The sequence below is a fragment of the Tranquillimonas rosea genome (assembly GCF_900111315.1).
Classification (GTDB): domain Bacteria; phylum Pseudomonadota; class Alphaproteobacteria; order Rhodobacterales; family Rhodobacteraceae; genus Tranquillimonas; species Tranquillimonas rosea.
This window is the reverse complement of record NZ_FOGU01000004.1, coordinates 110574-166046: the sequence shown is the minus strand read 5'-3', so window position 1 is coordinate 166046 and position 55473 is coordinate 110574. Positions and strand designations below refer to the sequence as shown.

Below are 55473 nucleotides of genomic sequence, written 5' to 3'. Positions count from 1 at the left end.
CAGAACGGCCCGTCCTCCAGCACGCCGTCCGCCGACATCTGCGCATAGAGCAGTCCCTCGCGCAGGCCCCGGTCGGCCACCGACAGCCGGTCCGTCGGCCAGACCCGCAACAGCGCCTGCAGGATCGCCGAGCCCGACATGATCAGGGCGTGGCGATCGCGGCCGATGCGCGGATCGCTGCGCCGCCCCTCGGGGCCCAGCATCAGGTAGTCGCGGATCACCTTGTCGATCTGGTCCGAGGTCATCCGCAGCCCGTCGACCCGGTTGCGGTCGTAGCGCTTCAGTCCGAGATGGCTGGCGGCGACGGTGGTGACGGTGCCCGAGGTGCCGATGATCTGGAAGCCCTCGCGCTTCTGCTCGCGGTCGTAGGGCGAGAAATCCGACAGGTTCTCCTCGAAGAACCAGCTCATCAGCGCGAAGCGCGCGGCGTCGTTCTCGACATCGTCGAACTGCTCGCGCAACGTGGCGACGCCCAGCGGGACCGAGATCCAGTCGACCACGCGGGCCGACGCGAAGGGCGAACCGTCGACCGGCGTGAAGCCCGAATGCAGCCGCATGATCGCCTTGGGCCGCTCCACCCGAGGCACCCGCGTCAGGTCGATCCACACCAACTCGGTCGAGCCGCCGCCGATATCCACCACCAAGAGCTGCTCGGTCTTGGTCGAGACCAGCGGCGCGCACGAAATGACGGCCAGCCGCGCCTCTTCCTCGGGCTGGATGATCTCCAGCGTCAGGCCGGTCTCGCGCTCGACATAGCGGATGAACTCGGGGGCGTTGGTGGCGCGGCGGCAGGCCTCGGTCGCGACGAGGCGCATGTGACGGACCTGGTGCTTGCGCAGCTTCTTCTGACAGATTCGCAGCGCCTGGACCGTGCGCGCCATCGAGGCGCGCGACAGCCGCCCCGACGCCTCGAGACCCAGCCCCAGCTGCACCGATTTCGAGAAGCTGTCCACGACGTGAAACTGGTTGCCCTTGGGCTGGGCAATCAGCATGCGGCAACTGTTGGTGCCCAGATCCAGCGCGGCGTAAAGCTCTGCCGGGTCTGGCTTTTTCGGCGCGGGAGGCTCGACCGGGACCGGGAACGCGCCCGCGCGCGAGGGACGCTTGGGCGCCATGTCGATCGCCCTCCATTCAGTTGCTTGCAGGATAGGCGGACCCGGTGAGTTCCGCAAGCTCTGCGCGGCGGCGGGGGCGCGGTCGGCGGACGATTACGAAGCGTCAAGGACACGGTGTCAGACTTGTGTCGCGGCAGGTCGTTCGTCGCGGATGTTGTGTCGGATTTTCGCGCCTTGCCGCTTTTCATGCCGCGTATCAAGGAATTGCAACCGGCAGAGAGAGGGGCCGAGATGACCGAAGTCACCATCGTTTACTGGCGAGATATCCCGGCACAGGTCATCGTCGGCCGTGGCCGGAGGGGCGACAAGCGGGCGCTGCCCGCGCGCTTCGAACAGGCGATCGACCGCGCCGCAATGAAGGCCGGCGCAGCGGGCAGCGACGCCTATCTCGACGAATGGCGCAAGGCGCCGTTGCAGGTGGACGCGCCGGCACCTGACGCCGCGGCGGCCGCCGCGGCGCTGATCGACCGCACCTACGACGCGGCGCGCCTGCGCCGTCTCATCGAAAACGCGGGCCATGCCCCGCGCCCTGTCAGCGCCGTCTGAGACTAGGAACGCAAATGTCGATTCTCTCCTTCCGCCGGCCCAGCCGCAACGTCACGCCGGTGGCCAACCTGTCCGAGACGATCTCGGGATACTCGATCGAGGTGATGCCCCGCACCGCCGCCAAGATCGACGATTTCCGTTCCGTGCTGCCGCAGGGCACGCGGGTCTATGTCGCGCATATCGACGGCACCGGGATCGACGAGATGGTGGCGACCGCCCGCCGCCTGGGCGAGCAGGGCTTCGACGTCATGCCGCACGTCCCGGCACGGTCGGTCCGCAACCGGGCCGAGCTCGACCGCTGGGTGGGCCGCTATTCCGACGAGGCGGGCGTGCGCCAGGCGCTGGTGCTGGCCGGCGGCATCCCCACGCCGCGCGGCGATTTCCACTCGTCGATGCAGCTGCTCGAAACCGGCGTGTTCGACCGTCACGGCTTCACTCGCCTGCACGTGGCCGGCCACCCCGAGGGCAACCGCGACATCGATCCCGACGGCGGCGACCGCGCCGTGGGCGAGGCGCTGTCGTGGAAACAGGCCTTCGCCCAGCGGACCGACGCGCAGATGGCGCTGGCCACTCAATTCGCCTTCGATGCCGACGCGATCGCGGCGTGGGCCCGCCGGCTGCAGGACAACGGGATGGACCTGCCGATCCATGCCGGCATCGCCGGTCCCGCCAAGCTGCAAACGCTGATCAAGTTCGCCGTCGCCTGCGGTGTCGGCCCCTCGATGGCCGTGCTGCAGAGGCGGGCGATGGACGTCTCCAAGCTGCTCGTCCCGTATGAGCCGACGGACGTGCTGTCGCGCCTGACCGCGCTGCGGGCCCAGGGCCGGACCGGCGGGATCGAGCAGATCCACTTCTTCCCGTTGGGTGGTATCGGCGCCTGCGCCGACTGGGCCGCCAAGTACGGCGGCACGGCGACGCAGCGCGCCGCCGTATCGGGCTAGCGGGATGGCGGCGGCGCTTCTTTTCGATCTCGACGGCACGCTTCTGGACACCGATCCGATCCACGCCGCCGTGTTCCGGGAGGTGTTCGCCGCCCGTGACCGCGAGATTTCGGAGGGGTTCTATGCCGACCATATCCACGGCCGCCTGAACGCCGACATCTTCGCCGAGTATTTCCCGGACGAGGATCCCCAGGCCGTCGCCGACGAGAAGGAGGCCGCGTTCCGCGCGCGCCTCGGCGACAGCGCGGCGCCCATGCCGGGACTGCCGGGCCTGATATCGCGCGCCCAGCGCGAGGGGTGGCGGCTGGCCGTGGTCACCAATGCCCCGCGTCTGAACGCGGAGGCGATGCTGGGGGCGATCGGCATGGCCGACACGTTCGAGGCCGTGGTGATCGGCGACGACCTGCGTCACGGCAAGCCGCACCCCGAGCCGTATCTCGCGGCGATGGACCGGCTGGGCGTCGCCGCGCGCGACTGCATCGCCTTCGAGGACAGTCGCTCGGGCGTCGAATCCGCCAGTGCCGCCGGGGCCCACACCATCGGCATCCGCTCGACCCTTTCCGACGACCAGCTGCGCCACGTGGGCGCTGCTGCCACGATTGCCGACTTTGAAGATCCCGCGCTTTCCACCCACCTGGAGCGCCTGACAGGAGTGATCCCATGACCCGCACCGTTCTGGAATCCAAGACGAAGACCGTGGTGATGGGCTTTGACGAGCCGTTCTGCGTCATCGGCGAGCGAATCAACCCCACCGGCCGCAAGAAGCTGGCGGCCGAGCTCGAGGCGGGCGACTTCTCGACCGTCGAGAAGGACGCGCTGGAACAGGTGGCGTGCGGGGCGATGGTGCTCGATGTGAACGCGGGCGTGGTCTACAACTCGAACCCCAACCCGAACGAGACCGAGCCGCCGCTAATGGGCAAGATGATCGAACTGGTGCAGAGCCAGGTCGACATTCCCCTGTGCATCGACTCCAGCGTGCCCGGCGCGCTCGAGCGAGGGCTGGAGTTGGCCCACGGACGGCCTCTTCTGAACTCGGTGACGGGCGAGGAAGAGCGGCTCGAGGCGATCCTGCCGCTGGTGAAGAAGTACAACGTGCCGGTGGTGGCGATCTCGAACGACGACACCGGCATCAGCGAGGATCCCGACGTCCGCTTCGGCGTGGCGAAGAAAATCGTCGAACGGGCGGCGGATTTCGGCATCCCGCCCGAGGATATCGTCGTCGATCCGCTCGTGATGCCGGTGGGCGCGATGGGCAGCGCGGCGCAGCAGGTCTTCCGCCTCGTCCGCCGGCTGCGGGACGAGTTGGGCGTGAACACCACCTGCGGCGCGTCGAACATCTCGTTCGGCCTGCCGCACCGCCACGGCATCAACGCCGCCTTCCTGCCGATGGCGATCGGCGCCGGCATGACCAGCGCGATCATGAACCCCCTGCGTCCCGCCGAGATGGAGGCGATCCGCGCCGCCAACTTCCTGATGAACCATGACGACAACGGCGCCAGCTGGATCAGCTTCTCGCGCGTGCTGGACGCCGTCGAGGGCGGCGAGAGCTTTGCCGAGGCGTCCAAGGCGCAGGCCGCCGCGGGCTCGGGCAGGGGTCGTCGGCGCGCGCGGGCCCGCTGACGCCGGGGGCGCACCGGCTTGTGATCGGCGCGCGCGATGAGCGGTTTTCAAGCCCGTGGGGCCATGCTAGGCCAGCGCCGATCGCGGCCGGGGGGACCTGCCGCGCCTGTCGTTACATGAGGAAACCGCCCGATGGCTATCGAACGCACCCTGTCGATCATCAAGCCCGACGCCACCCGCCGCAACCTGACCGGCAAGATCAACGCCAAGTTCGAGGATGCCGGCCTGCGCATCATCGCGCAGAAGCGCATCCAGCTGACCAAGGCGCAGGCGGGCGTGTTCTATGCCGTCCACAAGGAACGCCCGTTCTACGACGAACTGTGCGAGTTCATGGCCTCCGAGCCGGTGGTGGTTCAGGTTCTCGAAGGCGAGAACGCGATCACCAAGAACCGCGAAGTGATGGGCGCCACCAACCCTGCCGACGCCGCTGAGGGCACGATCCGTGCCGAGTTCGCGGAGTCCGTCGGCGAGAACTCGGTGCACGGCTCGGATGCGCCGGACACCGCCAAGGACGAGATCGGCTTCTTCTTCTCGCAGCTCGAGATCGTCGGCTGATCCGACACGACAGTCAGACCGATCGGGGGCGGCCAGTGGCCGCCCTTTTTCGTTTCCCGACCTAGCCCTCGTCGAACGCGCCCTCGGCCCGCGCCAGCGCGTCGAACGCCCGCAGCGTTTCGACCATCCGGGCCAGCCGGTCCACCGGGATCATGTTGGGGCCGTCTGATGGCGCAGTGTCGGGATCCTGGTGCGTCTCGACAAAGACGGCCGAAACCCCGACGGCGCAGGCCGCGCGGGCGAGGGTCGGCGCGAACGCCCTCTGACCGCCGCTCTTGTTGCCCTGTCCGCCGGGCTGCTGGACCGAGTGGGTCGCGTCGAACACCACCGGATATCCGGTGCGCCGCATCTCGGGCAGCCCGCGGAAATCCGTCACCAGCGTGTTGTAGCCGAAAGAGGTCCCGCGCTCGCACAGCAGGATGCGCTCGTTTCCCGTCGCGGCGATCTTCGCGGCGACATTGCCGATGTCCCACGGCGCGAGGAACTGGCCCTTCTTGACGTTGACCGCCGCACCCGTCTCGCCGGCGGCGAGCAGCAGGTCGGTCTGGCGGCACAGGAAGGCGGGGATCTGCAGGACGTCGCATATCTCGGCGACCGGGGCGCACTGGCCGGGCTCGTGCACGTCGGTCAGGACGGGGACGCCGAACTCGTCCCGGATGCGCGACAGGATCTCCAAGCCCCGGTCCAGCCCCACGCCACGGGCCGAGCCGAGGGACGAGCGGTTCGCCTTGTCAAAGCTGGCCTTGAAGACGAACCCGGTGCCGGTCGGGGCGCAGGCCTCGGCGATGCGCTCGACCATCATCCTTGCGTGATCCAGGCTTTCCAGCTGGCAGGGCCCCGAGATCAGGGCGAGGGGCGCGTTGCCGCCGATCTCGACATCGCCCAGCGTGATCGTTCGCCCCGTCATCCGCGCGCCCTCAGCACCGCCTCGATCCGCGCGACGTCCTCGAGATTGTTCAGTTCCCAGAACTGCGCGTCGCGGGGATCGACCTCGACGCAGCGCACCTTGTGGCCGTTTTCGAGAAACCGCAACTGCTCCAACCCCTCGATCCCTTCGAGACGCCCGGCGGGCCAGTCGCAATAGGCGGCGAGCGCGGCAGGCGTGTAGGCGTAGACACCGACATGGTGCCAGACGGGTGGCGCCGCGCCGGCGGTGTCGCGGTCGAGATAGGGCAGCAGGCTCTTGGAAAAATACAGCGCGTCGCCGAACCGGTCGAAGACCGCCGTGGTCGCGCCCACGCGGCCAGCCAGCCGGTCGTCCATCAGGTGCCCCAGCATCGTCACGTCGCAGCGCAGGACAGGCGTCGCCATCTCGATCGACGGATCGGCCGTCATCGCCGCGACCAGCGCCTCCACGAACCACGGCGGCGTCAGCGGCGCGTCGCCCTGAAGGTTGACGATGATCCCAGAGGTCAGGCCGGCGATCCGCGCCGCCTCGGCCACCCGCTCGGTCCCATTGCGGCAGGCCGGTTCGGTCATCACGACCTGTGCGCCGAAGCTCTCGCAATGGTCGCGGATGCGGGTGTCGTCGGTGGCGACATGCACGCTCTCGACGCCCGGGATCGCGCGGGCGGCCTCCCATGTCAGCCGCACGAGGCTCTGCCGCGTGCCGTCGGGCAGGCTCAGCTGCGCCAGCGGCTTGCCCGGATACCGGACAGACGCATGGCGCGCCGGGATCACCACATTCACGCTCATGCCGACCCGGTCGGGCAGGGGGGCGCAGGGGGCGGGCGGCGTGCCCCGAGTGCGGCGGTCGGTGTCATGGGGCGTCCATCCCGTTGTAATCCGGCGCGAAACTGGCCGATGACGGGACGCGAGGCAAGATGCCGGCGTGTCAGTTCATGTCCTTCAGCAGCCGCCCGTGCTGCCGCGTCGCCTCCAGCAGCTTGCCCAGCGTGTTCAGACCCTGCGCCTCGAGCATCGGGATCATCCGCAAGAGCGCCTCTGCCGTCGCCTCGGCGTCGCCCATCGCCGTGTGCCGCCGCTCCATCGGGATCTCGACGCCCAGCCGGGTGCAGAGCGCGTCCAGCATGTGCACCTCGGTCGTCCCGAAAAGCACCGCCGAGACGAGCACCGTGTCGAGGATCGGATGATCCCAGCTCACGCCCGTCTCGGCGGCGTGACGGCGCAGGAAGGCCATGTCGAACGGCGCGTTGTGCGCCACGATCACCGCGCCCTCGGCAAAGCCGTGGAACCGGCGCCCGACCTCGTGGATGCCGGGCTTGCCGCGCACCATCGCGTCGGTGATCCGGTGCACCCGGCTCGACGCTTCGGGGATCGGGCGGCCGGGATCGACCAATTCGTCGAACCGTTCGCCCGGCACCAGCCGACCGTTGACGACCCGCACCGCGCCGATCTGCACGATCTCGTCTCGGTGCGGCAGAAGGCCCGTCGTTTCGGTGTCGAACACGCAATAGGTCAGCTCGGACAGGGGCATCTCGGCCATGTCGCGCGGCGGCTTCCGCTGCAACAGGTCGAAATCGTAGACGATTGGCCGCGGCGCCTCGGACGACAGCCGGGCCTCGGCGTCGTCGATGACGATCAGGCAGTTGCCGTCGTCCATCGGCTTGAGCCGGACGGAATAGCGCTGTGCCCCGTCTCGGCCGGAGATGTGGGTGTCGACCTCGCGCCCGGTGCGGGCCATGCGGTCCCACGCGGCGTCGGTCGCGTCGCGGTCGAAATAGTCGCGCAGGTCGGCCATCAGGCGCGGCGTGCCCAGCTGGGCGAGGATCTCGGCCGCCTGTCCGTCGTACAGCACGATACGCTTGTCGGGATTGATCAGCAGCGTCGCCACCGGAATTTCCGTGAGCAGCGCGGTCAGGCGCAGGCGCTCGTCCTCGAGCCGCCGGGTCTCGGCGGCGACGGATTGCGCGGTCGCCAGCGCCGCTTCCCCCAGCGCCTGCGTCACGGCGTCGGCAGCAAAGGCGAGATCGCCCAGGTGCTGCGTGTGCTGCAGGTCCAGCGGCGCGGCGCTCTTGCCGTGGGCGCGAACCCTCAGGTCGGCAGCCAGCCGCTCCAGCGGGCGGGCGACCCTCTGGTCCAGCACGAACCACACCAGCGTCACCAGCCCCAGCAGCGCGAAGGCCGAGATCGCGAAGGCCGTCGACCAGCCGCCGCCGTCATGCCCGGCGCCAACCACCATCGCCGCGCCCACGGCCAGGATCGCGCCGACGGCGAGCGCGGCGCAGAGAAGAAGCAGGCGAAGGCGGATCGAGCGGATCATCTCAGGCCGCCCGGCACACGGTGCGCACAATGGGATCCTCCGGGCCGACATCGCGCCAAACGGGCGCGCCGCCGTCGCCGCCGCCGGGATCGGCGCGGCGGCCCTCGACGCAATCGACCATCACCTGAACCGACTGCACCGGGCGCCAGCGACCAAAGAAGTACAGATCCGCCATGTAGAGCGCCTCGGCGTCCCGGTTCTCGCGGAGGTTGCCGCGGTCGAACGCCACGAACCGCGTCACCATCGGCGCGACATAGGTCCACGGGCGCCACCACATCCGCTCGGACACCGCATCGGCCACCACCATGTCCTCGGGCAGGGCGCCGCGGGTCCGCTCGTACCAGCCGTACTCGCCAGAGATCGCCACCGCGAACATCGCCGCGCCCGCGCCGATCGGCACCAGCCAGCGCGGCAGACGGGGCACGAGCCGCGTCAGCAGCAGCAGCACCCCCGCGCCGGCGAAGCCCGCCGCGAACACCGCGATCAGTTCGAATATCATGGCCGCTCCCTCCCTCGTGCCGGGTCAGCCGAAGGCGCCGCGGCCGTGGCCGAGCGCCGACTGCATCCCCTTTACCACCACGAACGCATCGCGCAGGTGAGAGCGATCAAAATGCGACAGGCTCGCGGGGACAAGGAAATTGTCCGGCGCGTGGCCGTTGCGGACCTGCCGGGCCTGATGCTCCAGCCGGGTCTCGGCGATCAGGTCGTAGGCGTCCATCAGGTCCTGCCCGCCGCGCTGCGACAGCACCCCAGCCGCCCGCGCCGCCGCGATCCGGGCGCGCGTGTTCACCGGCAACAGCTGGCCCTGCAGGGCGTAGACCCGCCCCAGGTCCGTCACCGGCACAGTGCCCGACAGCTTGAGGTCCAGCGCGTTGCGGTGCTCGCCCGAGCGGATCAGCGCAAAGCCCCGGATCAGGCCGAGCGGCGGCGTGTGCTTCAGCGAGTTCGAGATCATGTGTGAGACGAAGATCGTGTTGCGTCCCGCGGCGGCCAGCGTCTCTTCGCGCAGGCTCTCGAACAGGGACCGATCGCCGCCGATGGGCCGCAGGTCGAACATGACCGACGCCAGCATCTGTGCCTCGGGGTTGGGCGTCGCGATCCAGCCGCGGAAATACTCTCTCCAGACATGCAGAGGCTGCCGCCAGCGCGGGTTGCTCGCCATCATGTCGCCGGGGCAGTAGACATAGCCGCAGGCGTTCAGCCCGTCGCAGACGAACTTGGCGAAGCGCTCGAAATAGGGCGCGGCGGCATCGCCCGCGTCGTCGGCGAGGATCAGGCAATTGTCCTGGTCGGATACGCCGGTCTGCTCCTGCCGCCCCTGGCTGCCGCAGGCGAGCCAGAGATACCGGCAGGGCGGCGGGCCCAGCTCGGCCTCGGCCAGTGCCAGCAGCCGCCGCGTCGCGGCGTCGGCGATGTCGGTGATCAGCCGGGTGATGACGTCGTGCCGGTTGCCTGCGCCCACGAGCTGCGCCAGCAGGTTGGGGATGCGGGCGGTGACGCGGGCCATCTCGTCAGTGGTGGTCGCGTGGGCGATCTCCGACACCAGGTCGGCCGAAGAGAAGGCCTGGTACCGGGTCAGGTCGGTTTGTGTGACCATCCCCACCAGCGCGCCGCCCTCGGTGATCGGCAGGTGGCCGATGCGCCGCTCCATCATCAGGTGCAGCACGTCCGATCCCAGAGCGGCGGGGCCCAGCGTCACCGGATCGCGGGTCATCACCCGGGACAGCGGCGTGTCGTGGGGCAGGCCGTCGGCGACGATCTTGGCGCTGATGTCGCGCAGGGTGACGAGGCCTTGCAGCCGGCCACCCTCGGTCACGCAGACGGACGAGACATGGCCCGCGCGCATCATCCGCGCCGCCTCGCGCACGGGGGCGTCGGCGGGGCAGGTGATCAGGTCGCGCGACATCAGCGTCTCGACCCGGCAGGTGGCGAGGTCGTTCTGCTCGGGGCGCTCGCGGCGCTTGCGGTCGAAGAAGCGGCGCACCGACTCGTGGGCGTCGAGAAGCGCGTGATACGCATTGCCCGGCAGCAGCAGCAGGCACGTGTCGGTCGCGGCGCTGGCGGTCGTCGCGGCCCGCCCGTCCCGCGCGAGGCCCCGTTCGCCGAACGAGTTGCGCGGTCCCAGCAGCGACACCTGTGCGCCGTGGGCGTCGCGGATTTCGACCTCGCCGGAATGGATGACGTAGAGCCCCTCGAGCGGATCGCCCAGCGTGTAGATGCGCCGGCCCGCCGGCACGTCCTTCTGAACGAAGGATCGCGACAGCCCCGCCAGCGCCTCGGGCGGCAGCGATCCGTAGGGATCGAGCGTGGCGAGGAACGCGCGCAGTGTCTCTGTGTCGAGGGTCATGGGTGAGGGGCCTGGAATGGCGTGGTCCGGGGGGCAGTCTGCATCCTGCGCCGCGCGGACGAAAGCCCCGGCGCGGACGGACCGCGCCGGGGAGTGGGATCAGTGGCTTTGCGCACCGGCCGCGCCACGCGGGACGCGGACGCTTTCCACCAGGTCCTTGATATCCTGCGGCACCGGCTTGGTCCGCGACGCGACGATATAGGCGGTCACGAAGTTCACCAGCGCCCCCACCGCGCCGAACGAAGTCGACTTGATCGGCCCCAGCAGCGGGTTGTCGTCGGTGAAGCTGTTGGTGTCGGGGATGAAAAACCACCCCTTGTGCAGGAAGATGTAGATCAGCGTCACGATCAGGCCGGCGAGCATGCCCGCAACGGCGCCCCGGTTGTTAATCGTCGTCGAGAAGATTCCCATCATCAGCACCGGGAATATCGATGCCGCCGCGATACCGAAGGCCAGCGCCACGGTCTGCGCGGCGAACCCCGGCGGGTTCAGGCCCAGATACGTGGCCACGCAGATCGACACCGCCATCGCGATCCGGGCCGACAGCAATTCGCCCTTCTCCGAGATGTCGGGCTTGATCCGCCCCTTGATAAGGTCGTGGCTGACCGCCGACGAGATCGCCAGCAGCAGGCCCGCCGCCGTGGACAGCGCCGCCGCGACGCCACCTGCGGCCACCAGGCCGATGACCCAGCCGGGCAGGTTGGCGATTTCCGGGTTGGCGAGCACGAGGATGTCGTTGTTGAAGTTCGTCAGCTCGTTGCCTTCCCAGCCGGCCTCGGACGCGCGCTCCTGCATCGCCTCGGAATCGGCGTTGTAGTACTGGATGCGGCCGTCGTCGTTCTTGTCCTCCCAGCCCAGAAGACCGGTCTGCTGCCAGGTGCCCATCCAGTCGTAGGCCTCGTCGTTCTGGATCGTCTCCAGCGCAACGGCCTCGCCGTCGGTGCCGTTGGGCCAGAACAGCTCGGTGATGTTCAGCCGCGCCATGGCGCCTACCGCCGGGGCGGTCAGGTACAGAAGCGCGATGAAGACCAGCGCCCAGCCCGCCGACCAGCGTGCATCCGACACCCGCGGCACGGTGAAGAACCGCATGATGACGTGGGGCAGGCCAGCGGTGCCGATCATCAGCGACAGGGTGAACAGCACCATGTTGAGCGTGTCGCCGTTATGGGCGGTGTACTCGTTGAAGCCGAGATCGGTCACGACCTGGTCCAGCCGCGCCAGCAGCGGCTCGCCCGAGGACTGGTCCTCGCCGAACAGGCCGAACGCCGGGATCGGGTTGCCGGTCAGCTGGAGCGAGATGAAGATCGCCGGGATCGTGTAGGCGGTGATCAGCACGACATACTGCGCGACCTGGGTATAGGTCACGCCCTTCATGCCGCCGAACACCGCGTAGGCGAACACCACCACCGCGCCGATCAGCAGGCCGGTCGTGCTGTCGACCTCGAGAAAGCGGCCGAAGGCCACGCCGACGCCGGTCATCTGGCCGATGACATAGGTGATCGAGGCGATGATCAGGCAGATCACCGCGACCAGCCGCGCCGTCGGCGAATAGAACCGGTCGCCGATGAACTCGGACACCGTGTACTTGCCGAACTTGCGCAGATACGGCGCGAGCAGCAGCGCCAGAAGCACGTAACCGCCGGTCCAGCCCATCAGGTAGGTCGAGTTGTCGTAGCCGGTGAACGCGATCAGACCCGCCATAGAGATGAAGCTGGCGGCCGACATCCAGTCGGCGGCGGTGGCCATGCCGTTGGTGACCGGGTGGACCCCGCGGCCCGCGGCGTAGAAGTCAGAGGTCGTGCCCGCCCGCGCCCAGATGGCAATGCCGATATACAGCGCGAAGCTCAGGCCCACGAAGATGATGTTGATTGTTGTCTGGTCCATGACGGCTCACTCCTCGTTCACGCCATGCTCGCGGTCGAGCTTGTTCATCCGCCAGGCGTAGAAGAAGATCAGGATCAGGAAGACCAGGATCGACCCCTGCTGGGCAAACCAGAAGCCCAGGTCCGTCCCGCCGATCGAGATTCCCGAAAGAAGCGGCCGCAGCAGGATGCCGAAGCCGAAGGACACCAGCGCCCATATCGCGAGGCTGATGAGGATCAGGCGGATGTTGGCCTTCCAGTAGGCCTCTCCGCCCGAGGCGCGTTGCGCCTGGCTGTTCGAGTGATCGGTCATGTCGTGGGTCTCCTCCTCCTTGACCGTCATGTTCCGTGCGCCGGTTGGGTCCCGGCGCCGCCAGATCTCCTCAGGGACGCGCGCGCGATGTCGCGCGGCCGGGACGGGAAGGACGAGTCACGGCGTCCGCGCACCTGACGGCACGCGGCGACGCACTCGGGCATTCGCGAACACGCATCGGCTGTCCTCCCCTCGTGATCCCGAGGACCTGCTTTTCGGCGGCCCTGTCCGGATCAGAGCAGAGCATACCGTCAGACGGGAAAAAAGGAACGAAAGTCGGCGGTCGCTGAAAAGTTTTGTCAATCAATTTGCGCAAACAGGCAAAGACCGTAAAGGAAATTTACAGCCCCTCCACGCACGCACCGCTCGCCGCAGGCGTGTTTGCGCAAACGGTTCACATGCCGGGGGCTAGGCCGGGTCCTTCGACCTTGCCACGACCTGTGCGCAGCGGTCCAGCAGCGCGGCGTTCTGGCGGTCCTCGTCGAAGTCCCGCGCGACCTTGGCACGGGCGGCATGGGCCAGCGCGACCGCGTCGACACGACCCTCGGCCAGGGCACGGATATTGCCCGCCAGCGCCTCGACGTCTCCCTCGTCGGCCAGAAGCCCGCTTTCGCCGTGGGTCACCAGTTCGGGGATGCCGGAATGGCGCGTGGTGCAGACCGGCGTGCCGAGCGCCATCGCCTCCATCAGCGTGACCGGGATGCCCTCCTGGTCGCCGTCCTCGGCGGTGACGCTGGGCAGGACCAGCGCGTCGGCCGCCGCGATCCGCTCCAGCGTGTCCTCGTGCGAGAGCGGGCCGAGGAAGCTCACTCGCTCCTCCAGGCCCGCCGCGGCCACCTGTGCGCGCAGCTCCGGCTCCAGCGGACCGTCGCCGCCGATCTCGAACCGCCAGTCGATCTCCGGGTGCCGCGCGTTCAGCTCGGCCAGCGCCGCGATCGCGACCCCCAGCCCCTTCTTGGCGACCAGCCGGCAGACGGCGACCAGCCGCATCGGCGTGCCGGTGGGCCGCGGCGTGAAGTCGTACCGCGCCACCGGGATCCCCAGATGGTGCGTCGCCACCCGGTCCGGCGGGGCGCCGCCCGCCACGAGGAGATCGGCGAAGGGCGCGTTCACCGTCAGGTGCAGGTCGCCCTCGGCGAAGAGGTCGGCATACTTGGCCAGCCCGTTGCGCGTGTGCTCGACGCTGACGTCGCGGCCGTGGAACACCGTGACAAGCGGACGATGGGGCCGCAGGTCGCGCTGCGCCCGCGCGACGGCGGCGCCGCGATAGCCGAAATGCGCGATCACCACGTCGGCGTCCACGCGCCGCCGCCACGCGCGCCGCTCCAGGCGGGCGCGCAGGCGGTCGCCGAGGCGGCGGGGCAGCCCGCGCAACAGCGCCGGTTGCGCCGGCGGCCAGGTGACGAGCGTCACGTCGCGCAGGGCCGCGCGGGTCTCGGACGACAGGACGGACATCGGCTCGCCGTCGCGGCAGGCGACCGTCACCTCGTGACCGGCCCGCACCGCGTACAGCACCTGCGTGGTGACGAAGGTCTGCGACCGGGCGGGAAAGGTCGAGACGCTGAAGCAGATCTTCACGTCAGGCCTCCGGGGCGTGCGCTGGGGAAGGGCTCATGCGGTGGCGCGCGGGGACGGGTCGGCCTGAGGCGAGCGGGCGGCGTCGAGTACCGAGATGAAGGTGCGGTACTGGCTCTTGAAGTCCAGCTCGGGCCGTTTCGCGTAGTCCACCGCTTTGCGCGACATCTCTTCGTAAGCGGCCTCGTCCGACCAAAGCTTGCGCAGCGCGGCGACCCAGTCGTCGATCGGTGCGTCGTGGGGCAGGACGATCCCGCCGGGCCCGATCGCCTGGGGCAGACCGCCCCGGTCCGAGCCGATCACCGGGATGCCGCTGCAATGAGCCTCGGAGGCGACGCGGCCCCAGGCCTCTTCCCACTGGCTCGGCGCCAGCAGGATGCCTGTGCGGCCATAGACCTTGGACATGTCCGATGTGCGGCGCATGAAAGTGACGTTCGGCAGCTCCTGAAGCTCGGCCATGATCTCGTCGAACAGCTGGTCCCATAGCGTCCACGCCTCGACGAACAGGAACGGGATGTCCGGACAGGCGCGCGCCATGTCGCGGGCGATCTCGTAGCCCTTCTTGGGGTGGATGTTGACCAGCGTGACGAACTCGCGCGTGGTGTCGTAGCGGTAGGCGTCGAAGTCGATGGTCGGCGTGATGACGGTGCAGTCGATGCCATACTCCGCCTTGTAGGTGTCGGCGGTGAAGCTGGAATTGGCGATGAACCGCGCGCCTTCGATGGCGCTGACATCGCCGTCGTTCTCGGCGAACTCAACGTTGCGCAAATACAGCACCACCGGGATGCCCAGCTTGGCAAATTCGTGCCCCAGCACCGCCGAACGCCGGGTCTGCACCACCACCACGTCGGGCTTGAACCGCTCGACCGCGGCGCGCACCCGTGCGGGGTCCATCGGCTCCCACGTGCGCATCACCTCGTAGCCCAGGCCGTGGTCGACGCTGAAGGGCCGGCCCGTGAGCTTGCGCTGCACCTTCATGCGGAACCCGAACACCCCGCGTCCCGAGAACCCGCAATAGACGGCGCAGTCGTGCCCGTCCTCCATGGCCTGCCGGATCAGGTGGTCCGTGCTGTTCTGGGTGCCGCCGCTGGCCTCGGGCAGCCAGCCGTTTCCTCCGGCGAAGAGTATGCGCATGTCCTGTCCTCTGGGGTTCGGCGGTGTTCAGGTCGGTTCGGCGACGGCCGGGCGAGGGGGCGCGTTCGCCGGCCACGCGGCGAGGGCGCGGTCGTAGAGGGCGATGTCGGGCGCATAGAGCCCGCGGATATGGTCGAGCGAGCCGTGCGCGAGGTGCTCTTTCCGCGTCCGCTGGCCACGGGTGCGGTTGGAGTGTTGCAGCGCGTCCGGCGGCACGCCCGCGACGGCGGACAGCCCCTCGGCCATCCTCTCGAACGGGATCAGGTGGTCGACCATCACCGCCTCGGGCGAGCAGACATAGTCTGCCTGCCGCCGCAGGTGGAAGTATTCCAGCGCCAGTTCGCGGAGCGCGGCGTCGGTGACGAGACGTTCCAGGAACGCGTCGACCGACTGGCTGCCGATCATGCGGGCTGCGAAGCGGCGGTCGCTCTCGTTGCGGCCGCCGGACTTGAGATAGTCGAAGGCCGACAGAAAGCGGTCGACGGGATCGCGGATGATCGCCGCCTTGGGCAGCGTCTCCCACGCGGTGGGGCACAGCGCTTGGACCTGCTCCCAGGTGCGGTGGCGCACGCGGTAGCCATAGATTGCGTCCTCGACCGAGGTGCCCGCGTTCTTGGGGATGTGTATCAGGATCAGTCCGCGAGAGAGATAGACCTCTTCCAGCCGCGGATCGGGGCGCGGGCTGGCGCGCTGTATCATGCGGCCGGGAAAGAGCTGCCATCCCAGCTTCGATCCCATCCTGTCCAGGCGGTTCTTCATCGTGTCTCCTCGGGCGTGCTGCGGATCATGCGAGACGCTTGGCGGCGCGGTGCCGCAGCTCGGTGGCGCCCTTGACGGTCAGGTCCCCGACCTCGGCGGCGACCTGCCGCCCATAGCCCGAGACCGCGAAGACGGCCATGAACACCGCATAGCTCAGCGCGGCGCCGCACAGGAGCCGGACGAGCGACGGGCCGGGCAGGCTGGCTTCGACGACCCAGAGCACCCCGAACGCCGTCACACCGGCGACGAAGGCCGGCACGATATGCCGCCCGATCGCCTGCGCGTCGACGGGGCCCTTGCGGCAGATCAGCATCCACAGCGGGATCAGCTTGAGGTGGCTCACGATGGCATAGGCGATGGCCAGCTCCACCACGCCGAACTGCACCCCCACCACGAAGGCGAAACAGGTGACCGCGGCCGAGACGAGCCCCCACCACGCCATCTCGGTCGTGCGGCCCTGGCTGATGAACAGCCAGCCGGTCGGGTTGGCCAGCGGCTGCGCCAGGCCGGCGAGGCCGAGCGCGGCGAAGATCGGCGCGCTGTCGGCCCATTTCTCGCCCAGCAGGAACGGCACCGCGGTGTCGGACATCGCGGTCAGGGCGGCGACGCCGGGCAGGATGCCCAGCTGCATCAGCCCGAAGACGCGAAAGAAGGCGCGGGCATAGCGCTCGGGCTCGTCCTGCATCCGCGACAGCACCGGAACCATCACCCGCGACAGCGGCTGCGCCACGCGGTTCAGCGGAAACAGCAGCAGCTTGTAGGCGCGGTCGTAATAGCCCAGAGCCGTGCCGCCCCAGACCCGGCCGATCAGGATGTTGTCGAGGTTGCGGGAAAAGAAGTTCGCCATCTTGAACCCGGTCACGCCCGCGCCAAAGCCCACCAGGTCTCCGGTGCCCGCGGCCATCCGCGGCCGGTCGGGGCGCCATGGCACCCAGGCCCAGACCGTCACCGTGCCGACGATGGACCCCGCGATCGTGCCGGCGACCAGCGCCCAGGCCGACGGCGACACCAGCGCCCACAGCAGCGACACCACCAGCGTCGAGATCGCAACCGCGCCCGCGTTGACGGCGATGCGGCCGAACATCATCCGCCGGTTCAGCAGCGCGAAATGCTGCGCGCCGAGGGCCGACAGGAACATGTTCAGCGACATCACCCGCAGCAGCCATGTGAGCTCGGGTTCGTTGTAGAAGGCCGCGACCAGCGGGGCGGTCGCGATCAGCAGCACCGTCATCGCCAGGCTGACCGCGATGTTGATCCAGAACAGGGCGTTGAGCTGCCCGTAGGTCAGGGACTTCTTCTGGATGACGGCCTGCAACAGGCCCATCTCCTTGAACATGGACAGGAACGCGATGACCGGGCCGATCATCGCGACGAGGCCGAAATCCGACGCCTCCAGCAGGCGCGACAGGATGATGACCGAGCCGATCTGGCAACCCACCGTCACCAGCTGGCTCAGGGCGGTGTGAAAGCTGCCGCGGACCACGGTGCCGCCATAGCTGCCCTGGGCCGAGGTCTCGACCGTCTCGTCGGGATCGCGCTTGCTCATATGGCTCCTCGGTTTCGCGACCGCGTCGGCGCGGCATCGGTGGGGCACGGACGGAACGGCATCGCGGCCCGTGCGACCCGCGACGTCCCTTGCCCACTCATGGCATTTCGCGCGCGCTGATACGCCACTCCGGCCCGGATTGTGAGCGCGGAATCGCGAGTGGTCGGATTCTTGCTCATCTTATGGGCGAGCATCGCGGTCTTTGGTCGGATCGCCGGCGCGTCCTGTCCGTCCGGCCGGAGCCCGGTCACTGGGTAAAGCCGGGCCAGTACCGTGACAGATCGGTGCCCAGCAACTCCGACAGACCAGCATTGCGGTCCGAGAGGTGCCGCTCGAGATAGCGCCGGGTCGTCGGCCGCATGTCCTCGGGCGCGGCGTCCTCGGTCAGGATCCGGTTCGAGACGAAGCCGGACCACTTGCGATACGCCCTGTGTCCGACGCGGGCGCCCAGCGGGGCGCCGGGGCCGAAATGCCGGGCATAGCGGTAGGGCACGAGGTGCCGGCCGATGCGGTTCAGCCGCAGCAGCGTCTCGGTCCGCCTGGGATAGCGGGTGCGGTTGAACCACGTCTCGACGTCGTCCGCGGCGATCGGGGCCAGCCCGAGGAAGGCGGTCACGCCGTCCAGCACGCGCTGGCGGTCGGCGTTGAACTCCTCGAACAGGACGACATGCACCCGCTCCGGTCCCAGTGCCTCGCGAAAGCGGCGAAGCTGCGGCGCGTAGGTCGAACCCAGGACGATCGAGCGCTCGTCGCTCAGCGCGCGTTCGAATGACAGGTGCGTCCGCCCGCTGCGCACGAGGTGCCAGTATTGCGAATGGGCGCGGGCCACCGGATCGCGCAGGACGAAGATCATCCTGGCCGCGGGCAGGGTGGCGGCGATGCGCGCGGGCGCGGCGTCGGACATCAGGTAGGTTGTGGTGTCCTCGCCGATCAGCGCGCCCTCCGGCGCTTCGGCAAAGCGCGCCGCGTACCAGTCGCGAAACGCCTGCTGCGACGGGTCGCGCCACGACAGCTCGCCATCCTCGACGCCCAGGAAGTCGCCATGGGCGATCGGGTCGTCGGCATCGAAGAAATAGACCTCGTTCCGCGCCACCCAGGCGTCGGGATGCTGGTGCAGGATCTGATGAAGCGACGTCGTTCCGCATTTCGGGGCGCCCCCGATGATGAAGTCTGGCTGCACGATCGTCCCCGGTCACCGTTGCGTCATGTCGCCGTAACACGCATCAGGCGAGATCAAGACATCTCATCGCTTATTGCGCGATTTCAACGTGGCTGGCAGGGGACTGGCGCGTTCCCGCCGACGCGCCCGGACGCAGGCGGCCGTTATCGGTGGCCCAGAGGGGGGCCGGATGCATGACGTGCCCGGCAAAGGAATTGGCGAGACGGCGGGCGAGACGGGGCCCGGACGGTCCACGCGGTCAGGTCGGTACTATGCCAGCACGGGCGGCGAGGATGCCGCGGCCCGTGTGTCAGGCCGCGGTCGTCACCGGCTCGGCCAGGCGACCCGTCCGCTCAAGGTGCTTGCGCAACAGCGCGACGTTGCGGCGGTTCCCCTTCCAGCCCACGTCGAAAATGTCGCCGATCAGGGGGATGGTGCCCACCACAGTGTCGATCCCGGTATTGAGCGCCATCTGCGCGAGCACGTGGTTCGGCGTGCCCAGCTGCTGCGCCCGCAGGATGATGTATCCGGCGGGCGCCGCCGCGGCGAAGTCACCGATGCCGGGGATCAGGCCCAGAAGGCCGTCCCAGCCGAACCGGATGCCGGTTCCGGGGATGCGAAAGGCCGAATCCAGTCGCCCGGCCAGCCGCTCCAGGTGGGCGAGATCAGCGCTTGGCGATGATGTAGACGGCATGGACGATCCCCGGAATGTAGCCGAGCAGGGTCAGCAGGATGTTCAGCCAGAAATGCTTGCCCAACCCGACCTGCAGGAAGACGCCGAGCGGCGGCAGCAAGATGGCGATGATGATGCGGATGAGATCCATTTTAGGGTCCTTGGAAGATCAGTGTCGCCGACCCAATGCGGGGCAGGGCGCCCCGTTCCATCCGCGTACCGTCAGATCGAGGCCCAGTCGCGCAGCGTGATCGGCGCGCGTCGGCTATCGTCCTCGCCCGGAGCGGTCTGCCGCGGCGGTTCGACCGGAACGGGGGTCTGCGGGGCGGGGGTGGTAGGGCCTTGGTTGGACATGATCGGTCCAGTTCTTTCCGTGACAGGATGGGGATATGGGATGTTGGCGGCGACAACGCGACGCGTCGGTGACTGTTCCAGGGAAATTGCGAAAGAGAGTCGCCCGTATTGCAGCGCCGCGCCAAAGCGGCAGCGTCGATATTGACGTTTTTCCGGCATGCGCAAGCGCACATTCGCGTGTCCTCGCGCAATGTGGCCAATGCGTGCCTTTCCGGCCCATTCGGCGGCCTTTTCCCCGCGTCGGAATTGCGGCATCAGTGCGTCGCACGCGCAGGAAACCCTTGAGGATACGGCATGAGTCAGGACCCGGAGCGCGGCGGCGGGACGCCGCTGAGCGCCACGCAGGAAGACGCGCTGATCGCCCTCGTGCGCAGGGTCGCGGGCGCCGAGATCCTGCCACGCTTCCGCAACCTCGGACGGGGCGAGATCGACGCGAAGACGGGGCCCGAGGACCTTGTCACCGTGGCCGACACCGTTGCGGAAAAGGCACTGTCAGAGGGCGTCGCGCGGATCCTGCCCGACGCGGCGATCGTCGGGGAAGAGGCCGTCTCGGCCGATCCGGGCGTGCTGGACCGCGTCTCGCGCGATGGCCTGACCGTGGTGATCGACCCGGTGGACGGCACCTGGAACTTCGCCAACGGGCTGGCGGTGTTCGGCGTGCTTCTGTCGGTGCTCGATCATGGCGAGCCGGTGTTCGGCCTGCTCTACGATCCGGTGATGGACGACTGGATCCGCACCCGTCGCGGCGGCGGCACATGGGCCTGCCGCGCGGACGCGGAACCGCGCCGGCTGGATCTGACGGCCGGCGCGGGGGCGGGGATGGGATTCGTCCCGCTCTACATGTTCCCCGAGGCCGACCGCTCCGCCGCCGCGGCCGAGATGGCGCGGGGTCGGCGCACGACCTCGCTGCGCTGCTCGTGCCAGGAATACCGCATGGTGCTGCTGGGCGGCGCCGATTACGTGCTGTCGCTGGGCCTGTCGGTCTGGGACCACGCGGCGGGCGTCCTCGCCGTGCAGGAGGCGGGCGGCGCGGTGCGCCTGTCCGACGGCACGGCCTATCGTCCCCAGGTGCGGCGCGGCATGCTGGTCGCGGCCTGCGATGCCGCCACGCTGGACGACATCCTGCGCCGCTACGATTTCGGCTATCCCACCGTCACGGGCTGAGGCGGGGGATCAGGCCTCGCCGCGTCTCGGGCTGGCGGGGCTGCGCAGCAGCTGGCGATAGCGTTGCAGGCTGCCCTCGAGATGGGTCTTCATTGCGTGCTCGGCGGCGTCGGGATCGCCGTCGATGATCGCCTCGACGATGCGCTCGTGCTCGGACACCAGGTCGGGGTTGGGAACGTAGACGCGGGGCGGACCGTCGCCGGCCTCCAGCTCGACCCGCGGCACGATGCCGGGGCGGATCAGCGACAGGAACTCGGGAAAGCGCTTGTTCTGCGACGCCTCGGCGATGGCGTAGTGGAACTCGAAATCCGTCTTGCGGGTGGACAGGCCGGTGTCGAAACAATCCGCCACCGCCTCGTGCGCCGCCGAGATCGCGTCGATCTGTGCGGCCGAGCGGCGCACGGCGGCAAGGCCCGCGGCGCGGATCTCGAACGCCGAGCGCAGCTCGAACAGCTCGATCACCCCCGACAGCCGCTCCATGTCCAGATCGGCAAAGGGCCGGCGCTGCGCCTTGGCAGGGTCCAGCGCGAAGACGCCTGACCCCTTGCGCGCCTCGACCAGCCCGTCGGACCGCAACAGTGCCACCGCTTCGCGCACCACGGTGCGGCTGACAGAGTGCAGGCGCGTCAGCTCGGCCTCGGACGGCAGGCGGTCGCCGGGGCGGAACCGCCCCTGCTCGATATCGCGGCGCAGGCTTTCGGCGATCAGGCTCACGCGGGTGCGCGCGCTTTCGGTCGCCACGTCGGGGCCATGCTGGGGACTCGTCTGGTCGCTGCTCATCGTCGGTCTCTGGGCTGTGTGACAACTTCAGGCTACCGGGAAACCGGTGGAAGCGTCCAGTGCGAACCGCCGAAACAACGCGAAGTCAGCGGAAAAGCAGACCGTTGCGCCTGTTTTCAGGGCTCCGGGCGTGCGGCCGGAGGTGCGAAAACGAAGGGTGTTGACCCGGGCTGTCCGCTGAATTAGTAACTTGTTATACAGATTGGCCGGGATTGCCAGACATGCCGACCGGCAGTCAGCGGGGCCACGGCACGAGGGAGGAGCGGACAGCGTGATTATTACCGATGTATCCGTGCGCGTATTCCGGCACCGGACCCGGCGGCACTCGGACAGTGCGGGGCATGCCCATCCGGGCCCGCCGCACGACGTCGAGACCGCCATCCTGACGATCCGGACCGAAGACGGCGACGAGGGCCATTCCTTCGCCCCGCGCGAGATCGTCCGCCCCCATGTCATCGACAAGTTCGTCAAGAAGGTGCTGATCGGCCAGGATCACCGCGACCGCGAGCGGCTCTGGCACGAGCTGGCGCACTGGCAGCGCGGCTCGGCGGCGCAGCTGACCGACCGCACGCTGGCGGTGGTCGATTGCGCGCTCTGGGATCTCGCCGGCCGCGTGCTGGGCCAGCCGGTCCACAAGCTGATCGGCAGTTACCGCGACCGGGTGCCGGCCTATGGCTCGATCATGTGCGGCGACGAGCTCGAGGGCGGGCTTGCCACGCCCGAGGATTACGGCCGTTTCGCCGAGACGCTGGTCAAGCGCGGCTACAAGGGGATCAAGCTGCACACCTGGATGCCGCCCGTCAGCTGGGCGCCCGACGTGCGCATGGACATCCGCGCCTGCGCCGCCGTGCGCGAGGCGGTGGGCCCAGATATCGCCCTGATGATCGATGCCTATCACTGGTATTCGCGCACCGACGCCCTGCAATTGGGCCGGGGCCTTGAGAAATTGGGCTTCGCCTGGATCGAAGAGCCGATGGACGAGCAGTCGCTCGCCTCCTACCGCTGGCTGGCCGAGAACCTCGACATTCCCGTCGTCGGCCCCGAAAGCGCCGCCGGCAAGCATTGGCAGCGGGCCGAGTGGATCACCTCGGGCGCCTGCGACATCCTGCGCACCGGCGTCAACGACGTGGGCGGGATCACCCCCGCGCTCAAGACGATGCACCTCGCCGAGGCGTTCGGCATGGAATGCGAGGTGCACGGCAACACGGCGATGAACCTCCAGGTCGTCGCCGCTTCGAAACCGTGCCGCTGGTACGAGAGGGGGCTGTTGCACCCGTTCCTCGAATACGACGACGGGTTCGACTACCTGCGCACGCTGTCCGACCCGATGGACGCCGACGGCTTCGTGCAGGTCCCCGACCGCCCCGGCCTGGGCGAGGATATCGACTTCGAGCATATCGAGAACAACCGCGTGGCCTGACCCGGCCGCGCGCAAGACCCCGCCAGAAGGGTTGCCGCCACCGCACCTACACGATGTCACCAAACCCTTGGGAGGAGAGATGAGACATCTGCTAGCAGGAGCCGCCATCGCGGCCCTCGTCGCCGGCGCAACGCCCGCGATTTCCGAGACGCCCGACAACCAGCTTGTCGTCGCGTTCAACATGAACAACGTCCTGACGATGGACCCCGCCGCGATCACCGGCGGCGAGACGGTCCAGATCCTCAACAACGTGTATGACAGCCTCGTCTCGCTCGACCCCGAGTCGAAGGAGCTGCAACCGCGCCTCGCCGAAAGCTGGGAGGTCTCGGACGACAACCGCTCGGTCACCTTCAACCTGCGCGAGGACGCCCAGTTCGCCTCGGGCAACCCGGTCCGGGCCGAGGACGTGAAGTATTCGCTCTCGCGCATCCTCGAGCTGAATCTCGCACAGGCCTCGGGCCTGATGAGCCGCGGCTTCAGCGCCGACGCCATCGACGAGCAGTTCGTGGTCGAGGACGAGCACACCTTCACCCTGAACCTGCCGCAGCCCGACGACCCCAAGCTGATCCTGATGTACCTGTCGCAGGCCGGCGTCGGTTCGATCGTCGACAAGGAGCTGGTGCAGGAGAACGCCCAGGACGGCGACATGGGCCGCGACTGGCTGACGAACAACTCGGCCGGGTCGGGCGCCTTCAGCCTCGACCAGTGGCGCGGGAACGAGTTCGTCATCCTGGCACGGAACGACAATTTCTGGGGCGAGGCGCCCGAGATGCAGCGCGTGCTGATGCGCCACCTGCCGGAATCGCAGTCGCAGCGGCTGGGTCTGGAACAGGGCGACATCGACGTGGGCTTCAGCCTCGCCGCGCCTGACCTCAAGGGTCTGGAAGACGACGAGAACATCGAGATCCGCACCGTCCCTAGCGCCGGCTTCTACTATCTCGCCGTGTCGATGAAGGACGAGCGCTTCGCCGATCCCAAGGTGCGCGAGGCGCTGCGCTACCTGATCGACTACGACGGCATCAACTCGGCCATCATGCCCTATTTCGGGGTCAAGCGGCAGCGCCCGATCAACTCCAGCGCCTTCGCCGCGCTGCCCGATCCGGGCTATGAGCTGAACGTCGAAAAGGCCAAGGCGCTGTTGGAAGAGGCCGGCTACGGCGACGGGTTCGAGACGTCGATCCGCGTGATCTCGACCCAGCAGTTCCTCGACTCGGCGACCGCCATCCAGGGTACGCTGGCGCAGGCCGGCATCGACGCCGAGATCATCACCGGCGACGGCGGCCAGATCTACGGCGCCATGCGCGACCGCTCGTTCGATCTGCTGGTCGGCCGCGGCGGAGGCGGGCAGCAGCCGCACCCGGACTCGAACCTGCGGGCGATCGTCTACAACCCCGACAACTCGGACGATGCGGGCCTGACGAACTACCAGGGCTGGCGCACGAGCTTTCAGGACGAAGAGCTCAACCAGATGATCGAGGATGCCCTCGTCGAGCGGGACCAGGACACGCAGGTCCAGATGTACGAGGACATCCAGAAGATGATCGACGACAAGGTCATCTCGATCCAGCCGTTCTCGGAACGGGTCGTGACCGCGGCCTACCAGGATGATGTCTCGGGCATCGTCATCGACCCGTGGGTCTCGCGGTTCGAGGACGTGACCAAGGACCGCTGACACCTTCTCCTCCCGCGGGCGGGGTCGACAGTCCCCCGCCCGCATCCCGAGGCAGGGCGCGTCGCACAAGCGGCGCGCCCTGTTTCGTTGGGGGCTCAGCCCAGATGCGCGCGCAGGAACGCGGCCGCGTCGTGCAGCACGTCGGGCGGGCAAGTGTGGCCATGCGGATGGAACGCGTTATCCGGTGCGGTGTCCCCCGCGGCGGCACGGATCGCGGCGATCTGCGCCCAGGCGGCGGCGACGCTGTCCTCGGGCATGTGCCGGTCGCCCCGGCCCGAGCGAAGGAACAGCGGCGCGCGGGACAGGCCGGCGAGGTCGGGAAAGTCCGCGCGGTGGGACAGGCCGGGATGCAGGAAGTGGAACGCCGAGTGTCCGGCCAGAAGCGGCGCGCCGGGCCGCATCAGGTCCGCCCGGCACGCCATCCAGCCCGCCGACGCTACCGCGCCCAGGGCAGGGCATAACGCGGCGGCCTGCCACGCGCGAAAGCCGCCGAAGGAAAAGCCGAACGCGCCCACCCGGGCCGCGTCCACCGCGGGATGTTCGGCCAGCCATCGCGCGGCCTGCGCGTCCTCGGCCGCGGTGACGCCCGCCAGGCTCCAGCCCAGACCGCTCAGCGCGGCGGCGAGGCGCTGCTGCCCCTCGTAGCCGCCATGCCACCGCCCGCCGAACCCGATCGCGTCGAGACAGAGCACCGCGAACCCCGCCGCCCGCAGCACCTCTGCCGGCGCGGCGCCGCCGTAGAACCGCGCGCGGGCGTCCGCTCCGGGCCCGTCCGCGAACATCCGCGCGTGGCCGTCGTCGAAGCGGCCCCCGTGGTCGTGCAGCAGCAGGAGGCCGGGATGCGGGCCAGGGCCGTCAGGCAGGATCAGCCGCCCCTCGGCCTCGGCCCCGGTCGCGTAGGTCAAGCGCACCCGTTCGCCATGCGCCTCGCCCTCTGGCGGCGCGTCGTGGGGCGGCAGCAGGTCGCGCCAGGCCGCCAGCACCGCCGCGCGCCAGTCGGCGACCTGCCCGCGCCGGCGCGCGAACGACAAGTCCAGCGGCAGCGCCCGCCGCCGCCGGTCGATGAAACCGGGCAGGGCGGGCGGTTCAGACGACGCTTTCGTATTCAAGGCTCGCGCCGATCAGCTCGCGCGCATAGGGGTGGGTCGCCTCGTTGCCCTTGATCGCCTCGCGCGGCAGCACCTCGACGATCTCGCCGCTCTGCATCACCGCGAAGCGGTCGCACATGTGGTCGATCACGGCGAGGTCGTGGCTGACCATGATGTAGGTGAACCCGCGCTCCTCGCGCAGCCGCACCAGGAGGTTCAGGATCTCGGCCTGAACGCTGACGTCCAGCGCCGAGGTCGGCTCGTCCAGCAGCAGCACCTCCGGCTCCAGGATCAGCGCGCGGGCGATGGCCACGCGCTGTCGCTGGCCGCCCGACAGCTGGTGGGGATAGCGGTCGAGGAAACTCGCCGGCAGGCCCACGTCCCCCAGCGCCTCGCGCATCCGCCGCTCGCGGTCGTCAAGCCCCTGGATCTTCAGCGGCTCGGACAGCACCGTGCGGATCGAGTGCCGCGGGTGGAGCGAGCCGTACGGGTCCTGGAACACCATCTGCAACGTGCGGCAGCGTTCGTTCAGAGGCATCTCGCGCACCGAGCGGCCGCCGATCGTGACGTCGCCCGTCCAGATCGACAGCAGCATCGACGCGCAGCGCAGGATCGTGGACTTGCCCGACCCGCTTTCGCCGACGAGGCCGAAACATTCCCCCGCCGCGACGTCGAACGAGACGTCTGGCAGGATCGTCACCGCGCCGAAGCGGATCGACATGTGTTCGACGGATACCGGTTTCATGGCCGCTCCTCCGCGGGTTCCAGCCAACTGTCCTTGCGCTCCAGCACCGGCAGCTCGTCGCGGCTGCCGCCGATGCGCGGTTGCGCGGCCAGAAGGCCCTGGGTGTAGGGATGGCGCGCGTTGTCGAGGTCGCGCGCGGCGAGCGTCTCGACCACGCGGCCGGCATACATGATGAGCACCCGGTCGCAGAAGCTGCGCACGAGGCTCAGGTCGTGCGAGATCATGATCAGGCCGATGCCCTTCTCGCGCACCAGCCCGTCGAGGATGCGCAGCACCTTGAGCCGCACGGTGACGTCCAGCGCCGAGGTCGGCTCGTCCGCGATGACGAGCCCGGGATCGGCCAGAAGCATCATCGCGATCATGATCCGCTGGCCCATGCCGCCCGACACCTCGTGGGGATACAGGTCGAACACCCGCTCGGGGTCGCGGATCTGCACCGCCGACAGCATCTCGATCGCCTTGGCCCGCGCCTCGCCCTTCGAGCAGCGGACATGGGTGCGGTAGGCCTCGGCGATCTGCAGCCCGCAGCGCTGGATCGGGTTCAGCGAGAATTTCGGGTCCTGCAGGATCATCGACATCCGCTGGCCGCGCAGCTCCAGCATCTTGCGCTCCGGGGCGGTCAGCAGGTCGACTTCCTCGAAGCGCATCCTGTCGGCGGTCAGCTCGGCCGTGGGCAACAGCTTCAGCAGCGCGCGCCCCACGGTCGACTTGCCCGAGCCGCTCTCGCCCACGATCCCCAGCCGCTCGCGGCCGAGGGTGAACGAGACGTCGCGCACCGCGGGGGTGTCGGTGCCGCGATAGCGCACCGACAGGTTCTTCACATCCAGCATCGGACGCTCTTCGGTCATCGTCCTACCTCCGGTTCATCTGCTTGGGATCGAGCGCGTCGCGCAGCCCGTCACCCAGAAGGTTGAAGGCCAGGCTGACCGACAGGATCGCGAGGCCGGGGAACGTGACGAGCCACCAGCTGTCGATCATGTAGCGCCGCCCGGTGGCGATCATCGCGCCCCATTCCGGAAGCGGCGGCTGCGCGCCGAGACCCAGGAAGCCCAGGCCGGCGGCGGTCAGGATCACCGTCGCCATGTTCAGCGTCAGCCGGATCAGCACCGAGGGCATGCACATCGGCACGATGGACCGCCAGATGATCCGCGTCGCCGAGGCGCCCTGCAACCGCGCCGCCGCGATATAGTCGGCCTGCCGGAAGGTCAGCGTCTCGGCCCGCGCGAGGCGGGCGATGGGCGGCCACGCCGTCAGCGAGATCGCGACGATGGCGTTGTTCAGGCTGGGCCCCAACGCCGCCACGAAGGCAAGCGACAGGATCAGCGAGGGGAACGACAGGAAGATGTCCGTCAGCCGCATCAGCACGATGTCGACCTTGCCGCCGAAATACCCCGCGACCGTGCCCACGAACAGGCCGATCGGACCCACCACGATGGACACCAGCCCGATGATCGTCAGCGTGATCCGCGAGCCGTAGAGCAGCCGGCTGTAGATGTCGCGACCCAGCTCGTCGGTGCCGAAGAAATGCGCGGCGCTCGGGGCCTGCAGGGTGTTCTGGAGGTCCTGCACATAGGGGTCGTGCGTCGCCAGAAGCGGTGCGAACAGCGCCGACAGGATCAGCACCGCCAGCACGATCAGCCCGAAGGCAGAGGGCGGCGCCTTCGCCAGGAACACCGCGATATTGCGCGCGGCGATGAGGGCCTGCGGCGTCTGTCGCGGGGCGGACGTCTGGCCTGAGGTGTCGTCGAGCATGGTCATCGGGTCCTCGGGTCGAATACGCGGTACAGGATGTCGGAGATGATGTTCAGCGTGATGAAGATGAGCCCCACGATCAGCACGCAGGTCATCACCGCGTTCATGTCGCCGATCCGCAGGCTCGAGGTGAGGTACTGGCCGAAGCCCGGCCAGGCAAAGACCGTCTCGATCAGCACCGCGCCCTCCAGCAGCGCGCCGTAGGCCAGCGCGACGATGGTGACGAGCTGCACGCGGATGTTGGCGAAAGCGTGGCGCCAGATCGTCTGGCGCTGGCTCAGACCCTTCACGCGGGCCGTGGTGACGTATTCCTGGTTGATCTGGTCCAGCATGAAGCTGCGCGTCATCCGCGTGATGTAGGCGGACGAGGAATAGCCCAGCAGCGCCGCGGGCAGGATGATGTGCCGCAACGCGCTGCGGAACACGTCCCATTGCCCGGCCACCGCGCTGTCGATCAGCAGAAAGCCGGTCCGGTCGGGCACCATGCCGATGTAGAACTGGCTCATCCGGCCCGAGCCGCCCACCCAGCCGAGCGAGGCGTAGAACACAAGAAGGCCGATCATCCCGGTCCAGAAGATCGGCATCGAGTGCCCCATCAGGCTGAACACGCGGATCACGTGATCCTGCCAGCGGTCCTTTTTGACCGCTGCCATCACGCCCAGCGGCACGCCCAGGCAGGCGCCGATGATGATCGCGAAGGTGGCCAGCTCGATCGTCGCGGGCAGGGCGTGCAGGATGTCCTGGATCACCGGCTTGCCCGTGCGGATCGAGGTGCCGAAATCGCCGGTGGCGAGATCGCGCAGGTACAGGAAGAACTGCTGCCACATCGGCTTGTCGAGGCCGAGCTCCTGGTAGACGTTCATGTAGACTTCCTGCGTCGCGTCCTCGCCCACGATCGCGCGCACCGGATCGGTCGGCATGATCCGCCCGATCACGAAGGTGAGTATCAACAGCCCGAACAGGGTGACGAGGATCGATGCCCCCTGGCCGAGGGCGCCGCGCATGTGCTGGCGGTTGAGTGTCATGCCAGAACCTCCTCCCGTGTCTGGCATCGGGCAGGGCCCGATCCGATTTGTCATATATGTAGCGCAGGCTGTTATACAGATATGGGAATGTCAAGCGCGCAAGCGGCCCGCCGCCCGGATCCGGGGCAGGGCCAGTGCGCGGTGCATGTCGGACAGGGTAGGGGATGCGCACGACGCCGCCGCCCGCGCCCCGGCATCGGGCCGGGCGGGGTGTCTCGTTACGGGAAGAGCGGAATCAGTCGGTCAGCGTGACGGCCCGGCCGGTGCGCGCCGCCTCGGTGCAGGCCAGAGCGACCTCCAGCGCCGCGCGGCCGTCGGCCGCCGTGGCCGAAGGCGCGCGCCCCTCGGTGATCGCCGCGTGAAACTCGTCGAGCGCGTGGTGGAAGCTCGCGTCGTAGCGTTCCAGGAAGAAGTGCTGCAACGGCATCCCCGCCTCGGTCCGCTCGGAATCCCAGCGGATCAAAGGGTCGTCGCGGTGGTTGCGGGTCTGCAGCATCCCGGTCCGCCCGAACGCCTCGAGCCGCTGGTCGAAGCCATAGGCGCATTGCCGCGAGTTGTTGATGTGCGCCATCGCGCCCGAGGGGAACTCCAGGATCGTCATCGCCGCGTCGCTATCGCCCTCGGCGCCGATCGCGGGATCGAACAGGCAGGTCCCCGCCGCATAGACCTTGCGCGGCCGCTCACCGGCGATCCAGCACAACAGGTCGATGTCATGGATCGTGGCGTCGACGAAATAGCCGCCAGAGGCCCGCACGTAGTCGATGGGCGGCGGCGCGGGCTCGCGGCTCCAGCTCATCAGGAAGGTCAGCGCGCCGATGTCGCCCGTCCGCACGGCCTCGCGCAGGGCGCGGTTGTCGGGATCGAAGCGGCGGTTGAAGCCCAACATGAACGGCACCGGATGGGACTCGAGCGCGGCGAGGCAGCGCTCGGTCCGCTCCATCGTCAGGTCCATCGGTTTCTCGCAGTAGATCGGTTTGCCCGCCCGTGCCGCCGCCTCGATGTATTCCAGGTGCGTGTTGGTCGGCGTCGCGATCACCACCGCGTCCACTGCCGGATCGGCCAGCGTGGCGGTCAGGTCGTCCGACGGCGTGCCGCCATAGGCGTCCGCCGCGCGCTCGGCCCCGGCGATCCGTGGGTTGAACACCCGCTCCAGCCGAAGCCCGGGATGCGCCGCGATCTTGGGGCCATAGACATGGGCCATCCGGCCCGACCCCAGCAATGCCACTCCTAGCATGTCGCCTCCCTTACTGCGCCGCCAGCGCGGCCTTCGCGTCCTCTAGGATCATGTCGGCGCCCTTTTCTCCGATCATGATCGCCGCGGCGTTGGTGTTGCCCGACACGATGCGCGGCATGATCGACGCGTCGACCACCCGCAGCCCCTCCAGCCCGTGCACGCGCAGGCGCGGATCGACCACCGCTTCGCCGCTGGGCCCCATCCGGCAGGTGCCGACCCCGTGCAGCAGCGACAGCCCGTTGTCCCGGCAATGCGCCATCAGCGCCTCGTCGGTGTCGACTTCGGGGCCGGGCGTGATCTCGCGCTCGACGCACGAGGCCATCGGCTCGGTCCGGCTGATGCGGCGGCCGTATTTCAGCCCCGCCAGCGCCGCCTGCCGGTCGGCCTCGGTCTCGAGGAAGTTGAAGCGGATCGACGGCGGATCGTCGACGCCGGGCCCGCTGATCCGGCACCAGCCGCGGGCATCGGGGCGGATGTGCTCGGCCAGGATGGTAAAGCCCGAGAACGGCAGCGGCTTGAGGTCCTCGCCCGTGCACCACGCCATGAACGTCACCATCATGTCGGGCGTCCGGATATGCGGAGCGCTGTGGATGAAGGTGTTGGAATAGTTGCCGTTGTCCGCGAACGGCCCGGTGCGGAACAGAAGGTAGCGCAGCAGCTCCTTTCCGCCCAGAAGCGGGTTATTGTAGATGTCGTTCACCGTTGACCTGTCGGCCGAGCGGAACTCCAGCCCGATGCCGAAATGGTCCTGCAGGTGCTCGCCCACATCTGCCAGCGGATGCGCGACCTCGACCCCCTTCTCGCGCAACAACTCCGCCGGCCCGATGCCCGAGCGCTGGAGGATCTGGGGAGAGTTGTAGACCCCGCCGCACAGCACGACCTCGCGCCGGGGGCGGGTGGTGCGCCGCCCGTCCGGCGCCTTCCAGGTGACGCCGGTGACGCGGGTGCCGTCCATCTCGATCCGCTCGACCGTGGCGCGGGTGCGGATGTCGATGTTCCGCGCCATCGGCCCGCGCAGGTATCCCGCCGCCGTGGACCAGCGCCGCGCGTTGCGCGTGGTGGTCTGCACGTATCCTGTCCCCAGCTGCGCCGCACCGTTGAAATCGTCGTTGCGCGGCGCGCCCAGCTTTTCCGAGGCGGCGTGGAACGCCTCGCCCAGCCGGTGGGGCGAGGGCAGGTCGGACACCGCCACCGGGCCGCCGCTGCCGTGGAACTGGTCGGGCCCCCGTTCCTGGTGCTCGCATTTCTTGAAATACGGCAGCACTTCGGCCCAGGACCAGCCGTCGCAGCCTCGCGCCGCCCAGCCGTCGAAATCCTCTGGCTGGCCGCGCATGTAGATCATCCCGTTGATCGACCCGGTGCCGCCCAGAACCTTGCCGCGCGGCTGGAACAGGCGCCGCCCGTTCAGGTTCGGCTCGGGCTCCGAGGTGTAGCACCAGTTCACCGAAGGGTTGGAATACAGCCGGGCGTAACCCAGCGGGATGTGAATCCAGGGGTTGCGGTCGCGGCCGCCCGCCTCGAGCAGCAGCACCCGGTGGCCCGCCTCCGACAGCCGACCGGCCACCACGCAGCCCGCCGACCCGGCCCCGATCACAACGAAATCGTAGTCGCCGTCGTCCATCGTCTCTCGCGTCCCGTATCCGCCGGCGCGCAGCGGCGCCGCTCCTCCATCGCGGGGGAAGTCCCGTGACGGACCCCGATCGTTCCACGGCGCGAAGCCGGCAAGAACGGCCGAAGTGTCCATTTTGGACCGGATCACACTTCCGGCGGCGGGCGGGCCGGGGTACCTCTTGATCCGGGGAGGACGAAACCGGCGGATGACACGCGAAGAATTGCTGCGGGTTCTCAGTTTCGTGGACAAGGCGCGCGGGATCTCCGAGGCGCGCACCGCGCTCGCCCGGACGGACCCGCGCTGGAACATCATCTCCTACGCGATGCGGCGGCATCTCGAGGGGCGGCTCCTGACGATCACCTCGGCGGCCAGCGCGGCGGGGGTGCCCTATGGCACGGCGATGCGACGGATCGGCGACCTGGTGGACGAGGGCTATCTGCTGCGCCGCCGCCGGTCCGAGACGAGCAAGTCGTTCTCGCTGCATCCCACGCGCAAGCTGATCGAGGAATACGAATCCTACGCGCTCCAGCTCAAGGCGCTGGTGGGCCAAACCTTCGGCTTCTCGAACGGCGAGGGCGCGATCGACGACTTCTACTTCGGCGGCTACTACATGGCCTCGCGCATCCTGTCCTATCCCACGGCCATGCGCGCCGGGGTCGGCTTCGACCGAAAGGTGCGGATCCTGTCGCCAGTCGATCCGACGTTCAAGACGCTCAGCGATTTCTCGTCCAACCTCAACGAGTTGTGCGGCACCAACGTCGAGGTCGTGACGCTGCCGCTGGACGCGCTCCACGCCGAGATCATGGAGAATCACGCCCGCGGCAACCAATCCTACGACCTCGTCGCGGTGGACCTGCCGTGGATCGGCCAGCTCGCCTGCCAGGGCATCATCGAACCGCTGGGCGAGATCATCGCCGCCGAGCGCTATTCGGCGTCCGATTTCCACACCGCGGCGTGAAAGGGCTCGGCCTATAACGGCGAGCAGTACGGCCTGCCGATCCAGCCGACGCCCGAGTTGCTGTTCTGTCGCGCCGACCTGTTCGCCGAGGCGGGGCTGGCGATCCCGAGCACCACCGACGAAGTGCTGTTCGCGGCCCGGACGCTGCACCGCTCGGCGATGAACCTGTCGGGTATCGTGATGAACTTCGGCCGCGGCACGCCGGTCGCGCATACCTTCGTGCAGACGCTGGCCGATTTCGGCCAGCCGGTGATCGCGCTGACCCCGCGGGGCGAGGGCTTCGACCTCGACGAGATCACGGGCGAGAACTTCCGCCCGATGATCGACACGCCGGCGGGCCAGGCCACCGCGGAATATCTGCTGGAGCTTCTGGCCTATGCCCATCGCGACAGCCTGAAATGCGACTGGGACCGGCGCATCGCGATCTTCTCGCAGGGGCACGCGGCGATGACCTATGGCTGGACGATCCGGGCGGGCTCGTTCGAGCTCGAGGAGGCCTCGCCCGCCTATGGCCGGGTCGAGTACGTGCCCCATCCCGCGGCGCCGGGGGCGCGGCGCGTCTCGCCGATCGGGGGTTTCTCCCTGGCAATTCCGGCGGGGCTGGGGGCCGCGCGGACGCAGCGGGCGTGGCGGGTGATGGAATACCTGACGCGGCCCGAACTGATGAAGTGGTACGCCCAGAACGGCAACCTGACGAGCCCGCGCTTCTCGACCTCGGCGGACCCCGAGGTGCAGGCGATGACCAAGCTTTTCGGCCGCGTCGACGCGATGGAGCGGCGGGGCGAGCTGCAGACATGGCCGCGCCCGCCGGTGCCCGAGTTCCACGACATCCTCGGCGTGCTGGGGGCCGAGATCCACGCTATGCTGATGGGCGAAAGCACCGTCGCCCACGCGCTTTCCACGGCGCAGGGCCGGGTCGATGCGATCATGCGGGCGAACGGGCGGTACTGAGCGCTCAGGCGGCGCGGACGTCCTCCCACATGCGGCGGGCGGACGAGCGCTGCATCGCCTCGACCGTCTCCTGCACCGCCAGCGCCTCGCGGAAATCAGGAAACAGGGGGCCGGTGCCGCCGATGCCCTGGATCAGCTCGGCGACCTCGATCACCTTGAGGTCGTTGAAGCCCAGGTGATGCCCCGGCGCGGGACAGAACGCGCCATAGGGCGGATGCTCGGGCCCCGCCTCGATCCGGGTAAAGCCGGACCGGCCGGACATGCCCGACCACAGCAGAAGCTCGTTCATCCTCTCCTGGCTGAAGGCCACCGCGCCGCGCGTGCCGGTGATCTCGAAGGACAGGTCCATCGTCCGTCCCGTGGCCGCCCAGTTTGCCTCGATGCTGCCCTCGGCGCCGCTGGCGAAGGTCACGAGCGCATGGGTCATGTCGTCGACCTCGACCGGCGCCGTCTCGGACGCGCCGGGGGCGCGGGGGCGGTCGGGAAAGATCGTGCGGCAGGACGCCGAGGTGCGCGTGATCGGTCCCACCAGATACCGCGCGAGCGAGATGACGTGGCTGCCGATATCCGCCAGCGCGCCGCCGCCATGGGGGTCGGTGCGGAACGAATGGGGCGCGTCCGAGCGGGCCATGTAGTTCTCCGCATGGCGGCCGTGAAAGCCGGTGATCTCGCCGATCTCGCCCGCGGCCACGATCTGCCGGGCGAGCCGGATCATCGGGTTGCGCAGGAAGTTGAAGCCCACCAGCGTCGGCACCCCTGCCGCATGCGCAGCCTCGGTCATCCGCCGGGCCGAGGCGGCGGTCGTCGACAGCGGCTTCTCGCAATAGACCGCCTTTCCCGCCGCTACGGCCGACAGGACGATCGGCTCGTGCAGCACGTTCGGCGCCGTGACGGCGACGACATCGACCTCGGGGTCGGCGGTCAGCGCCGACCAGTCGGCGGTGGCACGGGCGAAACCCAGCGCGGCCGCGTTCCGCTGCGCCGCCGCGTCCGAGATGTCGGCCAGAACCGCCAGAGCGGGCCGGCGGGGCAGGTCGAACAGCCCGCCGACCGAGCGGAAGGCGTTGGCATGGCAGCGGCCCATGAAGCCCGCGCCGACAAGGCCGACGCCGAGAACGGGTTTCTGCATCACGCCACCTCGCTTTCCACCGCGGCGGGCGCCTGCCGCGACACCGCCTCGATCAGGTTCTGCTCGGTCATGCTGTCGCCCGAGAACTCGCCCGCGACGCGGCCCTCGGACATGGTCAGGACCCGGTGGCTGACGCCCAGCACCTCGGGCATCTCGGAACTGATGACGATCACCGCGAGACCCTGCTCGGCGAGCCCCGCGATCAGCTCGTGGATGGCCGATTTCGAGCCCACGTCGATGCCCCGTGTCGGCTCGTCCAGGATCACCAGCTTGGGCTCGGCGCAGAGCCACTTGGCCAGCACGAATTTCTGCTGGTTGCCCCCCGACAGCAGCGACACGGGCTGTTCGGGACCGGTGGTCTTGATCGACAGCCGCTCGCGGTAGCGGTCGAACACCGCGCGCTCCTGGCGTTCCTGCATGACGCGCAGGCGCGAGAACAGGCGCAGGTGGGGCAGGGTGATGTTCTGCCGTCCCCCCATCCCGAGGATCAGGCCCTGTTCCTTGCGGCTTTCGGGCACCAGCGCCATGCCTATCTCGATCGCCTTGCGCGGCTTGGGAAACGCCGTCTCTTCGCCCCGCCAGAACAGCCGCCCGGCGTCGGGTTTGCGGATGCCGAAGATCGTCTCGACCACCTCGGACCGCCCGGCGCCGACCAGACCGTAGAGCCCCAGCACCTCGCCCTCGCGGACCGAGAAGCTCACGTCGCGGAACAGCCCCGCCTTGGTCAGCCCCTCGACCCGAAGCGTCTCGGCGCCGAAATCGGCGCGGGCGCGGTGAAAATAGCTGTCCAGGTCGCGGCCGATCATCATCCGCGTGATCTCGGCGATGCCGGTGTCGCGGGTCTCGACCGTGCCCTGCACCGCGCCGTCGCGCAGCACGGTGATGCGGTCGGTGATCTCGAAGATCTCGTCCATCTTGTGCGAGATGTAGACGATCCCCACGCCCGCGGCGCGCAGCCGCTCGATGGTCTGGAACAGCTGCACCTTCTCGCCCTCGGTGAGCGAGGCGGTGGGTTCGTCGAAGATCACGAGATTGGCGTTGAACGCCTGCGCGCGGGCGATCTCGACCATCTGCTGCCGCGCGATCGACAGGGTGCCCACCCGCGCGGTCGCGCCGAAATCGCAACCCAACGCATCGAGCGCCGCCTGCGCGTCGGCCCGCAGCTTGCGCTTGTCCAGCACGCCCAGCCGGTTCGTCGGCCACGCGCCGAGATAGATGTTCTCGGCCGCCGACAGTTCCGGCGACAGCGACAGCTCCTGGTGGATCAGCAGGATGCCGCGGTTGCGCGCCTCGAGCGGCGAGGTCAGGCGCACGGCCTCGCCCCGATGGACGATCTCGCCGCTGTCGGGCTTGTAGAGCCCGGCCAGCACCTTCATCAGCGTGGACTTGCCCGCGCCGTTCTCGCCCACCAGCGCGTGCACCTCGCCCGCGCGGATGTCGAAGCTCACGTCGTCCAGCGCGCGCACGCCGGGAAAGGTCTTGGTGATCCCCGAGACCGAAAGCACCGTCTGGTTCATCGCGCGCCCTCCCGCATTTCCACCAGTCTGTTGAGGCCGAGCGCCAGGATCAGGACCGATCCCATGACCATCAGCTCGACGTAGTTCGGCGTGTTCAGAAGCCGCAGCCCGTTGCGCAGCACCGCCAGCGTCAGCACGCCGCCGACCGTCATCCACAGGCTGCCGTAGCCGCCCTGCAGCCGCGTGCCGCCCAGCACCACGGCGATGATCGTCCACAGCTCCCAGATGCGGCCGGCATTGGGCTCGGCAGTGCCCAGCCGCATCGACAGGAGGATCCCGGCGATCCCCGCCATCGCGCCGCAGATGCCGAAGTTGATGACCTTGTGCCGTTTGATGTTGATGCCCGCGTCGTGCGCGGCCTCGATGTTGTCGCCGACCGAGTAGGTCTCGCGCCCGTGGCGGGTGCTGGACAGGACCCACTGGAACATCGCCGCCAGTCCGAGAAAGATCATCGCCGTCAGCGACAGCGGCCCGAGATAGACCTCGGCCAGCTCGGTATAGCTGAAATCCTCGACCATCAGGGCGTTCTCGCCGGTATAGACGAAGACGAGCCCGCGGATGCCGATCAGCCCGCCCAGCGTCACGATGAACGAGTGCATCCCCGAAAAGACGACCAGCAGCCCGTTCAGCACCCCCAGCGCGGTGCTCGTGAGGAAGGCCAGCCCGATCGCCGGCCACACGCCGACCGCGGGTTGCAGCCCGATCGCCAGCGCGCCGGCCAGCGCGAGGTTGGCGCCGACGCTCAGGTCGATCTCGCCGTTGAGGATGACCAGCGTCATGCCGATGGCGAGGATGCCGATGAAGGCGCCCTGCGTCAGGATGTTGCCCATGTTGTTCGTCGTCAGGAAATACGGCGTTGCGCCGGAGAACACGGCGATGGCCAGCACGAGGAACAGCCAGATATGGTTGCGCAACAGCGCGCGGGTCGCGTGCGTCATGGCGCCCGCGCGCTGCGGGGTGGTGTGGATTGCGGTCATGCGAACACCTTTCCGCGCTTGGCGGCGAGGTCGATCCAGACCGCCGCGATGATGATCGCCCAGGTCACGAGCCACTGGACGTAATAGGGAAAGCCCATCAGAAGCAGGCCGTTCTGGATGAAGCCGAGCATCGCGATGCCGATCACGGTGCGCCAGATGCTGCCCGAGCCGCCCATCAGCGACGTGCCGCCCAGGATGATGCCGGCCAGCACCGTCAGCTCGTAGCCCTGTCCGATGGTGTTCTGCGCGCCCATCACGCGGCTGCCCATGACCACCGCCGCCAGCGCGGTCGCCAGCCCCGACAGCAGGTAGGCGCAGAACACCGTCAGCCGCGCGTCGATGCCCGAGAACACGCTCGTCACCTGGTTGCCGCCCACGGCATAGACCGAGCGCCCGAACACCGTGCGCCGCAACAGAAAGCTCGCCGCCCCCGCGCTGCCGAGGAACAGGATCACCGGCACCGGGATGCCGGCCACGCTGCCGCGGCCGAAGACCCCGAACCAGCTCTGGTCCGCGCCGACGACGTTGACGTTGGAGCCGCCGGAATACCACAGCGTCACTCCGTTCAGGAGCGACAGCATCGCCAGCGTCACGATCAGCGCGTTGAACCCCAGGTAGCCGACGAGCAGCCCGTTCCACGCCCCGATCGCCAGCCCCGCCAGGAGCGTGCACAGGATGGCAAGGCCGGGGCCCAGCGTGTTGTGCTGGTCCACCACGATGACCGTCAGCAGCGTCAGCATCGACCCGACCGACAGGTCCAGCCGCCCGGTCACCACCACGAAGGTCACGCCGAGCGCGATCAGCCCGGTGATCGACACCTGCCGCAGCACGTCGAGGATATTGCCCGGTGTCAGGAACGCGTCGTTGCCCAGCGCAACGCCCGCCAGGAACAGCCCGAAGGCCAGGATGAGGCCGTGCCGTTGCAGCAGGCCGCGCCAGTTGATCGTCATGGATATGTCCTCCCGTCCCTTACGCTACGGCGGGGGGCAGGGGCGCGAACACAGTCATTCGGTCCATTTTGAATCTCGCGGTCCCGGGCGGACGTGACCGCGGGACTCCGGGCTTTGGTCAGATTTGGACATCATGGCTGTTGTGAAAGAGCCGCCCTCCCGGATGATCAAAGGGGATGGCGCCGGAGCGGGAGGAGCACCGCCCGCCGGCGCCGGAACCGAGAAATGGGGAGGACACCATGAAGAACGCGAACGCGCTTGCCCGCCTGGCGGCGGCCGCCGTGATCCTGGGGGCCGGGACGGCCGCGGCCCAGGAGGCGCCGGACTGGCTGGGCGGCGAGCTGAGGAAGCCGCTGTCGGAGACGCGCATCGGCATCACCGTGCTCTATCCGGGCTCGAACGCCTACCAGGCGAAATACGCCGAGACGGCCGAGCAGTACACCCAGGAGCTGGGGCTCGACGCGACGGTGATGGACCCGCAGGGCGATCCGGCGACGCAGTTCAACCAGATCCAGGACATGGTCTCGCAGAACATGGACGCGATCGTGGTCTGGCCGACCTCGCAGAACGCGCTGATCCCGGCGATCCGCGACGCGGCGCGCGGGGACATTCCCGTCATCACCTCGAACTCGCCCATCGGCGAGGCGGGCCGCCGCTACGTGCAGGCCCATACCGGGCCGGACGACTGCACCCAGGCCGCGCAGGCGGCCGAGATGCTGGGCAACGCGCTGGAGGGCGAAGGCGACATCGTCGTCGTCGAGGGCACGCCGGGCTACACCGTGTCGATCCTGCGCAAGAACTGCTTTCTCGACACGCTGGCCGACCAGTTTCCCGACGTGACCATCGTCGCCAGCCAGACCGCCGAGTGGAACCGCGAGAAGGCGCAGACGGTGATGGAGACCTACCTCACCCAGTACGGCGACCAGATCGACGGGGTCTATGCCTTCGACGACGGCATGGGGCTGGGCGTGATCTCGGCGCTGAAGGGCGCGGGCAAGGCGCCGGGCGACGTCAAGGTCGTCACCGCCAACCAGTTCGGCGAGGGCTGGGACATGATGAAGGAGGGCTGGATGACCGGCTCAAACAAGCAATCCCCGGTCGACGACGCGATCCTGGCGATCCAGACGGCGGTGAAGGTGGCCAACGGCATCGAGGTGCCCGAGCTTCAGACCATCGAGACGCCCAAGGTCACGCCGGAGACTGTCGAGGAATTCGAGCGCCCCACCTGGTAGGCGCCGCGAAACCTATCTCTCCCGGTGGGGGCGTGCGCCACGGCGCGCGCCCCTTTTTGGTTGTGTCGTGGGTCGAGTGCTGTCGCCGGCAGCGTCGATGACGCTGCGATGATTGCTCCGAGTCCAAACTGCAAAATTCCGCGCCGCGCACATATCGATACGGCGGGGAGCTGCCGTTCGCTGCGCTCAGTACGGATGACTGCTTCGCGGGCCTAAGTTCCTGCTTCCTGCAAATGAAAAGTTAATGCGCGAGCATCTCGCCATATGAATGGATGACGGTCGCCTTCCGCTGAATCGTTGACTATCTAGGTCCAATGGCAGACTTACTGGTTTAGGCCGAGGTGATTTTTAAGCTGACAGCGGAGTATGCAGATGCACACCACTGACGATAATTTATATGCCCTCTTAGAGCGCCTTCCTAGAAGCACTTCATCCCGGCCCCAAAGCGGATTTGCAGCTGCGAGCGCAGTAGCTCGGGCTCATTCAAGCCTGATCGATGAAATATTTAAATGCCTTAAAAATCACCAGGATCTTTCCTACGAAGGGCAACTGTTTTTTGATATCGGTCAGCTGCATATCCATCCCTACACTGGGGCAATATCACTCGCTGCTTATGCTGTTTCACAGGGTCCCAGCAGAGCAATTAATTGGTATCGTGGCGTAATAAATACTGAATCTGCCCGAATAAGGCACGCAGGCCTTATATCTGGTTTGATGGTGAAAGAAAAATTGGATTTCTCAAATGGAGTATCGATTTTACCCTTCGAACAAGCAGGCGATAGCCCCCAGGTGACTACCTTTCGATCACTATCGATGGCGCACCCGTTGCAGAACGTGCTCGGCACCCACTTTAACGCGTTGGCTTTTAAGGAAATTAGGCACGACAGGACCGAAAAAGTCCCAAAACAACCTATAAATCATGGTGTGATTTCTGCGATCGAAGACGTTCTTATCGGGTGTATATTAAACAAGGGTCTGGCCCCTGCGCTCACCGTCAATTGGACTGAATTTCTGGATCCAGAACTGCAAGCTGCCGAGGCCAGTTGGGGTACCGCCGGGTTCCCGCAAGAAGCGCCCGTATCTTCAGGGCGAGTGCTTCAATCCAATGACCTTCCAAACATCGAACTTTTTCTCGCAATGATGCCGGCTCTTAAAGAAAAAATGCGTGTGGCTTTGTCGCGCGTCGGCCTCGCCCGACGGAAACACACATGCGCAAATAAAGCGATTGAATACAGTATCGCCCTTGAAGCGCTTCTCAGTGATGGCAACACTGAAATGACGCATAAGATCGCAACGCGTGCGGCAATCATTCTTGGCGAAAGCTATGAAGAACGCGCCCAATACCGAAAGCTAATTAAGAATCTCTATAAAGTTCGCAGTCGGGCAGTGCATGGAGAAGATGTTTCAAAGGATAACGATTTTGATATTATTGAAGAAAGTGAGGACGCGATTTCAAATTTGTTGTTGGTCGCTGCTAAGCGCGGCAAAGAGTTCGACTTCGATCAAATCGATTTGAATGGAGAAGTTTAGCCTGAGCCTAGAACGTACAGAATGGGTTTCACACTTATGGAAAATTCTTCAAGTTTGCATTTATTAAAGAGGGCTCAAAACAACCGTTCGTCGAGAGCTACATGAATGTCCGTAGAGGGCCGAGAGAGGACTTGTAGTTTCGGAGCAGTAACGGCAGTTCCGTCCCACACCCCAACCATTCGAGACGATGACCTCCGTGGCGGCCAGCCAACATCGCGTGGGGCGCCTCCGCCGCGATGGATCACGACTCCAGTGCGCCCGGGTCGAGCTCCAGCCGCCAGTAGACGCCGCCTTCGCGGTATTCGATCCGGGCGCTGCCGTTGGCGGCGAGGTTCTGCGCTTCGATGACCGACGTGCCGAGGCCTGTGGAATCGGGTGGCGTGACCGCTGGCCCGTTGCTCTCCTGCCATTCGAGGATCGTGCGTCCGTTCTGCCGGTGCCAGCTGACGTCGAGTTGTCCGTCCGATGTGGAGATGGCGCCGTACTTGGACGCGTTGGTCGCCAGTTCGTTCATCACCATCGACAGGTCGAACGAGGCGCGGCTGGTCAGGGTCGTCTCGGGGCCGGCGATCGTGACCTGCGCGGGGTCGATGGCGTAGGGGACCACATGCGTCTCGACGATCTGCCTGAGCGACAGCGCCTGGCTCGGCTCGCTCGACAGACGCGTCTGTGCCTGGACCGCCGAGGACAGCCGTTCGCCGAAATCCCTGCGGAAGCTCTCGAGGTCCGGCGCGCGGCGGGCGGTCAACTGGAAGAGCCCGGTGATCACGGCCAGCGTGTTGCGGGTCCGGTGCCGCAGTTCGTCCAACAGGAAGGCCTGCCGGCGCTCACTCGCTGCCAGCTCGTCGAGCATGCGGGCGATCTCGAACTGGCGCTCGCGGAAATTGACCTGCGCCTGCACCGCCGAGGCCAGCGCCTTGGGCCCCACCGGACGGTCGAGAACCAGCACCGGCAGGTGCCGATCGTCCTGCCGCAGGCGTTCCACCGCGGGCGGCGGCGGAAGCGACGGCTCCAGTAGCGCGACCACGGGCGGCATCGACCATTCAGGCTCGCGCGCCCACATCCCGGCCAGGATTTCGCCGACGCACGTGCCCGCCCCCTCGTGGGCGAGCACGATGACCAGCGCGTCGCACGGCGCGGTGCCCACCGCGCGCGCCAACGCGTCCGGGTCGGCGCAGATCTCGATTCGGCGACCCGGGGCGTCGATCGCTTGCGCGATTTCGGACGCGTCGCTGCCGAGGGGCGCGTGAACGAGAATACACGCTGTGTCGGACGCGGGGAGGGGCTCGGCCGATTGCCGTTCGCCGTCAGAAGACATGGACTTCCTCAACGTTCAGCTTTGGACATCCGGTGCTATCCGCGAGACATGCACGTGTCCCGGCCGGATGATCAACTCCTCGATGCCGCGCTCGTGTTCGCTGTGGCGTTTCTTCAGCACGGCGAGCGAGCGCCGGATGCTGGCATCGGAGGGGTATTGCCGCAGCATGATGATCGCGTCGGCCAGGTAGCTCGCGTTCATGTCCGAGCTGGGCGGTTCGCCCATCAGCCCCTGTTGCGCAACCGTGAGGACGACAAGGCATCCCTGCCGCGTCAGGTACTGGATCAGCGCGTGCAGGTGCGTCTCGGCATTGTCGCGCGCGGGCAGCGCCGACAGGTAGCCGGTCAGGCTGTCCAGGACGATGACGGAGGAGCCCGAGGACGCCTCGTCGATCACGTGGCGCGACAGCGCGCCGGGCGACGTCTCGGCCGGTTCGAAATGGTTCATCGTGATCCGCCCCTCGGCCTCGTATCCATCGAGGCTCATGCCGAGGCTGGTGGAGCGGGAGCGGAACACTTCGGGGCGTTCCTCGAACAGGAAGAGCGAGGCGCGTTTTCCCACGGCGGCGGCCGATGTCGCGATGAGGGTCGAAAGGGTGGACTTGCCGCTTCCGGACTGGCCGGCGATCAGCAGCGAGGTCCCGAGTTCGAGCCCGCCGCCCAGCATCTCGTTCAGCGCGGGCTCGGTCACCCTGATCTGTTCGTTGGTCAGCGTCGTCTCGCCCCGCTCGGAGGGGATGACGCGCGGAAAGACCTCGAGCCCGCCGTGCCGGATGCGGAAGTCGTGCAGCCCCTCGCGGAAGGTGGCGCCGCGCATCTTGAGGATGTTCAGCGTGCGCTCGATCTGGCCGATGCTCGGCGCTGCGGCCCGCAGCTGGATCGAGCCGTGGACCGTGCCGCGCTCGAAGCTCTCCTCGGCGCCGAAGGCGGAATGGTCGAGCAGCAATGTCGTCGCGCCGAGGTCCCGTGCGACCCGTTGCAGATGCAGCAGCTTGCGCCGAAAATCGATCGGACTGGCCGAGAGCAGCCGCAGTTCGAGCAGGGAGTCGAAGACGAAGAGGTCCGGCCGATACTCCTGCGCCGCCGCGACGGCGGTGTCGAGCAGGGCCTGCAGATCGGCGCTCTCGGTCGAGACCGAGACGCCGGCGCCGTGATCCGCCAGTTGCGGCGAGACGATGTCGATCCCGTCCAGGCTCATCCCGTGGGAGGCCGCGATGGAGGCGAGTTCCTCCTCGCTCTGGGCGACGCTGACGATCAGACCTCTCCGGCCCTGGCGTGCGGCATGGACGAGCGATTGCAGCGCCAGGGTGGTCTTGCCGGTGCCGGGTTCCCCCTCGACCAGGTAGGTGCGGCCAGCGGGAAGCCCGCCGTCCAGAACCCGGTCCAGGCCGCGCACCCCGGTCTCGATCTTCGCACCGGTGTCATCGCCGCCCGGCGGTGTCTCGCCCTTCATTGAGGCACTCCGCGCCGGCTGACGCCGCGGCGTCCGGATGCGTGGAGGGGGGCGGTCGCGATCGGCGACCGCGCGGCATCGTCTTGGTATGTATCGGTCGTCATGCCCATAGCCATTGGTTCTAATTCGAAGGGTGGAAGACGGGACTGTAGACAGCCGCATCGTTCCTGTCAGTACGGCAGCGTACATAAAGGAGAGGGTCTTTCAATACTTGCGGTTTTCCGGGAGTAACGTCGCGTAGGCATTGCGCACCAGCTGGTAGCATTCGCAGCTGGCGGCCTTGAGCCCGGCAGGATCGGCGATCTGGATGCGGCCGCGGTCATACGCGATGAGGCCTTCCCCCTTCAGCGTGACCATCGCCTCGGACACCGTCGCGCGGCGGACCCCGAGCATCTCGGCGAGGAAGCCGTGGGTGAGGTCCATCACCACCGTGTCGCTGCGGTCCTGCATGGTGAGAAGCCATCGGGCGAGGCGCTGCCGCGTGGAGTGGGCTCCATTGCAGGCGCCGGAGACCATGACCTGATAGAACACCGCCCGCACGGTCGAGAACAGCGCCGCCTCGAATGCCGGCCGGGCCGTGCGGAGGGTCGCGAACGCCTCGACCGGAAGCTTCAGCGCCATTCCGGCCAGCTGGACCTCGTTGCTGTTGAGCTGGCGCGGATGACCCAGGATCAGGCCGATCCCGGTGCAGGCCTCGCGACCGATATTCGCCATCTCGATGCTGGTGCCGTCGCTGTAGGTCGCGATGGTCGAGATGACCGCGGTTTCCGGGAAATGCATCGCGCTGGTCGTCTCGCCGACACGGTCGAGCCGCGTGCGGGCCGTCAGCTCGACACGCTCGCATTTCGCGAGGATGGCGGTTCGGTCGTGCCCGTCCAGCGCGGTCAGGACGCGGTTTCTTGTCAGAACTTCCATGCTGCTCCGATGCCGGGCCTGCGTCGAACCGCACTGATCGCCGGGCTACTCGGGACGCGCACACCATTACGGCCGAGCGGCTCGGATCCTAGGTGCCGCTCGATGCGCTGTCTCCGTTTTTTGGGGCGGGGACGTTGCGCCACCACGCCTCGGCGGGGTCGACGCCCCAGAGTTCCTTCAACGCCTCGCGCAGGCTGAAGACCCCGTCATAGAGCGGCGCCCCGACGATGGCGCCGGCGAGCTTTCGTCTGGCGGCCATTCCCCCGACCTGGCCCGTGGTCCGGATGATGTCGCTTCCGATGACCGGCGTTCTGACATGGGCGGCAATGACCTCGGCGGCGGCGAGCTTGGCCGACGGGGACATCGTCGTGTCGGCGGTCTCTTCCACGACGATGCCGGACAGGGCCATGCGGTCGAACCGTCTGGCATACGCGATCGGGTCGATCGGCCGGCCGCTGGCGCTGGTGTGGCCGGCCAGGGCGTTTCCGTCCGTGGAGACGCTGATGAGGATACGATAGGGAAACCGCTTGGAGGCGCTCTCGACCAGCGAGGGATAGCGATACGCCTCGTCGCCGATGACGACCGAATCCACGCCCGCGGCCATCCACGCCTCGACATCCGCCAGGCTGTGAACGCCGCCCGAGACCTCGACCGGGATCGGCACCGCCGCCGCGATATTGCTGATCAGGGCGAGGTTCTCTTCCGCGCCGTCGTCTTCGGCATCGAGATCGACCAGGTGAAGCCACTCGGCCCCCTGTTCGACGAATTCACACGCGATCTCCGTCGCGTCGCCGTAGACCTCCGGCTTGCCGGGAGCCCGTGGATGCGAGACGCACTGGCCATCGCGGATTGCAATTTCTGGATACAGGATCACTGGTGTCCCTCCGTGTCAGCACATGCCAACACACACCGCCCGATTGCTTCCGGGGAAGTTGGTGCATGGATGCGCACGTTCTCGTTTGAAACTGGAACCGCGACTACACTTCGCCGTCGCCGCGCACCGCTGACTGAACACTCGTCGACTTGTCGAACGTAGGTCGCCAGGGAAAAGTTCCCTGATGGCGGGAACGATCTGACGTGATGGGATGTTGCGCCACTTCGGCGCGTCCGGCAACCGCCGCCGCGACCTGTCGGGGAGGGGCGTTCCGCGGGTGCGCTCGCGCCGTTATTCCAGGATCATCGCGCCGCCGGTCGGGACGCCGCGGGCGCGCGCTTCCTCGAGGACGTGCATGCCGCGCTCGATGATGGTGCGGTTCGAGCCCGGAACGAGCTCCAGCGCGTCGGCCTCCGATTCCGCGATCGCGAGCCAGGTGACGTTGCGCGACCCGCTCTCGGCGCTCGCTTCGGCGTGCTGGCTTTGTATGACGAAACCGTCCATGCCGAAGAGCTAGCGTCGGGACAGGCCGGGGCAACGGCAGGTAAGCCGGCTGCCGCCAGCCTGCGGAGGGTGCTTGGGCACGGTAATCCGTTGGCTTTGCGAAAATTATTGGTCGTTCCGGAGGGGCCGCCCGGGCGTCGCGCAATGCGTCGAAGCGCCGACAGGTCTGTTGGTAGAGGCGCTGAACTCATGGGCGCTTAATGCAGGCTGGTAGGCCCGGAGGGACTTGAACCCCCAACCAAAGCGTTATGAGCGCTCTGCTCTAACCAATTGAGCTACAGGCCCTCCAGCGCTGTCTCATTAGCAGAGCGCGAGGGTGCGTCAAGCGCCGCGGGACGGGCGGGGGCGGCGCTGGGGTCGGTGCCGAGGACGCGGGCGAGGACGTCCATCTTCTCGCGCTCGGCATCGGTGAAGGTGTCGGGGTCGCCGTCGATCTCGGCAAGCGCGCGGAGCGAGGGCGCCTCGTCCTGCGGGGCAGCCACGCCGGTCAGGGCGGAGAGGCCGGTTGCCAGAGCGGCGAGGGTGGGAATCAAGAGATGAAGCTTCATGTGCCGCCAACACGTGCGGGCCGCGCTTGTTCCGCCCGTTGGGATCGTCTATCGCGGGCGCGCCTGACCCTAGGAGAGCCCCAGAGATGAGCGAGAAGCGCGGACTGACCTATGCCGAGGCCGGTGTCGACATCGCCGCCGGCAACACGCTGGTCGACCGGATCAAGCCCCACGCGAAGCGCACCACCCGTGCCGGCGTCATGGCGGGGCTGGGCGGCTTCGGTGCGCTGTTCGACCTGAAGGCGGCGGGCTATGACGACCCGGTGCTGGTGGCGGCGACGGACGGCGTGGGCACCAAGCTGCGGATCGCGATCGACACCGGGCACCTGGACACGATCGGCATCGACCTGGTGGCGATGTGCGTCAACGACCTGGTGTGCCAGGGGGCCGAGCCCTTGTTCTTCCTCGACTATTTCGCCACCGGCGCGCTTGAGGTGGACGCCGCCGAGCGCGTCGTCGCCGGGATCGCCGAGGGCTGCGCGCAATCGGGCGCGGCGCTGATCGGGGGCGAGACGGCCGAGATGCCGGGGATGTACGGCGCGGGCGATTTCGACCTGGCGGGCTTTGCCGTGGGCGCGATGGAGCGGGGCACCGCGCTGCCCGACGGTGTGCAGACCGGCGACGTGATCCTGGGGCTGGCCAGCGACGGGGTCCATTCCAACGGCTATTCGCTGGTGCGCCGCATCGTCGAGCGCTCGGGCCTGTCGTGGGAGGCGCCGTGCCCGTTCGGCGACGGCGAGGGCACGCTGGGCGCGGCCCTGCTGGCGCCGACGCGGCTTTACGTCCGGCCCGCGCTGGCGGCTCTGCAGACGGGCGGTGTCCGGGCGCTGGCCCATGTCACCGGCGGCGGGCTGACCGAGAACCTGCCGCGCGTTCTGCCCGAGGGCGCGGGCGCCCATGTCGACCTGTCGGGCTGGACGCTGCCGCCGGTCTTCGAATGGCTGGCCGCCGAGGGTGGGCTGGCGCGCGAAGAATTGCTGCGCACCTTCAACGCCGGGATCGGCATGGCGGTCGTGGTGTCGCCCGAGAGCGAGGCGGCGGTGCGCACCGCGCTGGCCGAGGCGGGCGAGACGGTGGTGTCGCTGGGCGCGGTCGAGCCGGGGTCTGACGTGCGCTTTACCGGCGACTTCGCCTGAGCCATGCGGGTCGCGCTGCTGATCTCGGGCTCGGGCTCGAACATGGTCGCGCTGGCGCGGTCGATGACCGGGGCGCACCCGGCGCGGCCGGTGCTGGTCGTGTCGAACCGGCCCGGCGCGGGCGGGCTCGACAAGGCGGCGGCGATGGGGATCGGGACCGCCTGCGTCGATCATAGGGCCTACGACGGCCGGGCGCCGTTCGAGGAGGCGCTGGACGCCGAGCTGCGCCGCGCATCGCCGGACCTGATCTGCCTTGCGGGCTTCATGCGCATCCTGACGCCGGACTTCGTGTCGCGCTGGGAGGGGAAGATGCTGAACATCCATCCCTCGCTGCTGCCGGCCTATCCCGGGCTAGACACGCACGGCCGCGCCATCGCGGCGGGCGACCGGGTGGCGGGGTGCAGCGTGCACCGTGTGACGGCCGAACTGGACGCGGGCCCGGTGCTGGGGCAGGCGGTGGTGCCGGTGGTCGCCGGTGACACGTCTGACACGCTGGCGGCGCGGGTGCTCAGGGCCGAGCACAGGCTCTATCCCGAGGTTCTGCGGCGGGTCGCCGGGGATGGGCCGCTGCCGGTGACGCTTCGCTGACCCTTTCCTTCCGTGGCCCGATTGCGTATCAGGTGCGCCACGTCCACGACATGAGACCGGACAAGTAGCCACTTCGCATGATCACTATCACCACGACCGAGGCGCTCGCCGCCTTCTGCGACCGGGCCCGGTCGCATCCCTACGTTACCGTCGATACCGAGTTCCTGCGCGAGCGGACCTATTACTCCAAGCTCTGCCTCGTGCAGCTGGCGGTGCCCGGCGACGCCGAGGAGGATGCGGTCCTGGTGGACCCGCTGGAGGGCGACCTGTCGCTCGAGCCGCTCTACGAGCTGTTCCGCGACGAAAGCGTGGTGAAGGTGTTCCACGCCGCGCGGCAGGATCTGGAGATCTTCTTCGTGCAGGGCGGTGTCTTTCCGGTGCCTCTGTTCGACACGCAGGTCGCGGCCATGGTCTGCGGATTCGGCGAGCAGGTCGGCTATGAGACGCTGGTGCGCAAGGTCGCGAAGGCGCAGCTGGACAAGACCTCGCGCTTTACCGACTGGTCGCGGCGGCCGCTGACCGAGGCGCAGAAATCCTACGCCTTGGCGGACGTGACCCATCTGCGGGTGATCTACGAGAAGCTGGCCGCCGATCTCGACCGCACCGGGCGCCGCCCGTGGGTCGAGGAGGAGCTGGCCGTCCTGACCGATCCCGAGACCTATACCGTGCATCCCGAGGATGCGTGGAAGCGGCTCAAGACGCGGACCAATTCCGGCAAGTTCCTTGCCGTGGTGAAAGAATTGGCGCGGTTCCGCGAATCCTATGCCCAATCGCGCAACGTGCCGCGGAACCGGGTGTTGAAGGACGACGCGCTGATGGAGCTGGCCTCGACCAAGCCGCAGTCGGTGGAAGACCTGGGACGCTCGCGCCTACTGCTGCGCGAGGCGCGGCGGGGCGAGATCGCCGAGGGTATCCTGGCGGCGGTGAAGGCCGGCATGGCGATGGATCCCGCCGAGCATCCGCAGGTCGACAAGTCGCGGGACAAGATGCAGGTCAACGTGGCACTGGCCGACCTGCTGCGGGTGCTGCTGAAGGCAAAGTCGGAGACGGCTGGCGTGGCGCAGAAGCTGATCGCGACATCAGCCGATCTCGATGCCATTGCCGCTGGAGAGCGCGACGCGCAGGCGCTGAGGGGCTGGCGGCGCAAGGTGTTCGGCAAGGATGCCGAGCGGCTGTGCAAGGGTGAGATCGGGCTGGTCGCCAAGGGCGCGCAGGTCGAGGTGATCGAGGTCGACTGAGGCCGGCGTGATCGTGGCGCGGCCTGCAAGACTTTGAAATAGCGTCTGTAATCCGGATGTGTTGACGGATCGTTGCCCCCATCGCGCGGTGGGGGCCGGGCCGTCAAGCTTGACTCGGCGCACGGTCCGGTGTATACATCTAGTCAAGCTGGAAGACGTGACGGAACGGTCCTGGGCGCTGCCCTCGGGCCGTTTTTTTATGTCTGCTCGGAGGAGATCCCTGGAGAGGCAGGTTTCCCCATGACGATCAAGAGACCCTCTGTCGGAGAGGGAGCGCGCTCGCTTCTGGTTGAAGCGGAGGCGCATTACCGCGAGGCGTTGGAGGATTTCCTTGCGGTCAAGCTGTACCTGAAGGACCGGGACGATCTGGCCGAGGCCGAGATCAAGCAGAAGGCGGCCGAGTACCGGCGCGCCACGCAGACGCTGTTCGACGAAAGGAAGCGCCTTGAAGACCACCTCAAGCGCCTTGAAGGCATCGCAAGAGAATACGCTCTCGACTTCGACGCCGTGCGCGCCGAGATCGGGGGCCGCCTTGATCGCCTCCGCGCCGCGGGAGGTGCAGGAGAGGTTCCTGGATGAACTGACCGAGGGGGCGCTGCTGGCGCTCCCTTATCTTTTCGAGTTCTGGGCGATGGCGCACCAGCTGCCGCCCGAGGGCGACTGGCGGTCCTGGGTGGTGATGGGCGGCCGGGGCGCGGGCAAGACCCGCGCGGGTGCCGAATGGCTGCGCGGGCAGGTCGAGGGATCGCTGCCGCTGTCGCCGGGCCGGGCGTCTCGGGTGGCACTGGTGGGCGAGACGCTCGACCAGGCGCGCGAGGTGATGATCTTTGGCGACAGCGGCATCATGGCGTGTTCCCCCGCCGACAGGCGGCCGGTCTGGGAGGCGGGGCGCAAGCGGCTGGTCTGGCCGAACGGCGCGGTGGCGCAGGTGTTCTCGGCCCATGATCCGGAATCCCGCGCGGGCCGCAGTTCGACGCCGCGTGGGTGGATGAGCTGGCCAAGTGGAAGCGTGCGCGAGAGGCCTGGGACATGCTGCAATTCGCCCTGCGGCTGGGCGACGATCCGCGGCAGGTGGTGACGACGACGCCGCGCAACGTGGGCGTGCTGAAAGAGCTATTGGACCTGCCGACAACGGCGGTGACCCATGCGCCGACCGAGGCGAACGCCGCGAACCTGGCGGGATCGTTCCTGGAGGCGGTTCGGGCGCGCTATGCCGGCACGCGGCTGGGCCGTCAGGAGCTGGACGGCGTCCTGCTGGAGGATGCCGAGGGCGCGCTCTGGCGGTCCTCGATGATCGAGGCGGCACGGGTGGACACGGTGCCGCGCCTGAGCCGGATCGTGGTCGCGGTGGATCCGCCGGTGACCTCCGGCAAGCGGTCGGACACCTGCGGCATCGTGGTGTCGGGCGCGGTGACGGTCGGGCCGCCGCAGGATTGGCGCGTCGTGGTGCTGGAGGATGCCAGCGTCTCGGGCGCGACGCCGACGGAATGGGCGCAGGCGGCGGTGGACGCGCTGCATCGCCACGGCGCCGAGCGGCTGGTCGCCGAGGTGAACCAGGGCGGCGACCTGGTGGAGACGGTGGTGCGGCAGATCGATCCGCTGGCGCCCTATCGCGGCGTGCACGCCACCCGTGGCAAGGCGGCGCGGGCTGAACCGGTGGCCGCGCTCTACGAACAGGGGCGCGTGGCGCATTTGCCGGGGCTGGCCGCGTTGGAGGATGAGATGTGCCGGATGACGGCGCAGGGGTTCGAGGGATCGGGCTCGCCCGACCGGGTGGATGCGCTGGTCTGGGCGCTGCACGACCTGGTGCTGGCGCCGGCGGCGGCATGGCGCAATCCGCAGGTGCGCAGCCTGGGCTGACCACGGCGAAATCGGGGCATGGATGACGGGGCCGCTTCCGGCAGGGAGCGGTCTTTTTCGTCGTGCCCGCAAGGAAAGGACGGGGAATGTTCGATTTTCTCAAGCGGCCGCGGCCGGTGGAGGCACCGCCCGAGCAGAAGGCCTCGGCCGCGGGGCCGGTGATCGCCTATGGCACTGCGGGGCGGGTGGCCTGGACCCCGCGCGACGCGGTGTCGCTGACGCGGAGCGGGTTCATCGGCAATCCGGTCGGCTTTCGCTGCGTGCGCCTGATCGCCGAGGCGGCGGGCGCGCTGCCGCTGGTCCTGCAGGACGGGACGCGCCGGTTCGACAGCCATCCGGTGCTGCGGCTGGTGCAACGACCGAACGCGGCGCAGGGGCGGGCCGAGCTGTTCGAGGCGATCTATGCCCAGCTTTGCCTGAGCGGCAACGCCTATGTCGAGGCGGCCGGGTCGGGGCGGCCGGCGGAGCTGCATGTCCTGCGGTCCGACCGGGTGAGCGTCGTGCCGGGATCGGACGGCTGGCCCGTGGCCTATGACTACACCGTGGGGGCGAAGACGCACCGCTTTGCCGTGGGCGAGGGACCGGCGGCGGTGTGCCACGTCCGCAGCTTTCATCCGCAGGACGACCATTACGGTCTGTCGCCGATGCAGGCCGCGGCGGGGGCGATGGACGTGCACAACGCCGCCTCGCGCTGGTCGAAGGCGCTGCTGGACAACGCGGCGCGGCCCTCGGGCGCGATCGTCTACGGCGGGGGCGAGGGCCAGGGCACGCTGACGCAGGCGCAGTACGACCGGCTGCTGGGCGAGATGGAGAGCCATCACCAGGGCGCGCGCAATGCCGGACGGCCGATGCTGCTGGAAGGCGGGCTGGACTGGAAACCGATGGGGTTCTCGCCCTCGGACATGGAGTTCCAGAAGACCAAGGAGGCCGCCGCGCGGGAGATCGCGCTGGCCTTTGGCGTGCCGCCGATGCTGCTGGGGATACCCGGCGACGCGACCTACGCCAATTACGCCGAGGCGAACCGGGCGTTCTATCGCCTGACGGTGCTGCCGCTGGCGGGCCGGGTGACGGCGGCGCTGAGCCACTGGCTGTCGGCGCATTTCTCTGAGCTGGTTGAGCTGGTGCCCGATCTCGACGGCGTGCCTGCACTGGCGGCCGAGCGGGAGGCGCAGTGGCGGCGGGTCGCCGAGGCGGATTTCCTGAGCCCGGCGGAAAAGCGGGCTCTGCTGGGGTTGCCGGTCGGGGAATGATTTCATGCCAGTGGGTTACGGGGAGAATCGGATGTTGACGGAAGAGAGTGGACTGGAGCGCAAGTTCTGCGCGGCGGGCGGCGCGGTGACGATGCGCGAGGGCTGCGAGATCGCCGGCTATGCCTCGCTCTTCGGGGTGCGGGATCAGGGAGGAGATACCGTGATGCCGGGCGCTTACGTGGCGGCCTTGAAGCGGCTGGCGGCGCGGGGCGGCAAGGTCAAGATGCTGTGGCAGCATGATCCGGCGCAGCCGATCGGCGTCTGGGAGGACGTCCGCGAGGACGCGCACGGGCTGCATGTGCGGGGGCGTCTTCTGGACGACGTGGCGCGGGCGCGGGAGGCCGCCGCGCTGATCGCGGCGGGCGCGATCGACGGGCTGTCGATCGGCTATCGCACGGTGCGGGCGACGAAGGATGCGGGCGGGCGGCGCAGCCTCACGGAGCTGGACCTGTGGGAAGTGTCGCTGGTGACGTTCCCGATGCTTCCCGAGGCGCGGCTGAACGGCAAGGCCGAAGCCGACGAGGCGGCGGCGCTGGAAGAAATGGCGGCGGCGCTGCGCCGCGCCGGAGAGGTGCTGGCGGGCAGCTGACCCGCCGACCATCAGCACAAGCGAAAGGAAGAGGCGATGGCCGAGACCGAGGCGACGGCCCCGGAGGGGCGGAGTGCATCCGCGCATCAGGCGATGCGCGCGATGGCGCGATTCACGAGCGAGATCAAAAGGTTTCGCGACGACATTCACAATAAGATGCAACAACAGGAAGAGCGACTGACCATGCTGGATCGCAAGAGTATCGCGGGCGCGCGCCCGGTGCTTTCGGCCGCGGCCGAGACTGACCTGAGCCACAAGGCCGCCTTTGGCGCCTATCTGCGCAACGGCGACGACGACGGGCTGCGCGGGCTCGAGACCGAGAGCAAGGCGCTGTCGAGCGCGGTGGCCGGGGATGGCGGTTACCTCGTCGATCCGCAGACGTCGGAGACCGTGCAGAGTGTCCTGCACTCGACCGCGTCGCTGCGGCAGGTGGCCAATGTGGTGCGGGTCGAGGCGACGTCGTACGATGTGCTGATCGACACCACGGATGTCGGCGCGGGGTGGTCGTCCGAGACCGGGGCCCAGACCGAGACCGGGACGCCGCAGCTGGACCGGATCGTCATCCCTCTGCACGAGCTGTCGGCGCTGCCGAAGGCCTCGCAGCGGCTGCTGGACGACGCGGCCTTCGACATCGAGAGCTGGCTGGCGGGGCGCATCGCGGACAAGTTCGCCCGGGCCGAGGCGGCGGCGTTCGTCACTGGTGACGGGGCGGACAAGCCGACGGGATTCCTGACGCATCCGACGGTGGACGACACGATCTGGGAATGGGGCAACCTCGGCTATGTCCCGACCGGCGCGGCGGGGGCGTTCCAGGACGCCGACCCGCTGGTCGAGCTGGTCTATGCGCTGGGGGCGCAGTACCGGGCGGGGGCGAGCTTCGTGATGAACTCGAAGACCGCCGGCACGGTGCGCAAGATGAAGGACGGTGACGGGCGGTTCCTGTGGTCCGACGGGCTGGCGGCGGGAGAGCCCGCGCGGCTTCTGGGATACCCGGTGCTGATCGCCGAGGACATGCCGGACATCGCCGCCGACAGCTTTGCGGTGGCCTTCGGTGATTTTGGCCAGGGCTATACCATCGCCGAGCGTCCCGACCTGCGCATCCTGCGCGATCCGTTCTCGGCCAAGCCGCATGTTCTGTTCTACGCCACCAAGCGCGTCGGCGGCGACGTCAGTGATTTCGCCGCGATCAAGCTTCTGAAGTTCGCCGCCGAGTAAGGCGCGCGGGCGGGTGCCGGGCCACGGTCCGGCGCCCCGGACGCGCGCATCAACGACCCCCGTGTCGTCCAGCTATCCCTCCGTCCGAGCGGCGCGGGGGCGCGCGTCCAATTCCGAAGAATGACACAGGGACGGGAGGTTGAGAGATGATCTTGAACGAGGACACGCCGGTGGATCCGGCCGCTCTGCCGGTGGCGGCGTTTCGGTCGCATCTGCGGCTGGGGACCGGGTTCGGCGAGGACAGCCTGCAGGACGCGGTCCTGGTCCCGTGCCTGCGCGCGGCGCTTGCCGCGATCGAGGCGCGGACCGGCAAGGCCGTGCTGCGGCGGCGGTTCCTGTGGCGGGTGGAGGCCTGGCGGGACGCGGCGCGGCAGATGCTGCCGGTGGCGCCGGTTCCCGCGCTGGTGTCGGTGTCTTTGCGGATGCGGGACGGCTCTGTGAAGGAGGTCCCGCCAGAGCGCTACCGCCTGGCCGAGGACGCGCACCGGCCCGCGTTGGCGGCGACGGGCGCGCGGCTGCCGTTGATCC

General features: G+C 68.3%; 52 protein-coding genes, 1 tRNA gene and 3 pseudogenes (2 of these 56 running past the window's edge). 21 read left to right on the top strand and 35 right to left on the bottom strand.

Going from position 1 to position 55473, the window contains the following annotated elements; genetic code table 11:
• Positions 1-1115: the 5' portion of a Ppx/GppA phosphatase family protein gene (locus tag BMZ25_RS08025; RefSeq protein ID WP_092691636.1), read on the bottom strand. Its footprint begins 1 nt before the window's first position; the window shows 1115 of its 1116 coding nt (coding positions 1-1115); its start codon is at positions 1113-1115; its stop codon straddles the left edge of the window (only 2 of its three bases are visible, at positions 1-2).
• 231 nt (positions 1116-1346) lie between these two features.
• On the opposite strand from BMZ25_RS08025, the gene BMZ25_RS08020 reads away from it, so the two are divergent.
• From BMZ25_RS08020 to ndk, 5 genes are all read left to right on the top strand, one after another.
• Positions 1347-1661, top strand: coding sequence for a virulence factor (locus BMZ25_RS08020; RefSeq protein WP_092691633.1), 315 nt, complete (start codon positions 1347-1349; stop codon positions 1659-1661).
• Between the two features lie 14 nt (positions 1662-1675).
• Positions 1676-2602 carry a methylenetetrahydrofolate reductase gene (locus BMZ25_RS08015; RefSeq protein WP_092691628.1) on the top strand — a complete coding sequence of 309 codons (927 nt, stop codon included), beginning with the start codon at positions 1676-1678 and terminating at the stop codon, positions 2600-2602.
• A gap of 4 nt (positions 2603-2606) precedes the next feature.
• Positions 2607-3266 carry an HAD family hydrolase gene (locus BMZ25_RS08010; protein ID WP_092691625.1) on the top strand — a complete coding sequence of 220 codons (660 nt, stop codon included), beginning with the start codon at positions 2607-2609 and terminating at the stop codon, positions 3264-3266.
• Positions 3263-4222: a methyltetrahydrofolate cobalamin methyltransferase gene (locus BMZ25_RS08005; RefSeq protein ID WP_092691623.1), complete on the top strand. Its 960-nt coding sequence runs from the start codon at positions 3263-3265 to the stop codon at positions 4220-4222. The genes BMZ25_RS08010 and BMZ25_RS08005 overlap by 4 nt, the downstream gene beginning before the upstream one ends.
• Before the next feature lie 132 nt (positions 4223-4354).
• A complete protein-coding gene (gene ndk, locus BMZ25_RS08000) occupies positions 4355-4777 on the top strand; it encodes a nucleoside-diphosphate kinase (RefSeq protein ID WP_092691620.1) in 423 nt (140 codons plus the stop codon).
• A gap of 61 nt (positions 4778-4838) precedes the next feature.
• Here ndk and kdsA read toward each other — a convergent pair whose 3' ends face one another.
• The 15 genes from kdsA to BMZ25_RS21285 form a co-directional block, all read right to left on the bottom strand.
• Positions 4839-5684, bottom strand: a complete 846-nt coding sequence (gene kdsA, locus BMZ25_RS07995; RefSeq protein ID WP_092691617.1) for a 3-deoxy-8-phosphooctulonate synthase — start codon at positions 5682-5684, stop codon at positions 4839-4841.
• The gene (locus BMZ25_RS07990) at positions 5681-6472 is read right to left on the bottom strand and encodes a 3-deoxy-manno-octulosonate cytidylyltransferase (RefSeq protein ID WP_092691614.1); all 792 of its coding nucleotides are present in this window, start codon (positions 6470-6472) and stop codon (positions 5681-5683) included. Before BMZ25_RS07990 ends, kdsA begins: the two co-directional genes overlap by 4 nt.
• Before the next feature lie 139 nt (positions 6473-6611).
• Entirely contained in the window at positions 6612-8000 is a 1389-nt protein-coding gene (locus tag BMZ25_RS07985) for a 3'-5' exonuclease (protein ID WP_092691611.1), read from the bottom strand.
• Between the two features lies 1 nt (position 8001).
• Positions 8002-8499, bottom strand: coding sequence for a hypothetical protein (locus BMZ25_RS07980; protein WP_092691607.1), 498 nt, complete (start codon positions 8497-8499; stop codon positions 8002-8004).
• Positions 8500-8523: 24 nt separating this feature from the next.
• On the bottom strand, positions 8524-10347 hold the full coding sequence (locus BMZ25_RS07975; RefSeq protein ID WP_092691604.1) for a DUF294 nucleotidyltransferase-like domain-containing protein: 1824 nt from the start codon (positions 10345-10347) through the stop codon (positions 8524-8526).
• A gap of 99 nt (positions 10348-10446) precedes the next feature.
• A complete protein-coding gene (locus BMZ25_RS07970; protein WP_092691601.1) occupies positions 10447-12231 on the bottom strand; it encodes a sodium:solute symporter family protein in 1785 nt (594 codons plus the stop codon).
• Positions 12232-12237: 6 nt separating this feature from the next.
• Positions 12238-12522, bottom strand: a complete 285-nt coding sequence (locus BMZ25_RS07965; protein ID WP_092692446.1) for a DUF4212 domain-containing protein — start codon at positions 12520-12522, stop codon at positions 12238-12240.
• A 408-nt stretch (positions 12523-12930) separates the two neighbouring features.
• On the bottom strand, positions 12931-14100 hold the full coding sequence (locus BMZ25_RS07960; protein ID WP_092691598.1) for a glycosyltransferase: 1170 nt from the start codon (positions 14098-14100) through the stop codon (positions 12931-12933).
• Between the two features lie 33 nt (positions 14101-14133).
• Positions 14134-15231 (bottom strand): glycosyltransferase, encoded by a 1098-nt coding sequence (locus BMZ25_RS07955; RefSeq protein WP_092691595.1) that lies wholly within the window; start codon positions 15229-15231, stop codon positions 14134-14136.
• 27 nt (positions 15232-15258) lie between these two features.
• Positions 15259-15990, bottom strand: coding sequence for a sulfotransferase family 2 domain-containing protein (locus tag BMZ25_RS07950; RefSeq protein ID WP_092691591.1), 732 nt, complete (start codon positions 15988-15990; stop codon positions 15259-15261).
• Positions 15991-16015: 25 nt separating this feature from the next.
• Positions 16016-17536, bottom strand: coding sequence for a lipopolysaccharide biosynthesis protein (locus tag BMZ25_RS07945; protein ID WP_092691587.1), 1521 nt, complete (start codon positions 17534-17536; stop codon positions 16016-16018).
• A gap of 247 nt (positions 17537-17783) precedes the next feature.
• Complete coding sequence (locus tag BMZ25_RS07940) at positions 17784-18716, bottom strand: sulfotransferase family protein (protein WP_177190421.1); 933 nt, start codon at positions 18714-18716, stop codon at positions 17784-17786.
• 289 nt (positions 18717-19005) lie between these two features.
• Positions 19006-19389, bottom strand: a complete 384-nt coding sequence (locus BMZ25_RS07935; RefSeq protein WP_092691578.1) for a DUF4112 domain-containing protein — start codon at positions 19387-19389, stop codon at positions 19006-19008.
• Positions 19361-19519: a YqaE/Pmp3 family membrane protein gene (locus tag BMZ25_RS07930; protein WP_092691576.1), complete on the bottom strand. Its 159-nt coding sequence runs from the start codon at positions 19517-19519 to the stop codon at positions 19361-19363. Before BMZ25_RS07930 ends, BMZ25_RS07935 begins: the two co-directional genes overlap by 29 nt.
• Before the next feature lie 71 nt (positions 19520-19590).
• The gene (locus BMZ25_RS21285; protein WP_268874203.1) at positions 19591-19722 is read right to left on the bottom strand and encodes a hypothetical protein; all 132 of its coding nucleotides are present in this window, start codon (positions 19720-19722) and stop codon (positions 19591-19593) included.
• Positions 19723-20016: 294 nt separating this feature from the next.
• On the opposite strand from BMZ25_RS21285, the gene BMZ25_RS07925 reads away from it, so the two are divergent.
• Positions 20017-20886 (top strand): inositol monophosphatase family protein, encoded by an 870-nt coding sequence (locus BMZ25_RS07925; protein ID WP_092691571.1) that lies wholly within the window; start codon positions 20017-20019, stop codon positions 20884-20886.
• Positions 20887-20895: 9 nt separating this feature from the next.
• Here BMZ25_RS07925 and BMZ25_RS07920 read toward each other — a convergent pair whose 3' ends face one another.
• Entirely contained in the window at positions 20896-21666 is a 771-nt protein-coding gene (locus BMZ25_RS07920) for a FadR/GntR family transcriptional regulator (RefSeq protein WP_092691566.1), read from the bottom strand.
• Between the two features lie 271 nt (positions 21667-21937).
• Between BMZ25_RS07920 and BMZ25_RS07915 the strand changes: the two genes are divergently transcribed.
• Positions 21938-23086: a mandelate racemase family protein gene (locus tag BMZ25_RS07915; protein ID WP_092691558.1), complete on the top strand. Its 1149-nt coding sequence runs from the start codon at positions 21938-21940 to the stop codon at positions 23084-23086.
• A gap of 79 nt (positions 23087-23165) precedes the next feature.
• Positions 23166-24758: an ABC transporter substrate-binding protein gene (locus tag BMZ25_RS07910; protein WP_092691553.1), complete on the top strand. Its 1593-nt coding sequence runs from the start codon at positions 23166-23168 to the stop codon at positions 24756-24758.
• A gap of 95 nt (positions 24759-24853) precedes the next feature.
• Here BMZ25_RS07910 and BMZ25_RS07905 read toward each other — a convergent pair whose 3' ends face one another.
• The 7 genes from BMZ25_RS07905 to BMZ25_RS07875 form a co-directional block, all read right to left on the bottom strand.
• Positions 24854-25867 (bottom strand): dienelactone hydrolase family protein, encoded by a 1014-nt coding sequence (locus BMZ25_RS07905; protein ID WP_092691548.1) that lies wholly within the window; start codon positions 25865-25867, stop codon positions 24854-24856.
• Positions 25845-26591, bottom strand: a complete 747-nt coding sequence (locus BMZ25_RS07900) for an ABC transporter ATP-binding protein (protein ID WP_092691545.1) — start codon at positions 26589-26591, stop codon at positions 25845-25847. The genes BMZ25_RS07905 and BMZ25_RS07900 overlap by 23 nt, the downstream gene beginning before the upstream one ends.
• Positions 26588-27439: an ABC transporter ATP-binding protein gene (locus tag BMZ25_RS07895; RefSeq protein WP_092691539.1), complete on the bottom strand. Its 852-nt coding sequence runs from the start codon at positions 27437-27439 to the stop codon at positions 26588-26590. The genes BMZ25_RS07900 and BMZ25_RS07895 overlap by 4 nt, the downstream gene beginning before the upstream one ends.
• A 4-nt stretch (positions 27440-27443) precedes the next feature.
• A complete protein-coding gene (locus tag BMZ25_RS07890; protein WP_218142523.1) occupies positions 27444-28349 on the bottom strand; it encodes an ABC transporter permease in 906 nt (301 codons plus the stop codon).
• Positions 28346-29368, bottom strand: a complete 1023-nt coding sequence (locus tag BMZ25_RS07885) for an ABC transporter permease (RefSeq protein WP_092691531.1) — start codon at positions 29366-29368, stop codon at positions 28346-28348. The genes BMZ25_RS07890 and BMZ25_RS07885 overlap by 4 nt, the downstream gene beginning before the upstream one ends.
• A gap of 235 nt (positions 29369-29603) precedes the next feature.
• Positions 29604-30602: an inositol 2-dehydrogenase gene (gene iolG / locus BMZ25_RS07880; protein ID WP_092691525.1), complete on the bottom strand. Its 999-nt coding sequence runs from the start codon at positions 30600-30602 to the stop codon at positions 29604-29606.
• Between the two features lie 10 nt (positions 30603-30612).
• Entirely contained in the window at positions 30613-32223 is a 1611-nt protein-coding gene (locus tag BMZ25_RS07875) for a GMC family oxidoreductase (protein WP_092691522.1), read from the bottom strand.
• Between the two features lie 196 nt (positions 32224-32419).
• On the opposite strand from BMZ25_RS07875, the gene BMZ25_RS21055 reads away from it, so the two are divergent.
• Together BMZ25_RS21055 and BMZ25_RS21050 are read left to right on the top strand one after the other, a co-directional pair.
• Positions 32420-33172 (top strand): hypothetical protein, encoded by a 753-nt coding sequence (locus BMZ25_RS21055; protein ID WP_218142522.1) that lies wholly within the window; start codon positions 32420-32422, stop codon positions 33170-33172.
• A gap of 21 nt (positions 33173-33193) precedes the next feature.
• Positions 33194-34123, top strand: a pseudogene (locus BMZ25_RS21050) (extracellular solute-binding protein); the annotation flags it as partial.
• Positions 34124-34127: 4 nt separating this feature from the next.
• Here BMZ25_RS21050 and BMZ25_RS07865 read toward each other — a convergent pair.
• The 4 genes from BMZ25_RS07865 to BMZ25_RS07850 are packed head-to-tail and all read right to left on the bottom strand — an operon-like array spanning position 34128 to position 38696.
• Complete coding sequence (locus BMZ25_RS07865) at positions 34128-35252, bottom strand: Gfo/Idh/MocA family protein (protein ID WP_177190420.1); 1125 nt, start codon at positions 35250-35252, stop codon at positions 34128-34130.
• Positions 35252-36769, bottom strand: a complete 1518-nt coding sequence (locus tag BMZ25_RS07860; protein ID WP_092691516.1) for a sugar ABC transporter ATP-binding protein — start codon at positions 36767-36769, stop codon at positions 35252-35254. The genes BMZ25_RS07865 and BMZ25_RS07860 overlap by 1 nt, the downstream gene beginning before the upstream one ends.
• Positions 36766-37746: an ABC transporter permease gene (locus tag BMZ25_RS07855; RefSeq protein ID WP_092691513.1), complete on the bottom strand. Its 981-nt coding sequence runs from the start codon at positions 37744-37746 to the stop codon at positions 36766-36768. Before BMZ25_RS07855 ends, BMZ25_RS07860 begins: the two co-directional genes overlap by 4 nt.
• Positions 37743-38696: an ABC transporter permease gene (locus tag BMZ25_RS07850; RefSeq protein ID WP_092691510.1), complete on the bottom strand. Its 954-nt coding sequence runs from the start codon at positions 38694-38696 to the stop codon at positions 37743-37745. Before BMZ25_RS07850 ends, BMZ25_RS07855 begins: the two co-directional genes overlap by 4 nt.
• Positions 38697-38935: 239 nt before the next feature.
• Between BMZ25_RS07850 and BMZ25_RS07845 the strand changes: the two genes are divergently transcribed.
• Both BMZ25_RS07845 and BMZ25_RS20430 read left to right on the top strand, forming a co-directional pair.
• Entirely contained in the window at positions 38936-39928 is a 993-nt protein-coding gene (locus BMZ25_RS07845; RefSeq protein ID WP_092691503.1) for a sugar ABC transporter substrate-binding protein, read from the top strand.
• Between the two features lie 372 nt (positions 39929-40300).
• Positions 40301-41458: a HEPN domain-containing protein gene (locus BMZ25_RS20430; RefSeq protein WP_143071503.1), complete on the top strand. Its 1158-nt coding sequence runs from the start codon at positions 40301-40303 to the stop codon at positions 41456-41458.
• A 241-nt stretch (positions 41459-41699) separates the two neighbouring features.
• Here BMZ25_RS20430 and BMZ25_RS07840 read toward each other — a convergent pair whose 3' ends face one another.
• From BMZ25_RS07840 to BMZ25_RS07810, 7 genes are all read right to left on the bottom strand, one after another.
• Entirely contained in the window at positions 41700-42776 is a 1077-nt protein-coding gene (locus tag BMZ25_RS07840) for a sensor histidine kinase (protein ID WP_092691500.1), read from the bottom strand.
• A 15-nt stretch (positions 42777-42791) separates the two neighbouring features.
• Positions 42792-44228, bottom strand: a complete 1437-nt coding sequence (locus tag BMZ25_RS07835) for an ATPase domain-containing protein (RefSeq protein ID WP_177190419.1) — start codon at positions 44226-44228, stop codon at positions 42792-42794.
• 204 nt (positions 44229-44432) lie between these two features.
• Positions 44433-45143, bottom strand: a complete 711-nt coding sequence (locus BMZ25_RS07830; protein ID WP_092691492.1) for a Crp/Fnr family transcriptional regulator — start codon at positions 45141-45143, stop codon at positions 44433-44435.
• Between the two features lie 88 nt (positions 45144-45231).
• Positions 45232-46017 carry a HisA/HisF-related TIM barrel protein gene (locus tag BMZ25_RS07825; RefSeq protein ID WP_092691489.1) on the bottom strand — a complete coding sequence of 262 codons (786 nt, stop codon included), beginning with the start codon at positions 46015-46017 and terminating at the stop codon, positions 45232-45234.
• A gap of 291 nt (positions 46018-46308) precedes the next feature.
• Entirely contained in the window at positions 46309-46521 is a 213-nt protein-coding gene (locus tag BMZ25_RS07820) for a hypothetical protein (RefSeq protein ID WP_092691486.1), read from the bottom strand.
• A 208-nt stretch (positions 46522-46729) separates the two neighbouring features.
• Positions 46730-46806: transfer RNA gene (locus BMZ25_RS07815), tRNA-Ile, on the bottom strand.
• Complete coding sequence (locus tag BMZ25_RS07810; protein ID WP_092691483.1) at positions 46797-47069, bottom strand: hypothetical protein; 273 nt, start codon at positions 47067-47069, stop codon at positions 46797-46799. The genes BMZ25_RS07815 and BMZ25_RS07810 overlap by 10 nt, the downstream gene beginning before the upstream one ends.
• Positions 47070-47155: 86 nt before the next feature.
• Here BMZ25_RS07810 and purM point away from each other — a divergent pair, with 86 nt between their 5' ends.
• The 9 genes and pseudogenes from purM to BMZ25_RS07765 form a co-directional block, all read left to right on the top strand.
• The gene (gene purM, locus BMZ25_RS07805; protein WP_092691480.1) at positions 47156-48205 is read left to right on the top strand and encodes a phosphoribosylformylglycinamidine cyclo-ligase; all 1050 of its coding nucleotides are present in this window, start codon (positions 47156-47158) and stop codon (positions 48203-48205) included.
• A 3-nt stretch (positions 48206-48208) separates the two neighbouring features.
• The gene (gene purN, locus BMZ25_RS07800) at positions 48209-48793 is read left to right on the top strand and encodes a phosphoribosylglycinamide formyltransferase (protein WP_092691478.1); all 585 of its coding nucleotides are present in this window, start codon (positions 48209-48211) and stop codon (positions 48791-48793) included.
• A 77-nt stretch (positions 48794-48870) separates the two neighbouring features.
• On the top strand, positions 48871-50031 hold the full coding sequence (rnd, locus tag BMZ25_RS07795; RefSeq protein ID WP_092691475.1) for a ribonuclease D: 1161 nt from the start codon (positions 48871-48873) through the stop codon (positions 50029-50031).
• A gap of 240 nt (positions 50032-50271) precedes the next feature.
• Entirely contained in the window at positions 50272-50610 is a 339-nt protein-coding gene (locus BMZ25_RS07790) for a hypothetical protein (RefSeq protein WP_092691472.1), read from the top strand.
• Positions 50588-51891: pseudogene (locus BMZ25_RS07785) on the top strand (DNA-packaging protein). Before BMZ25_RS07790 ends, BMZ25_RS07785 begins: the two are co-directional and overlap by 23 nt.
• An 86-nt stretch (positions 51892-51977) precedes the next feature.
• Positions 51978-53141: a phage portal protein gene (locus BMZ25_RS07780; RefSeq protein WP_092691469.1), complete on the top strand. Its 1164-nt coding sequence runs from the start codon at positions 51978-51980 to the stop codon at positions 53139-53141.
• Positions 53142-53172: 31 nt separating this feature from the next.
• Positions 53173-53730: an HK97 family phage prohead protease gene (locus tag BMZ25_RS07775; protein WP_177190418.1), complete on the top strand. Its 558-nt coding sequence runs from the start codon at positions 53173-53175 to the stop codon at positions 53728-53730.
• 24 nt (positions 53731-53754) lie between these two features.
• Positions 53755-54945 (top strand): annotated as a pseudogene (locus BMZ25_RS07770) (phage major capsid protein); the annotation flags it as partial.
• A gap of 146 nt (positions 54946-55091) precedes the next feature.
• Positions 55092-55473 carry the 5' portion of a head-tail connector protein gene (locus tag BMZ25_RS07765; RefSeq protein ID WP_092691462.1) on the top strand. 215 nt of this gene lie beyond the right edge of the window, so the window shows 382 of its 597 coding nt (coding positions 1-382); its start codon is at positions 55092-55094; its stop codon lies beyond the right edge, outside the window.

Excerpts from the sequence above, each read along its gene's own strand:
- BMZ25_RS08020 (WP_092691633.1), top strand. The coding sequence starts at position 1,347 with ATGACCGAAGTCACCATCGTTTACTGGCGAGATATCCCGGCACAGGTC.
- BMZ25_RS08015 (WP_092691628.1), top strand. The coding sequence starts at position 1,676 with ATGTCGATTCTCTCCTTCCGCCGGCCCAGCCGCAACGTCACGCCGGTG.
- BMZ25_RS08010 (WP_092691625.1), top strand. The coding sequence starts at position 2,607 with ATGGCGGCGGCGCTTCTTTTCGATCTCGACGGCACGCTTCTGGACACC.
- BMZ25_RS08005 (WP_092691623.1), top strand. The coding sequence starts at position 3,263 with ATGACCCGCACCGTTCTGGAATCCAAGACGAAGACCGTGGTGATGGGC.
- ndk (WP_092691620.1), top strand. The coding sequence starts at position 4,355 with ATGGCTATCGAACGCACCCTGTCGATCATCAAGCCCGACGCCACCCGC.
- kdsA (WP_092691617.1), bottom strand. The coding sequence starts at position 5,684 with ATGACGGGGCGAACGATCACGCTGGGCGATGTCGAGATCGGCGGCAAC.
- BMZ25_RS07990 (WP_092691614.1), bottom strand. The coding sequence starts at position 6,472 with ATGAGCGTGAATGTGGTGATCCCGGCGCGCCATGCGTCTGTCCGGTAT.
- BMZ25_RS07985 (WP_092691611.1), bottom strand. The coding sequence starts at position 8,000 with ATGATCCGCTCGATCCGCCTTCGCCTGCTTCTTCTCTGCGCCGCGCTC.
- BMZ25_RS07980 (WP_092691607.1), bottom strand. The coding sequence starts at position 8,499 with ATGATATTCGAACTGATCGCGGTGTTCGCGGCGGGCTTCGCCGGCGCG.
- BMZ25_RS07975 (WP_092691604.1), bottom strand. The coding sequence starts at position 10,347 with ATGACCCTCGACACAGAGACACTGCGCGCGTTCCTCGCCACGCTCGAT.
- BMZ25_RS07970 (WP_092691601.1), bottom strand. The coding sequence starts at position 12,231 with ATGGACCAGACAACAATCAACATCATCTTCGTGGGCCTGAGCTTCGCG.
- BMZ25_RS07965 (WP_092692446.1), bottom strand. The coding sequence starts at position 12,522 with ATGACCGATCACTCGAACAGCCAGGCGCAACGCGCCTCGGGCGGAGAG.
- BMZ25_RS07955 (WP_092691595.1), bottom strand. The coding sequence starts at position 15,231 with ATGCGCATACTCTTCGCCGGAGGAAACGGCTGGCTGCCCGAGGCCAGC.
- BMZ25_RS07950 (WP_092691591.1), bottom strand. The coding sequence starts at position 15,990 with ATGAAGAACCGCCTGGACAGGATGGGATCGAAGCTGGGATGGCAGCTC.
- BMZ25_RS07945 (WP_092691587.1), bottom strand. The coding sequence starts at position 17,536 with ATGAGCAAGCGCGATCCCGACGAGACGGTCGAGACCTCGGCCCAGGGC.
- BMZ25_RS07935 (WP_092691578.1), bottom strand. The coding sequence starts at position 19,389 with ATGCCGTCTACATCATCGCCAAGCGCTGATCTCGCCCACCTGGAGCGG.
- BMZ25_RS07930 (WP_092691576.1), bottom strand. The coding sequence starts at position 19,519 with ATGGATCTCATCCGCATCATCATCGCCATCTTGCTGCCGCCGCTCGGC.
- BMZ25_RS21285 (WP_268874203.1), bottom strand. The coding sequence starts at position 19,722 with ATGTCCAACCAAGGCCCTACCACCCCCGCCCCGCAGACCCCCGTTCCG.
- BMZ25_RS07925 (WP_092691571.1), top strand. The coding sequence starts at position 20,017 with ATGAGTCAGGACCCGGAGCGCGGCGGCGGGACGCCGCTGAGCGCCACG.
- BMZ25_RS07920 (WP_092691566.1), bottom strand. The coding sequence starts at position 21,666 with ATGAGCAGCGACCAGACGAGTCCCCAGCATGGCCCCGACGTGGCGACC.
- BMZ25_RS07910 (WP_092691553.1), top strand. The coding sequence starts at position 23,166 with ATGAGACATCTGCTAGCAGGAGCCGCCATCGCGGCCCTCGTCGCCGGC.
- BMZ25_RS07900 (WP_092691545.1), bottom strand. The coding sequence starts at position 26,591 with ATGAAACCGGTATCCGTCGAACACATGTCGATCCGCTTCGGCGCGGTG.
- BMZ25_RS07895 (WP_092691539.1), bottom strand. The coding sequence starts at position 27,439 with ATGACCGAAGAGCGTCCGATGCTGGATGTGAAGAACCTGTCGGTGCGC.
- BMZ25_RS07890 (WP_218142523.1), bottom strand. The coding sequence starts at position 28,349 with ATGACCATGCTCGACGACACCTCAGGCCAGACGTCCGCCCCGCGACAG.
- BMZ25_RS07885 (WP_092691531.1), bottom strand. The coding sequence starts at position 29,368 with ATGACACTCAACCGCCAGCACATGCGCGGCGCCCTCGGCCAGGGGGCA.
- iolG (WP_092691525.1), bottom strand. The coding sequence starts at position 30,602 with ATGCTAGGAGTGGCATTGCTGGGGTCGGGCCGGATGGCCCATGTCTAT.
- BMZ25_RS07875 (WP_092691522.1), bottom strand. The coding sequence starts at position 32,223 with ATGGACGACGGCGACTACGATTTCGTTGTGATCGGGGCCGGGTCGGCG.
- BMZ25_RS21055 (WP_218142522.1), top strand. The coding sequence starts at position 32,420 with ATGACACGCGAAGAATTGCTGCGGGTTCTCAGTTTCGTGGACAAGGCG.
- BMZ25_RS07865 (WP_177190420.1), bottom strand. The coding sequence starts at position 35,252 with ATGCAGAAACCCGTTCTCGGCGTCGGCCTTGTCGGCGCGGGCTTCATG.
- BMZ25_RS07860 (WP_092691516.1), bottom strand. The coding sequence starts at position 36,769 with ATGAACCAGACGGTGCTTTCGGTCTCGGGGATCACCAAGACCTTTCCC.
- BMZ25_RS07855 (WP_092691513.1), bottom strand. The coding sequence starts at position 37,746 with ATGACCGCAATCCACACCACCCCGCAGCGCGCGGGCGCCATGACGCAC.
- BMZ25_RS07850 (WP_092691510.1), bottom strand. The coding sequence starts at position 38,696 with ATGACGATCAACTGGCGCGGCCTGCTGCAACGGCACGGCCTCATCCTG.
- BMZ25_RS07845 (WP_092691503.1), top strand. The coding sequence starts at position 38,936 with ATGAAGAACGCGAACGCGCTTGCCCGCCTGGCGGCGGCCGCCGTGATC.
- BMZ25_RS20430 (WP_143071503.1), top strand. The coding sequence starts at position 40,301 with ATGCACACCACTGACGATAATTTATATGCCCTCTTAGAGCGCCTTCCT.
- BMZ25_RS07840 (WP_092691500.1), bottom strand. The coding sequence starts at position 42,776 with ATGTCTTCTGACGGCGAACGGCAATCGGCCGAGCCCCTCCCCGCGTCC.
- BMZ25_RS07835 (WP_177190419.1), bottom strand. The coding sequence starts at position 44,228 with ATGAAGGGCGAGACACCGCCGGGCGGCGATGACACCGGTGCGAAGATC.
- BMZ25_RS07830 (WP_092691492.1), bottom strand. The coding sequence starts at position 45,143 with ATGGAAGTTCTGACAAGAAACCGCGTCCTGACCGCGCTGGACGGGCAC.
- BMZ25_RS07820 (WP_092691486.1), bottom strand. The coding sequence starts at position 46,521 with ATGGACGGTTTCGTCATACAAAGCCAGCACGCCGAAGCGAGCGCCGAG.
- BMZ25_RS07810 (WP_092691483.1), bottom strand. The coding sequence starts at position 47,069 with ATGAAGCTTCATCTCTTGATTCCCACCCTCGCCGCTCTGGCAACCGGC.
- purM (WP_092691480.1), top strand. The coding sequence starts at position 47,156 with ATGAGCGAGAAGCGCGGACTGACCTATGCCGAGGCCGGTGTCGACATC.
- purN (WP_092691478.1), top strand. The coding sequence starts at position 48,209 with ATGCGGGTCGCGCTGCTGATCTCGGGCTCGGGCTCGAACATGGTCGCG.
- rnd (WP_092691475.1), top strand. The coding sequence starts at position 48,871 with ATGATCACTATCACCACGACCGAGGCGCTCGCCGCCTTCTGCGACCGG.
- BMZ25_RS07790 (WP_092691472.1), top strand. The coding sequence starts at position 50,272 with ATGACGATCAAGAGACCCTCTGTCGGAGAGGGAGCGCGCTCGCTTCTG.
- BMZ25_RS07780 (WP_092691469.1), top strand. The coding sequence starts at position 51,978 with ATGTTCGATTTTCTCAAGCGGCCGCGGCCGGTGGAGGCACCGCCCGAG.
- BMZ25_RS07775 (WP_177190418.1), top strand. The coding sequence starts at position 53,173 with ATGTTGACGGAAGAGAGTGGACTGGAGCGCAAGTTCTGCGCGGCGGGC.